This is a genomic window from Streptomyces sp. SID5643 (assembly GCF_009872555.1).
Taxonomy (GTDB): Bacteria; Actinomycetota; Actinomycetes; order Streptomycetales; family Streptomycetaceae; genus Streptomyces; species Streptomyces iakyrus.
The window spans coordinates 1-55,669 of sequence record NZ_WWIC01000165.1; the positions used below are offsets into that span (position 1 = coordinate 1).

Annotated in this window: 52 protein-coding genes and 1 pseudogene (1 of these 53 cut by a window edge); 28 read left to right on the forward strand and 25 right to left on the reverse strand. The window is 71.8% G+C overall.

Annotated features, from left to right (window positions below; genetic code table 11):
* The 4 genes from GTY56_RS19415 to GTY56_RS19430 form a co-directional block, all read right to left on the reverse strand.
* On the reverse strand, positions 1-1,418 hold a 1,418-nt coding region (locus tag GTY56_RS19415; protein ID WP_161366616.1), incomplete at its 3' end, for an alpha/beta hydrolase.
* Between the two features lie 229 nt (positions 1,419-1,647).
* On the reverse strand, positions 1,648-3,165 hold the full coding sequence (locus GTY56_RS19420; protein WP_161366617.1) for a cellulase family glycosylhydrolase: 1,518 nt from the start codon (positions 3,163-3,165) through the stop codon (positions 1,648-1,650).
* Positions 3,166-3,313: 148 nt separating this feature from the next.
* Positions 3,314-4,132 carry an ABC transporter permease gene (locus GTY56_RS19425; RefSeq protein ID WP_161366618.1) on the reverse strand — a complete coding sequence of 273 codons (819 nt, stop codon included), beginning with the start codon at positions 4,130-4,132 and terminating at the stop codon, positions 3,314-3,316.
* Complete coding sequence (locus GTY56_RS19430) at positions 4,129-5,088, reverse strand: efflux ABC transporter ATPase subunit, DrrA-related (protein WP_161366619.1); 960 nt, start codon at positions 5,086-5,088, stop codon at positions 4,129-4,131. Before GTY56_RS19430 ends, GTY56_RS19425 begins: the two co-directional genes overlap by 4 nt.
* Before the next feature lie 108 nt (positions 5,089-5,196).
* On the opposite strand from GTY56_RS19430, the gene GTY56_RS19435 reads away from it, so the two are divergent.
* Positions 5,197-5,970: a TetR/AcrR family transcriptional regulator gene (locus tag GTY56_RS19435; RefSeq protein WP_161366620.1), complete on the forward strand. Its 774-nt coding sequence runs from the start codon at positions 5,197-5,199 to the stop codon at positions 5,968-5,970.
* Between the two features lie 12 nt (positions 5,971-5,982).
* Here the strand turns inward: GTY56_RS19435 and GTY56_RS19440 are convergent, their stop codons facing one another.
* Positions 5,983-6,444, reverse strand: a complete 462-nt coding sequence (locus tag GTY56_RS19440; RefSeq protein WP_161366621.1) for an ester cyclase — start codon at positions 6,442-6,444, stop codon at positions 5,983-5,985.
* Between the two features lie 81 nt (positions 6,445-6,525).
* On the opposite strand from GTY56_RS19440, the gene GTY56_RS19445 reads away from it, so the two are divergent.
* A complete protein-coding gene (locus tag GTY56_RS19445) occupies positions 6,526-6,993 on the forward strand; it encodes a MarR family transcriptional regulator (RefSeq protein ID WP_161366622.1) in 468 nt (155 codons plus the stop codon).
* A 16-nt stretch (positions 6,994-7,009) separates the two neighbouring features.
* Here the strand turns inward: GTY56_RS19445 and GTY56_RS19450 are convergent, their stop codons facing one another.
* Positions 7,010-7,984 (reverse strand): thiol-disulfide oxidoreductase DCC family protein, encoded by a 975-nt coding sequence (locus GTY56_RS19450; RefSeq protein WP_161366623.1) that lies wholly within the window; start codon positions 7,982-7,984, stop codon positions 7,010-7,012.
* Between the two features lie 132 nt (positions 7,985-8,116).
* Here GTY56_RS19450 and GTY56_RS19455 point away from each other — a divergent pair, with 132 nt between their 5' ends.
* Complete coding sequence (locus tag GTY56_RS19455; RefSeq protein WP_161366624.1) at positions 8,117-8,791, forward strand: SGNH/GDSL hydrolase family protein; 675 nt, start codon at positions 8,117-8,119, stop codon at positions 8,789-8,791.
* On the opposite strand, the gene GTY56_RS19460 is transcribed toward GTY56_RS19455, so the two are convergent.
* On the reverse strand, positions 8,779-9,531 hold the full coding sequence (locus tag GTY56_RS19460; RefSeq protein WP_161366625.1) for an aminoglycoside adenylyltransferase family protein: 753 nt from the start codon (positions 9,529-9,531) through the stop codon (positions 8,779-8,781). The genes GTY56_RS19455 and GTY56_RS19460 overlap by 13 nt on opposite strands.
* 85 nt (positions 9,532-9,616) lie before the next feature.
* On the opposite strand from GTY56_RS19460, the gene GTY56_RS19465 reads away from it, so the two are divergent.
* A complete protein-coding gene (locus GTY56_RS19465; RefSeq protein WP_161366626.1) occupies positions 9,617-10,609 on the forward strand; it encodes an aldo/keto reductase in 993 nt (330 codons plus the stop codon).
* A 213-nt stretch (positions 10,610-10,822) separates the two neighbouring features.
* On the opposite strand, the gene thpR is transcribed toward GTY56_RS19465, so the two are convergent.
* The gene (gene thpR, locus GTY56_RS19470; RefSeq protein WP_161366627.1) at positions 10,823-11,395 is read right to left on the reverse strand and encodes an RNA 2',3'-cyclic phosphodiesterase; all 573 of its coding nucleotides are present in this window, start codon (positions 11,393-11,395) and stop codon (positions 10,823-10,825) included.
* Between the two features lie 25 nt (positions 11,396-11,420).
* On the opposite strand from thpR, the gene GTY56_RS19475 reads away from it, so the two are divergent.
* Together GTY56_RS19475 and GTY56_RS19480 are read left to right on the forward strand one after the other, a co-directional pair.
* The gene (locus tag GTY56_RS19475) at positions 11,421-11,942 is read left to right on the forward strand and encodes a GNAT family N-acetyltransferase (protein ID WP_161366628.1); all 522 of its coding nucleotides are present in this window, start codon (positions 11,421-11,423) and stop codon (positions 11,940-11,942) included.
* A gap of 96 nt (positions 11,943-12,038) precedes the next feature.
* Positions 12,039-12,626 (forward strand): Uma2 family endonuclease, encoded by a 588-nt coding sequence (locus tag GTY56_RS19480; RefSeq protein WP_161366629.1) that lies wholly within the window; start codon positions 12,039-12,041, stop codon positions 12,624-12,626.
* A 9-nt stretch (positions 12,627-12,635) separates the two neighbouring features.
* Here GTY56_RS19480 and GTY56_RS19485 read toward each other — a convergent pair whose 3' ends face one another.
* Positions 12,636-14,015 (reverse strand): MFS transporter, encoded by a 1,380-nt coding sequence (locus tag GTY56_RS19485; protein WP_161366630.1) that lies wholly within the window; start codon positions 14,013-14,015, stop codon positions 12,636-12,638.
* Positions 14,016-14,042: 27 nt separating this feature from the next.
* The gene (locus tag GTY56_RS19490; protein ID WP_161366631.1) at positions 14,043-14,480 is read right to left on the reverse strand and encodes a MarR family winged helix-turn-helix transcriptional regulator; all 438 of its coding nucleotides are present in this window, start codon (positions 14,478-14,480) and stop codon (positions 14,043-14,045) included.
* Positions 14,481-14,635: 155 nt separating this feature from the next.
* Between GTY56_RS19490 and GTY56_RS19495 the strand changes: the two genes are divergently transcribed.
* Positions 14,636-14,863 (forward strand): ribbon-helix-helix protein, CopG family, encoded by a 228-nt coding sequence (locus GTY56_RS19495; RefSeq protein ID WP_161366632.1) that lies wholly within the window; start codon positions 14,636-14,638, stop codon positions 14,861-14,863.
* On the opposite strand, the gene GTY56_RS19500 is transcribed toward GTY56_RS19495, so the two are convergent.
* Complete coding sequence (locus tag GTY56_RS19500; RefSeq protein WP_161366633.1) at positions 14,833-16,284, reverse strand: NCS2 family permease; 1,452 nt, start codon at positions 16,282-16,284, stop codon at positions 14,833-14,835. The two genes, GTY56_RS19495 and GTY56_RS19500, sit on opposite strands and share 31 nt — an antisense overlap.
* A 117-nt stretch (positions 16,285-16,401) precedes the next feature.
* Here GTY56_RS19500 and GTY56_RS19505 point away from each other — a divergent pair, with 117 nt between their 5' ends.
* The 3 genes from GTY56_RS19505 (at position 16,402) to GTY56_RS19515 (ending at position 20,248) form a co-directional block, all read left to right on the forward strand.
* Positions 16,402-16,677, forward strand: a complete 276-nt coding sequence (locus GTY56_RS19505) for a DUF2530 domain-containing protein (RefSeq protein WP_161366634.1) — start codon at positions 16,402-16,404, stop codon at positions 16,675-16,677.
* Positions 16,678-16,863: 186 nt separating this feature from the next.
* Entirely contained in the window at positions 16,864-17,709 is an 846-nt protein-coding gene (locus tag GTY56_RS19510; RefSeq protein WP_161366635.1) for a class I SAM-dependent methyltransferase, read from the forward strand.
* 145 nt (positions 17,710-17,854) lie between these two features.
* Complete coding sequence (locus GTY56_RS19515; protein ID WP_161366636.1) at positions 17,855-20,248, forward strand: HAD-IC family P-type ATPase; 2,394 nt, start codon at positions 17,855-17,857, stop codon at positions 20,246-20,248.
* Between the two features lie 6 nt (positions 20,249-20,254).
* Here GTY56_RS19515 and GTY56_RS19520 read toward each other — a convergent pair whose 3' ends face one another.
* From GTY56_RS19520 to GTY56_RS19530, 3 genes are all read right to left on the reverse strand, one after another.
* On the reverse strand, positions 20,255-21,163 hold the full coding sequence (locus GTY56_RS19520; protein ID WP_202510446.1) for a hypothetical protein: 909 nt from the start codon (positions 21,161-21,163) through the stop codon (positions 20,255-20,257).
* A 184-nt stretch (positions 21,164-21,347) separates the two neighbouring features.
* Positions 21,348-24,482 carry a sacsin N-terminal ATP-binding-like domain-containing protein gene (locus GTY56_RS19525; RefSeq protein WP_161366637.1) on the reverse strand — a complete coding sequence of 1,045 codons (3,135 nt, stop codon included), beginning with the start codon at positions 24,480-24,482 and terminating at the stop codon, positions 21,348-21,350.
* Positions 24,483-24,595: 113 nt separating this feature from the next.
* Positions 24,596-25,522: a DUF3027 domain-containing protein gene (locus GTY56_RS19530; RefSeq protein ID WP_161366638.1), complete on the reverse strand. Its 927-nt coding sequence runs from the start codon at positions 25,520-25,522 to the stop codon at positions 24,596-24,598.
* Between the two features lie 272 nt (positions 25,523-25,794).
* Between GTY56_RS19530 and GTY56_RS19535 the strand changes: the two genes are divergently transcribed.
* From GTY56_RS19535 to GTY56_RS19550, 4 genes are all read left to right on the forward strand, one after another.
* Positions 25,795-27,228 carry an MFS transporter gene (locus GTY56_RS19535; RefSeq protein WP_161366639.1) on the forward strand — a complete coding sequence of 478 codons (1,434 nt, stop codon included), beginning with the start codon at positions 25,795-25,797 and terminating at the stop codon, positions 27,226-27,228.
* Between the two features lie 76 nt (positions 27,229-27,304).
* Complete coding sequence (locus tag GTY56_RS19540; protein ID WP_202510448.1) at positions 27,305-27,778, forward strand: DUF2771 domain-containing protein; 474 nt, start codon at positions 27,305-27,307, stop codon at positions 27,776-27,778.
* Entirely contained in the window at positions 27,748-28,458 is a 711-nt protein-coding gene (locus GTY56_RS19545; protein WP_161366687.1) for a futalosine hydrolase, read from the forward strand. Before GTY56_RS19540 ends, GTY56_RS19545 begins: the two co-directional genes overlap by 31 nt.
* Positions 28,448-29,296, forward strand: a complete 849-nt coding sequence (locus GTY56_RS19550; RefSeq protein WP_161366640.1) for a 1,4-dihydroxy-6-naphtoate synthase — start codon at positions 28,448-28,450, stop codon at positions 29,294-29,296. The genes GTY56_RS19545 and GTY56_RS19550 overlap by 11 nt, the downstream gene beginning before the upstream one ends.
* A gap of 5 nt (positions 29,297-29,301) precedes the next feature.
* On the opposite strand, the gene GTY56_RS41180 is transcribed toward GTY56_RS19550, so the two are convergent.
* Positions 29,302-29,685 (reverse strand): cold-shock protein, encoded by a 384-nt coding sequence (locus GTY56_RS41180; RefSeq protein ID WP_033312231.1) that lies wholly within the window; start codon positions 29,683-29,685, stop codon positions 29,302-29,304.
* A 164-nt stretch (positions 29,686-29,849) separates the two neighbouring features.
* Between GTY56_RS41180 and GTY56_RS19560 the strand changes: the two genes are divergently transcribed.
* Positions 29,850-30,098, forward strand: coding sequence for a hypothetical protein (locus tag GTY56_RS19560; RefSeq protein WP_033312232.1), 249 nt, complete (start codon positions 29,850-29,852; stop codon positions 30,096-30,098).
* Here the strand turns inward: GTY56_RS19560 and GTY56_RS19565 are convergent.
* The gene (locus GTY56_RS19565) at positions 30,077-30,691 is read right to left on the reverse strand and encodes an HAD family hydrolase (RefSeq protein ID WP_161366641.1); all 615 of its coding nucleotides are present in this window, start codon (positions 30,689-30,691) and stop codon (positions 30,077-30,079) included. The two genes, GTY56_RS19560 and GTY56_RS19565, sit on opposite strands and share 22 nt — an antisense overlap.
* A gap of 95 nt (positions 30,692-30,786) precedes the next feature.
* The gene (locus GTY56_RS19570; RefSeq protein WP_161366642.1) at positions 30,787-31,776 is read right to left on the reverse strand and encodes a hypothetical protein; all 990 of its coding nucleotides are present in this window, start codon (positions 31,774-31,776) and stop codon (positions 30,787-30,789) included.
* A gap of 153 nt (positions 31,777-31,929) precedes the next feature.
* Here GTY56_RS19570 and GTY56_RS19575 point away from each other — a divergent pair, with 153 nt between their 5' ends.
* The 3 genes from GTY56_RS19575 to GTY56_RS19580 all read left to right on the forward strand — a co-directional run bounded on the left by GTY56_RS19575 (position 31,930) and on the right by GTY56_RS19580 (position 35,067).
* Positions 31,930-34,470: a helicase C-terminal domain-containing protein gene (locus tag GTY56_RS19575; protein ID WP_161366643.1), complete on the forward strand. Its 2,541-nt coding sequence runs from the start codon at positions 31,930-31,932 to the stop codon at positions 34,468-34,470.
* A 179-nt stretch (positions 34,471-34,649) separates the two neighbouring features.
* Positions 34,650-34,781, forward strand: a complete 132-nt coding sequence (locus GTY56_RS41185) for a hypothetical protein (RefSeq protein ID WP_257784341.1) — start codon at positions 34,650-34,652, stop codon at positions 34,779-34,781.
* Positions 34,782-34,878: 97 nt separating this feature from the next.
* Positions 34,879-35,067 carry a hypothetical protein gene (locus tag GTY56_RS19580; protein WP_161366644.1) on the forward strand — a complete coding sequence of 63 codons (189 nt, stop codon included), beginning with the start codon at positions 34,879-34,881 and terminating at the stop codon, positions 35,065-35,067.
* Here GTY56_RS19580 and istB read toward each other — a convergent pair.
* Positions 35,045-36,268 (reverse strand): IS21-like element helper ATPase IstB, encoded by a 1,224-nt coding sequence (gene istB, locus GTY56_RS19585; RefSeq protein ID WP_346345520.1) that lies wholly within the window; start codon positions 36,266-36,268, stop codon positions 35,045-35,047. The two genes, GTY56_RS19580 and istB, sit on opposite strands and share 23 nt — an antisense overlap.
* 190 nt (positions 36,269-36,458) lie before the next feature.
* On the opposite strand from istB, the gene GTY56_RS19590 reads away from it, so the two are divergent.
* A complete protein-coding gene (locus GTY56_RS19590) occupies positions 36,459-38,102 on the forward strand; it encodes a DNA repair helicase XPB (RefSeq protein ID WP_161366645.1) in 1,644 nt (547 codons plus the stop codon).
* Between the two features lie 13 nt (positions 38,103-38,115).
* On the opposite strand, the gene GTY56_RS19595 is transcribed toward GTY56_RS19590, so the two are convergent.
* On the reverse strand, positions 38,116-38,304 hold the full coding sequence (locus GTY56_RS19595) for a hypothetical protein (protein ID WP_161366646.1): 189 nt from the start codon (positions 38,302-38,304) through the stop codon (positions 38,116-38,118).
* Between the two features lie 297 nt (positions 38,305-38,601).
* Between GTY56_RS19595 and GTY56_RS19600 the strand changes: the two genes are divergently transcribed.
* Positions 38,602-40,641, forward strand: coding sequence for a HelD family protein (locus GTY56_RS19600; RefSeq protein WP_161366647.1), 2,040 nt, complete (start codon positions 38,602-38,604; stop codon positions 40,639-40,641).
* A gap of 96 nt (positions 40,642-40,737) precedes the next feature.
* Positions 40,738-41,406: a maleylpyruvate isomerase family mycothiol-dependent enzyme gene (locus tag GTY56_RS19605; RefSeq protein WP_161366648.1), complete on the forward strand. Its 669-nt coding sequence runs from the start codon at positions 40,738-40,740 to the stop codon at positions 41,404-41,406.
* Positions 41,407-41,476: 70 nt separating this feature from the next.
* Here GTY56_RS19605 and GTY56_RS19610 read toward each other — a convergent pair whose 3' ends face one another.
* Complete coding sequence (locus GTY56_RS19610; protein WP_161366649.1) at positions 41,477-42,169, reverse strand: copper homeostasis protein CutC; 693 nt, start codon at positions 42,167-42,169, stop codon at positions 41,477-41,479.
* A 136-nt stretch (positions 42,170-42,305) separates the two neighbouring features.
* The gene (locus GTY56_RS19615; RefSeq protein WP_161366650.1) at positions 42,306-42,986 is read right to left on the reverse strand and encodes a maleylpyruvate isomerase family mycothiol-dependent enzyme; all 681 of its coding nucleotides are present in this window, start codon (positions 42,984-42,986) and stop codon (positions 42,306-42,308) included.
* A gap of 46 nt (positions 42,987-43,032) precedes the next feature.
* Here GTY56_RS19615 and GTY56_RS19620 point away from each other — a divergent pair, with 46 nt between their 5' ends.
* The 4 genes from GTY56_RS19620 (at position 43,033) to GTY56_RS19635 (ending at position 50,008) form a co-directional block, all read left to right on the forward strand.
* The gene (locus tag GTY56_RS19620; RefSeq protein WP_161366651.1) at positions 43,033-43,704 is read left to right on the forward strand and encodes an HD domain-containing protein; all 672 of its coding nucleotides are present in this window, start codon (positions 43,033-43,035) and stop codon (positions 43,702-43,704) included.
* Positions 43,705-43,739: 35 nt separating this feature from the next.
* Entirely contained in the window at positions 43,740-44,078 is a 339-nt protein-coding gene (locus tag GTY56_RS19625; RefSeq protein ID WP_161366652.1) for a Pepco domain-containing protein, read from the forward strand.
* A gap of 166 nt (positions 44,079-44,244) precedes the next feature.
* Complete coding sequence (locus GTY56_RS19630) at positions 44,245-48,915, forward strand: HD domain-containing protein (protein WP_161366653.1); 4,671 nt, start codon at positions 44,245-44,247, stop codon at positions 48,913-48,915.
* A 34-nt stretch (positions 48,916-48,949) separates the two neighbouring features.
* Positions 48,950-50,008 (forward strand): GNAT family N-acetyltransferase, encoded by a 1,059-nt coding sequence (locus tag GTY56_RS19635; RefSeq protein ID WP_161366690.1) that lies wholly within the window; start codon positions 48,950-48,952, stop codon positions 50,006-50,008.
* Here the strand turns inward: GTY56_RS19635 and GTY56_RS19640 are convergent.
* Positions 49,978-50,265 (reverse strand): DUF4031 domain-containing protein, encoded by a 288-nt coding sequence (locus GTY56_RS19640; protein ID WP_161366654.1) that lies wholly within the window; start codon positions 50,263-50,265, stop codon positions 49,978-49,980. The genes GTY56_RS19635 and GTY56_RS19640 overlap by 31 nt on opposite strands.
* Before the next feature lie 7 nt (positions 50,266-50,272).
* Positions 50,273-50,656, reverse strand: coding sequence for a DUF8819 family protein (locus GTY56_RS19645; protein ID WP_161366655.1), 384 nt, complete (start codon positions 50,654-50,656; stop codon positions 50,273-50,275).
* A 55-nt stretch (positions 50,657-50,711) separates the two neighbouring features.
* Between GTY56_RS19645 and GTY56_RS19650 the strand changes: the two genes are divergently transcribed.
* Together GTY56_RS19650 and murQ are read left to right on the forward strand one after the other, a co-directional pair.
* Positions 50,712-51,647 (forward strand): SIS domain-containing protein, encoded by a 936-nt coding sequence (locus GTY56_RS19650; RefSeq protein WP_161366691.1) that lies wholly within the window; start codon positions 50,712-50,714, stop codon positions 51,645-51,647.
* A 46-nt stretch (positions 51,648-51,693) separates the two neighbouring features.
* A complete protein-coding gene (gene murQ, locus GTY56_RS19655; protein WP_161366656.1) occupies positions 51,694-52,629 on the forward strand; it encodes an N-acetylmuramic acid 6-phosphate etherase in 936 nt (311 codons plus the stop codon).
* 4 nt (positions 52,630-52,633) lie between these two features.
* Here murQ and GTY56_RS19660 read toward each other — a convergent pair whose 3' ends face one another.
* On the reverse strand, positions 52,634-54,679 hold the full coding sequence (locus GTY56_RS19660) for a hypothetical protein (RefSeq protein ID WP_161366657.1): 2,046 nt from the start codon (positions 54,677-54,679) through the stop codon (positions 52,634-52,636).
* A 190-nt stretch (positions 54,680-54,869) separates the two neighbouring features.
* Positions 54,870-55,061, reverse strand: a pseudogene (locus GTY56_RS19665) (hypothetical protein); the annotation flags it as partial.
* Positions 55,062-55,175: 114 nt separating this feature from the next.
* Between GTY56_RS19665 and GTY56_RS19670 the strand changes: the two are divergent.
* On the forward strand, positions 55,176-55,669 hold the 5' portion of the coding sequence (locus GTY56_RS19670; RefSeq protein ID WP_161366659.1) for a helix-turn-helix domain-containing protein. The gene runs 346 nt beyond the window's last position; the window shows 494 of its 840 coding nt (coding positions 1-494); its start codon is at positions 55,176-55,178; its stop codon lies beyond the right edge, outside the window.

Consider the following 55,669-nt stretch of genomic DNA (forward strand, 5'->3'; position numbering starts at 1 on the left):
AGGCAGGCGTTGCCGCTCAGCGTGATGCCGTGGTTGCCGCCACCCTGCTCCACCACGAGGCTGGAGTTCTTCAGCAGCCGGTGCATGGTGACGCCGCCCTGGTAGGGCGTGGCCGCGTCGTCCGTCGCCTGGAACAGCAGCACCGGCGGGAGCTTGCTGTTGGCGACGTTCACCGGCTTGAGCGTCTTCGTCGGCCAGAACGCGCACGGTGCGTTGTACCAGGCGTTGTTCCACGCCATGAACGGGGCCTTCTCGTACACCGCCCAGTTGTCCTTGCGCCACTGCTTCCAGTCGCGCGGCCAGGACGCGTCACGGCACTGCACGGAGGTGTAGACGCTGTAGCCGTTGTCGCCGGAGGCGTCGATCGCCGCGATGTTGTCGTAGGCCTCGACCAGCGCGGCGGTGTCGTGGTCGTTGACGTAGGCCGCGAACGTCTGGGCGAGCGTGGGCCAGTAGCCGTTGTTGTAGCCGCCGGGCAGGAAGATGTCCTCCAGCTCGGAGGCGCCCACCTTGCCGCCCGCGGGCTTCTTGGCCAGGGCCGCCCGCATGGCGTACCACTTGGCCTCGATCTTCTTCGGGTCGGTGCCGAGCTTGTAGGTGCCGTTGTACTTGGCTATCCACGCCATGAGCGCCTTGTGGCGCTTGTCGAAGGCGTAGTCCTGCTGGATGTTGTCCTCGTACCAGACGCCCGTCGGGTCGACGATCGAGTCCAGCACCAGGCGCCGCACCCGCTCGGGGAACAGCTTGGCGTAGACCGCGCCCAGGTAGGTGCCGTACGAGTAGCCGAAGTAGTTGATCTTCGGTGCGCCGAGGGCCTTGCGGATCGAGTCCATGTCCTTCACGGCGCTGACCGTGTCGATGTACGGCAGGACGGCCTTGTACTTCGTGCCGCACGCCTGGGCGAAGGACTTGGCGCGCGCGAGGTTGGCCTTCTCGATCGCCGGGGTGCTGGGGACGGAGTCGGGGCGCACCGGGTCGAAGTGGCCCGGCTTGCAGTCCAGGGCGGGCTGGCTCTCGCCCACTCCGCGCGGGTCGAAGCCGATGACGTCGTACTGGGCCGCGACCTCCTCGGGCAGGGACGACGCGACGAACGGGGCCAGCGACAGACCGCTGCCACCGGGGCCGCCGGGGTTGACCAGCAGCGGGCCCTGGGACTTCGGCGCGGTGTGCGGCACGCGGGACAGCGCGAGCGTGATCTGCTTCCCCCGCGGCTTCGTGTAGTCGAGCGGCACCTTCAACGACGCGCACTGGAGCGTCGGGGCGTCGTCCGTCCCGCACTTCTTCCATGTGACCTTCGCCGCGGCGGTCGTCAGGGCGGTGTTCGCCGACTGTGACGTGCCGGCGTTGGCGGGGGCGGCGGCGAGCGTCCCGGCCAGGACGACCGTGACGCCGCTCAGTACGGCTGCGCTTCTTCTCATGGAGTTCTCTCGCAACGTTGAGGGGGGTCGGGCCCGTGAGTGACACGGGCCGTGCCGCATCGTTTCGGAAGAGCGCGCCACACGCGTACGGTTCCGACCGAGACTTGACCGAATCGAGTCATAGTCTGCTCTCAGGAACCGCACAGAGAAGGGGAGTTCCGGCAATCCGGACACGTCGCCCCGGCATGGGTACGCCCGGTGGTCACCGGGCGCCCCACTCACCGCGCGATCACGTCGCCGTACAACTCACACCCGTCGCACCTCCGCCCCCGGGCGCACCACTGAGGCCGAAGCTCGCCGAACCTCCCACCGGCACGCTCCCGTTGTGCGCCGCGTTGAGCGCGGTGACGGTCGCCCCGTTCTGGGTGTGCGACGCGTTCCACATGTTCGTGACCTTCTGCGCGCCGCTCCACGTCCACGTCACCTTCCAGGACTTCAGCGGCAGCGTGCCCGTGTTGGTCACCTTCACCTCGGCGTTGAAGCCACCGCCCCAGTCGCTCCCGACCGTGTACGCGGCGGAGCACGTGGCGTTGCCGCCTCCGGGGTCGCCGGGACCGCCCGGGCCGGGGCCGGGGCCGGGGTCGAAGCCCGGGGCCTTGATGGACGCCAGGTACCCGTCCTTCACCGTGTCCACGGTCTGCCAGTCGTCCTTCAGGATGCCGCCCGTGTCACCGGAGTTGGGGTTCCAGGACCAGAACGTCCAGTGAAAGCCGTCAGCCCCGTACGCGGATGTCGAGCGCAGGTACTTCACCAGCTCGGCCAGCCACTTCTGGTCCACCGAGGACTGGAGCGTCGTACCGAACTCGCCGAGCCACACCGGGGCGATGTTCTGCTTGAAGATGTAGCCCCAGTACTTGTCCCAGATCCCGGGCATGTTGGCGGGGAAGGACGGGTCGGAGAACCAGGACTGCTGGGCCACCGACGTGGCGTAGTCGTGCGCCGAGTACACCAGCCGGTCCGGGACGTCCAGCTGGACCGGGTGCTGGGCCACGCCCATCAGGTTGCCGCCCCACCAGCCGTTCGTGCCGTTGTACGACTGCACGCCCTCGACCATGATCAACAGCTCGGGGTTGGCCGACAGGACCGCGTTGCCCGCGCGCTGGGCTGCGAGGCGCCAGTCGCGGGAGGTGTCGCCGCAGCCCCAGCAGGCGGGGTCGTGGGGCTCGTTGTGCAGGTCGATGCCGATCACCGTGGAGTTGCCCTTGTAACGCGTCGCCAGGGCCTTGAGGTTGGTGATCCACGTCGACTCGGGGACCGACGCCGTGTACCAGAGCGCCGACTGGCCCGCCGCGTCCGGCCGGTGCCGGTCCAGGACGATCTTCAGGCCGGACTGGCCCGCGTAGGCGACGATCCGGTCCAGGACCTGGAGGGACGTCAGCCCGCGCAGGTCCGTGTTCTTGCCGTCGTGACTGATGCCGTCCGGCATGGTGCCGGGCTTGAGGATGTCGTCGCTGTAGGGCATGCGGATGGTGTTGTAGCCCAGCGACTTCATCTGGTCGATCATGCTCTTGTAGTCGCGGGCCCACAGGCCGTGGACGACGTGGTTGGCGGTCTCGAAGCCGAACCAGTTGACTCCGGCGATACGGACGGGCTTCCCGGCCGCGTCCAGGATCTGCCGGCCGCTGGTGTGCCAGTAGCCGGCGCCGGCGGCCTCGTCGGCGCCATCGGCCCGTGCCGACTGCACGCCTGCCAGCGGTAACAGGAGCGCCGCGGCAACACACAGCGCTCTGCGCAGAGTGCGGAACATGTGGCTGCTTCCTCTCGGTCCTGCGGGGACGGTGAGGCACGGCACCCGGAACTGGCTGGGAGCGCTCCCATCATGCCGCGCACCTCCCAGAGAACTGACGCACCATGAGCACGTCAAGACCCCGGGAGGTGCACGGCCTCGGCGACCGCTACCGGCTCAGCTTCTTGAACCGCCGTACGGCCAGCGGCAGGAAGACCGCCGTCAGGATCACCGGCCACACCCCGGCCATCAGCAGCGCGTGCTGCTCGACCCAGGTGTCACCGCCGACCGGATTGCCGAACAGCTCGCGGGTCGCCGCCGCCGTGGAGGAGATCGGGTTCCAGACCGCCACCCAGCCGAGCCAGTCGGGCATGAGCTGCGGCGCGACGAAGATGCTGGAGATCATCGTGAAGGGGAAGGCGACCGCGAAGAGGCCGCCCGCAGCCTCCGGGTTGGGCACGATCAGACCCAGCCACACCCCGATCCAGATCAGCGAGAAGCGCAGCCACAGCAGCAGCCCGAACGCGCCGAGGAAGCCCGCGCCGCCGTCCGGCCGCCAGCCCATGGCGAGCGCGGTGAGCATCATGATCGCCAACTCGGCGCAGGCGACGATGATGTCGGTGACCCCGCGCCCGGCCACCACGGCCGAGGAGGCCATCGGCATCGAGCGGAAGCGGTCGATGACGCCCTTGGTGGAGTCGTAGACCACGACGGTCGCGGTGTTGATGAAGCCGAACGCCATGGTCATCGCGAACATGCCCGGCATCAGGAAGTCCTTGTAGTCCCCGCCGTTCGGCACCTTCATGGCGCTGCCGAAGACATAGCCGTAGAGCAGCACGGACATGATCGGGAAGCCCAGCTGCCAGGCGATGTTGACCGGCTGGCGCTGGTAGTGGGTCAGGCCGCGGCGGACGATGTTCCAGCAGTCGGCGAGCAGCCAGTAGCCGGCGCTCCGCGTGCCGGGAGTGCTCAGGTCGGTGGCGCTCATGCCGCGGACTCCTTTTCGGTGCGGTGGCCGGTCAGGCGCAGGAACACGTCGTCGAGGCTCGGCCTGCGCAGCCCGATGTCCTCGACACGAACGCCCTCGTCCTGAAGGGTCCGCGCGACCTCGGTGAGGGCGGTGACCCGGTCGGCGACCGGGGCGTGCACCCGCAACTCCGTCTCGTCCGCCTCGGGTTCGCCGTCCGTGACCCGGGCGACGACCTTCACCACCCGCGGGATCTCGGACCGCTCGGCGACCACGACCTCGATGCGGTCGCCGCCGACCCGGCTCTTCAGCCCGTCCGGGGTGTCGTCGGCGATGGCCCGCCCCTGGTCGATGACGGTGATGTGCGAGGCGAGCCTGTCGGCCTCCTCCAGGTACTGCGTGGTCAGCAGCACGGTCGTGCCGCCGGCCACCAACGCCCGGACGGAGTCCCAGACTTCGCCGCGGCTGCGGGGGTCGAGACCGGTCGTCGGCTCGTCGAGGAAGAGGACGGCCGGGGCGAGGATCATGGAGGCCGCGAGGTCGAGGCGGCGCCGCATGCCGCCGCTGTACTTGCCCACCCCCCGGTCGCCGGCGTCGGTCAGGTCGAACTGCTCCAGCAGCTCGGTCGCCCGCAGCCGGGCCCGCTTCCCGCCCAGATGGAACAGCCGGCCGAACATCTCCAGGTTCTGCCGGCCGGTGAGCACCTCGTCCACCGCCGCGTACTGGCCGGTGAGCCCGATCCGGGCCCGGACCTCGCGCGACTGCCGGACCACGTCGAGACCGGCGACCGTCGCCCTGCCCCCGTCCAGCCGGATCAGCGTGGACAGGATGCGGACGGCGGTGGTCTTGCCCGCCCCGTTCGGCCCGAGCAGGCCGTGCACCGTCCCCTCGCGCACCGCCAGGTCGAAGCCGTCGAGTGCGCGCTTCTCGCCGTACCGCTTCTCCAGCGCCTCGGCCTGCACCGCGTATCCGTCCATGCCGCCCCCTCCCTTGCGCTCGCGCCCCGTCGGCCCGAACTGGGTACAGCGTACCCGATTACGCGTACGCTGTACCCAATTTTTTCGCGGAGACCTAAGCTGGACCCCATGACGAGCGGCACGAGTGGCACGGGCAGTACGGAAACCAGCGGCAGCGGCGACATCGCCCGCACCCTCGAACTGCTGTGGGACACCGGCCGCCGCCCGAGCCGCGGACCGAAACCGGCCCTGACTCTGGACCGGATCGTGGAAGCGGCCGTCCAGCTGGCGGACGCCGAGGGGCTGGAGGGGCTCTCCATGCGCCGCGTCGCCGCCGAGCTCGGCACCGGCACCATGTCGCTGTACCGGTACGTCCCCGGCAAGAGCGAGCTGCTCGACCTCATGCTGGACCGGGTGCAGCGCCCCTCGGAGAACCCGGCCGACCCGGGCGACGGCGGCTGGCGCGCGGCCCTGGAGGCCCTGGCCCGCTCGACCCTGGCCCTCTACCGCCGCCACCCCTGGCTGCTCCAGGTCAACCAGTCCCGCCCGATCCTCGGCCCGAGCGCCCTCGACGGCATGGAGAAGGTGCTGTCCCTGATCCGCCCGATGGGGCTGAGCGACCCCGAACTGGTCTCGGCGATCATCATGATCGACGGGTACGTCGTGGGGGCCGCACGTTCGCAGCTGTACGAGCAGGAGGCGGAGCGCCGGACGGGCCTGACGGACGCCGAGTTCTGGCAGGCGCAGGTGCCGATGCTGGAGAAGGCCATGGCGTCGGGCCGTTACCCGGTCATGGCGTCGCTCTCCGAGGACGCCTTCGGCACGGACTTCGACCACTTCGAGTTCGGGCTCCAGCGGATCCTGGACGGGCTGGAGGTCCTGGTCACCTCCCGCGGGGCGTAGGGACCCGGGACGTCAGGACCGGGCCGGGCCGTTGGGGCCGGAGACGGCGCCGAGCTGCGCGAGGCCGGCCAGGACATCGGTGCAGGTCCAGTACTCGACGAACCTGCCGCCGGAGACCCGCAGGATGTCGTGGCCGCTGAAGGCGACAGGGGTTCCGACCGGGGCCGTGGCGTGGTCGAGGCCGCCCGCGTAGCGGGCGCGGAGCGTCCAGCGCGCCGCGATCAGGTCACCCTGGACGATCGGCCCGAGGTCCACGGTGAGGACGACGTCCCCGAACACCGCCATGGTCTGCTCGATCTCGGGGAGCAGCCGGGCCGGACCCGTCACCGCTTCCGAGTCGCTGCCGTCGGGCCGCGCCTGGTGCACGACGAAGCCGGGATCGAGGATCTCACCGGCCCGGGTGAAGTCACCACGCCATAACGCGGTCCAGTGGCCGTACAGCTCGCGCATCCGCTCGGCGGACAGGGTGCTCATGCTGCGCTCCTTCGGTGGAATAGTATCTGCGCCACGAAGTATCTGCGTGACGCAGTGAATTGAAGGAGGGGGCGCCGAGCCGTGTCAACCGAGAATCGCGAGGGCCTGATCGCCGCCGTCGCCGTGGCCGCCCGGCGGCAGCACGCCGCGTACAGCCTCTTCAACCAGGCCATGGCCGACCGGCTGGGACTGCATCCGACGGATCTCCAGTGCGTGAGCCTGCTCGGTCTCGAACCCGAGCCCCTCACCACGGGGCAGATCGCCGAGCTGACCGGCCTCACCTCGGGTTCGGCCACGCGGCTCGTCGACCGGCTGGAACGGGCCGGGCTCGTGGAACGGCGGCCCGACCCTCACGACCGCAGACGGACCCGTGTGTCGCTCACCGCCCGGCGAGCACCGGAGGCCGATGCCGCGTGGGACGCCCCCGGCAACGCCTTCGCCGCACTCCTCGCCGAGTTCGACGATGAGGAACTCCGGGTGATCGAGCGCTACCTGCGCCGCTCCACGGAGGTGGGATCCGCGCAGGCGGCACGGCTGCGGGAGCGGTAGCCCGGGAGGCGGGGGGCTAGCCCCGGCGCATCAGCCGCCGCAGGCCGAACAGGGCGATCAGCACAGCACCCGCGGCGATCGCGCCGGTCTTCAGGTTGCCGCTCAGCCCGTCTCCACCGCCGTCGGACGTGGCCGAACTCCCGTTCCCGGAAGGCGAGTCGGCCCCGCCACCGCCCGGGGCGTCCTGCGGCTCCACCGGGCTGTCCGCCCCTTCGGCGCCGTACATCAGCTTCTTGCCGTCCGCCGTGTAGGTGACGGACTCCCCCTGCCCCAGGAACGGTACGCCGAGCCGTTCCTTCTTCTTGATCTTCCCGCCGTTCCAGTCGTACGCGATCGCACCGAAGTAGCTGCGTACGACCAGGTGTTCGCCGTCCGGGGAGAGCGTGGCGTCGGTGGCCTCCAGGTCGGGGACGGCCGCGACGGGCCGGAACGTGTTCGACCCGGACGGGGAGAGCCGGGCCGGGCCCTCGTACAGGTGCCCGCCCTTCTCGTTCTTGTCGACGATGTAGACGCGGCCGGTCTTCGGGTGCACAACGAGCGACTCGGCGTCCCGCGCGCCGTCGGAGTACTTCACGACGTACTGCGTTGCCTTGATCGTCCGGTCGCGCAGGTTCTTCGGCTCGGGCAGCCGGTAGATCCAGACGTACGGCCAGGTGCCACCGAGGTTGTCGCCGATGTCGCCGACGTAGATCCGGCCGTCCGGTCCGATGGAGATGGCCTCGACGTCGCGCGGGCTGCCCACGCCGGACATGGTGATCGTGGCGACCGTCTCGCCCGTCGCACTGTCGACGGCGTAGAGGTACGCCCCGTCGTCGCTGTCGTTGTGCGTCCAGTAGATGCCGGGGTGCTGTCGCGAGGCCGCCAGGCCGCTGGACTCGGTGATGCGCGGGTCCTTGATCGTGAACTTCTCGTCGCCGTCGGCGGCGGAGGCGGGCACGGCGAGGGCGCCCGTGAGGAGGGCCGCGGCGAGAAGGGCGAACGGTCTGCGCATGCCCCAAGCCTGCCATCCCGCCCGCCGGTTCAGCGGCGGTTCACCGGGGCCGGGGGATCAAGGAGCCGGCCGGACACCGGGCGTGGCCCGACTCACACCCCGCCGGCCGACCTGATCGTCCATGATGAGCGGATGCTCAGGTTCATGCCCGTCGGTGACTCCATGACGATCGGGAGCACGGGCGAACACACGTGGCGCTACCGGCTGTGGCAGCACCTGTGCCGTTCCTACGGCGGACCCTTCACCCTCGTCGGGCCGCGCGAGACGCTCTACGACAAGCTCGCCGAGGCCCCGGTGTCCCACGCCTATGCCGAACCGGACTTCCCGCGCGCCCACCTGGCCGGCTGGGGCGAGGGCTGGCAGCACATGGCGCCGCTGATCGGTGACGCGGTGCGGTCGTACCGCGCGGACGTCCTCCTGGTCTCCCTGGGCCTGATCGACCTCGGCTTCTACACGAACGCCGAGCAGACCGCGGAGAACGTCCGGGCCTTCACGGCCGAGGCACGGGCGGCGAACCGCCGGGTGGGGATGGTGTGGCTGCCGGTGACCCCGAACGTGCGCGCGCGGACGGACGCGGCCTTCGCCGGCGAGGTCGCCCGCTTCAACGAACTCCTCGCCAAGACGGCAGCCGACCTCGACGAGCCCGGCTCCCCCGTCCTCCTGGCCTCGCCCCCGCCGTCGTACGACATCGCCGCCGACACCTACGACGGCACCCACCCCAACGCGAGCGGCGAGCACAAGATCGCCGCGGCCTTCGCGGAGGCGATGCACCAGGGCTGGGACCTGGCCGGGCCTTACGAGGAGTAGCTCTCCCCGATCATCCGGACCAGGTGCTCCGCACAGCCCCGGACGTCGAGGCCGCCCCACCGCTCCTCCTCGTCCCCGAGGTAGACGGCCCGGGCATGGGCGAGGACCGGCCGGTGCTCGGCGGGCAGCCGGGCGGCGGCCCATGCGGCGGCCGCGTCCTTGGACCGGATGCCGCCGGTGTCGAGGGTGCTCCACACACGGGCCAGGGTGAGCAGCACGTTCCGGGTGTCCGTCGCCAGGTCCTCCGTCAGCTCCGGCACCCCGGCGACGATCGCCCGCCGGAGGTCGGCGGCCGGAACGGGGTCGAGCAGTTCGGCGGGCCGGGGCCCCAGCAGCGGCGCGTCGGCGAGCAGCACCATGGTGAGGACGGGGGCGAGGTCCGGGTTCGGCCCGGGGGCCGGGATCCGCCCGCGCTCGAAGTCCTCCCGCAGCCACTCGCCGTACAGGAACTCGCAGACGGGCGGATACCGCCAGGGCCGTACGCGGTCCTGCACGACGACGGTCAGCTCGACGGGCCGCAGGCCCTCCCCCATCCCGGAGACCTTCAGCAACTCCGCCACCAGCAGACGGCGTTGCTCATGACCGGTCGGCTCCCGCACCACGGCCAGGACGTCCACGTCGCTGCGCGGACGCAGGCCGCCGAGGGTGGCTGAGCCGTGCAGGTAGACGCCGAGCAGCAAGTCGCCGAAGGTGGTCCGCAGGAGCTGGACGAGATGGTCGGTGTGCGGCGGCTCGGACATGTGCGCCCCCCGGTGTCGTGGTCACCGTACAGGCTCGGATTCCGTGCTTGCCTGGAGCGCACTTCAAGACGTTGGCTTGGGGACCATGAAGTACACGCAGCTCGGACGCACGGGACTCAAGGTCAGCCGGCTCGTCCTCGGCACCATGAACTTCGGCCCCCAGACCGACGAGGCCGACAGCCACGCCATCATGGACGCGGCGCTGGACGCAGGTATCAACTTCTTCGACACCGCCAACGTGTACGGCTGGGGCGAGAACAAGGGCCGCACCGAAAGCATCATCGGCAACTGGTTCGCGAAGGGCGAGGGGCGCCGCGACAAGGTCGTCCTCGCCACGAAGGTCTACGGCAACATGGGCGCCGACGGCCCGGCCTGGCCCAACCACGACAAGCTCTCCGCGGTCAACATCCGGCGGGCCGTGGACGCCAGCCTCAAGCGGCTCCAGACCGACTACATCGACGTCTACCAGTTCCACCACGTCGACCGGGCCACCCCCTTCGACGAGATCTGGCAGGCGATCGACGTCCTGGTCCAGCAGGGCAAGATCCTCTACGTCGGCTCGTCGAACTTCCCCGGCTACAAGATCGCCCAGGCCAACGAGATCGCCGCCCGGCGCGGCGGGACCATCGGCCTGGTCAGCGAGCAGTGCCTGTACAACCTCGCTGAGCGGCGCGCCGAGATGGAGGTCGTCCCGGCCGCGCAGGAGTACGGCCTGGGCGTCATCCCGTGGTCGCCGCTGCACGGCGGTCTGCTGGGCGGCGTCATCAAGAAGGAGGTCGAGGGCGGCCGCCGCGCCTCGGGCCGCGCGGCCGAGGCGCTCGCCGACGCCGGTACCCGTGCGCAGATCCAGTCCTACGAGGACCTGCTCGACAAGCACGGCATCGAGCCCGGCGAGGCCGCCCTGGCCTGGCTGCTGACCCGCCCCGGTGTGACCGGCCCGATCGTCGGCCCGCGCACCGCCGAGCAGCTCGCCTCCGCCGTCCGCGCGTCCGAGCTGGAACTGTCCGGGGAGCTCCTGACCGCCCTGGACGACATCTTCCCGGGCCCGGGTCCGAGCCCGGAGGCTTTCGCCTGGTAAGGGGGCTGTACCGAGGTCCGCAGTTCTCCCGTCGCCCCCCAGGGGCGCGGGGAACTGCGCGACCAGCCCCCACCGACCGCAGCCGGAGCACGTCCGACCACAGCCCCGCCGCCCTACCTCCCGAGCACGGAAGCCAGGGCGACGACGAGAAACATCAGCACAAGCACACCGGCCATGATCCGGTTGCGGGTTTTCGGGTCCACGACACCGAGCCTAACCGGCTCCCCCGAGCGGCCAGCGCCCGACCACCTCGTACCGGGGCTGCTCCCCCGGAATCCCCGATGTCGGCAGATTGCTCCGCACCAGGCACAGCTCCCGCACACTCCAGCTCCGGCCCGTGAATGCGGCGAGTGCGTCCAGGAACGCCCGCACGTCCCCCGCATCCCGGCTCCGCGCCACGGTCAGATGGGCCTTGTACCGCCGGTGCTCCCCCATCGGCACCCCGGCCTTGCGCGCGGCCGCCTCGGCCCGCTCGGCCAGCAGCCGGAGGTCCGCCAGGTCCCCCTCGGCCCCCGCCCACAGCGCCCTCCCGTGCCCGAACTGCCCGCCACCCCGCACGGCCAGCGAGAACGGCTCGGTCCGGTGCGCGGCCCGCTCCAGCCGCTCCGTCAGCTCCGGGACGAGACCGTCGTCGACCTCACCGTAGAAGGCGAGCGTGAAGTGCCAGCCGGGACGACCGGTCCAGCGCATGCCGTCGGCGCCGGGCAGCGCGCGTAACGAGTCGACCACATCGCCGAGTTCACGGCAGACGTCGTCAGGGGGCAGCACGGCCGCGAAGAGTCTCATGGGGCCAGCCTGGCACCATGAGACCATGCGGATCACCATCCGGGACGGCGGGCCCGACGACATTCCCGCGATACTCGGCATGCTCGACAGCTGTGTGGAGTGGCTGGTCTCCCAGGGGCGCACGGGTCAGTGGGGGACGAAGCCCCTGTCCCAGAGCGAGAAGACGGTGGAGTCGGTCGGCCGGTACATGGCGGAGGGCAGCGTGTACATGGCCGACGTCGACGGCGTCCCGGCCGGCACCCTCACCCTCACCGACTCGGGGGGCGCCACCCTGTCCCACCTCCCGCAGCCCGGCGAACCCGAGCGCTACATCCACTGGCTGGCCTCGGACCGCCGCTTCAAGGGACACGGCGTGGGCAGCGCCCTGCTCACGCACGCGGCCGAGGAGACCCGCCGCGCCGGGATCTCCCTCCTGCGCGTCGACTGCTACGCCGGCGACGACGGCAAGCTCGTCCGCTACTACGAGGCCAACGGCTTCACCCGCACCGAGGCCTTCACGGTCGGCGAGAACGACTGGCCCGGCCAGCTGCTGGCTCGGCGGGTGTAGGCGGCCCCCAGACCCGGGCGTGTCCAGGTCACCGTGCGTATCGTTGTACTGCGCGGCCGGCTCCATCCGCGAGTGCGGCCGGGGAGGAGCGCCACGATGACCGTCCTTGCAGACAGGATCGAGATGGCCGACAGCAGCGGTGAACTCACCCTCGACACGATGTTCGAGTGGGTGCAGACGATGCCGGTCCCCGAGGGCTACAAGGTCGAGATCGTCGGGGGGAACATCTTCATGGCGCCTCAGCGGGACACCCACTGGGACATCATCCTGGACATCGTCGAGCAGCTGCGCAGCAAGTACCCGCGCAAGCGCGTGAAGTCCGACGTCCGTGTCGACTACCCGGGCCACCTCAACGGCTTCGCCTCCGACATCACCGTGATGACGGAGGGCGCGGCGAAGAACGCCAAGGGCCTGTGGCGCTACCAGGACGTCGAGTTCGTCGCCGAGGTGATCTCCCGGAAGACCGGCGCCAACGACTACGGCCCCAAGAAGGACGCCTACGCCGCCGCCGGCGTGCCGGTGTACCTGATCGTGGATCCGTACACCGGCCGCTGGCATCTGCACACCAAGCCCAAGGACGGCGAGTACCGGGGCGAGCTGAGCCTGGACTTCGGGGACGAGATCGACCTGACGGGTACCGTGGTCGGGCTCGTCCTGAAGACCGGTGAGTTCCCCCGGGACTGAAGCCGTCCCCTACGCCGCCGGGGCCAGCGCCTCCTGCTGCTCCCGCGGCACGAACCGCACCCGGGGATGCCCCCGGTGCCATCCCACCGACAGGCGCAGATTGCCGACCCGGGCCAGGATCAGGCCGATCACCGCCGCGGCGAGCACCGCCACCGCGCCACCGGCCGCGAGGCCGACCCGGGCGCCGTAGGTGTCGGTGATCCAGCCGACTATCGGGGCACCGACCGGTGACCCGCCGAGGAAGACCATCATGTAGAGGGCCATGACACGGCCGCGCATGGCCGGGTCCGTGGACATCTGGATGCTGGTGTTCGTCGTGACGTTGACGGTCATGCCGAACAGCCCCAGCGGCACCATGAGCAGGGCGAACATCCACAGGGTGGGAGTCGTCGCGGCCAGGATCTCCAGCGCGCCGAAGGCCATGGCCGCCACGATCAGCAGCCGCAGCCGGGCCGTGCCCCGCCGCGCGGCGAGCAGCGCTCCCGCGACCGAGCCGACCGCCATCAGCGTGTTGAACATGCTGTAGGCGCCCGCCCCCGCGTGGAACACGTCGTCCGCGAAGGCCGACAGGTAGACGGGGAAGTTGAAGGCGAACGTGCCGACGAAGCCGACCAGGACGATCGGCCAGATCAGCTCCGGGCGGCCGGTGACGTAGCGCACGCCTGCGCGCAGCTGTCCCTTGCCGCGCGGGGCACGCTCCACGATGTGCAGCTCGCGGGAGCGCATCAGCAGCAGGCCGGTGAGCGGTGCGATGAAGGACAGGCCGTTGAAGAGGAAGGCGTAGCCGGTGCCGACGCCGGTGATGAGCAGACCCGCTACGGCGGGGCCGACCAGCCGGGCGGACTGGAAGTTCGCCGAGTTCAGGCTGACGGCGTTCTGCAACTGCCCCGGGCCGACCAGCTCGGAGACGAAGGACTGCCGGGCCGGGTTGTCCACGACGGTGGCGAGACCGACGGCGAACGCGGCGACGTACACGTGCCACACCTGGACCTGACCGGTGAGGGTGAGGACAGCCAGGGCGATCGCGGTGAGCGCCATCGCGGTCTGCGTCACGAGCAGCGTGGGCCGCTTGCGCAGCCGGTCGACGAGGACACCGCCGTAGAGGCCGAAGAGCAGCATCGGCAGGAACTGCAGCGCGGTCGTTATGCCGACGGCGGCGGAGGAGCCGGTGAGGCTGAGCACCAGCCAGTCCTGGGCGATGCGCTGCATCCAGGTGCCGATGTTGGAGACGACCTGCCCCATGAAGAACAGGCGGTAGTTCCGCACCTTCAAGGAAGAGAACATCGAGGCCCTGCGGGCGGGGCGGGCGGAGGCGGGTGCGTCGGGAGCGGTCGGGGAGTCGTGGGGATCAGGTGCGGGGGCGGAAGCTGCTCCGGTTCCCGAACTCAAAGGGTTCGCCTCCTTGGTGCATACGGCTTACAGGTGCGCGAGTTTCTCCAGCACGGGGGCGGCGGCGCGGAGTTTCGCCCACTCGTCCTCGTCGAGGTTCTCCACCAGCGTCGCCAGGAACGCGTTCCGCTTGGCACGGCTCTCCTCGAGCATGGTCTCGGCCTGCTCGGTGCGCGTGACGACCTTCTGGCGCCGGTCCTCGGGGTGCGGCTCCAGCCGGACCAGGCCCTTGGCCTCCAGCAGCGCCACGATGCGGGTCATCGAGGGGGGCTGGACGTGCTCCTTGCGGGCGAGCTCGCCCGGTGTGGCCCTGCCGCACAGGGACAGGGTGCCCAGCACCGACATCTCGGTGGGGCTGAGCGATTCGTCGACCCGCTGGTGCTTGAGCCGACGGGACAGCCGCATCACTGCGGATCGGAGGGCGTTCACGGCGGCTACGTCGTCGCCATGGCTGAGGTCCGGCATGTTCTTTAGCGTAACTCATTACTCTCGCTAAAGACCAGCGGTAACACGCCGGACGGTCCGTGACGCCCGCCACTCAAGCGTGACATCACTCATATGGGTGACAGGGCGACGGAACCACGCGCACCGCACCGAACGGTGCCGCGACCCTCGTGCTCATGGGGACCAGTGTGCTCAGCCTGCGAATAGACCACGACCTGCTCGAACGGCTCCGGCACCATGCCGCGAAAAGCGGAATGAGCGTCCAGGACTATGTCGTCCGGACGCTCATTCGCAATGACTTCGACCAGCGGTTCCAGGCCGCCGTCGAGGAGACGGAGAGGTTCTACGGATCCTCCGACTCCGAGGACGAGGATCAGGTCAGACCCAGCGCCGGCATCAGGTAGTAGAACGCGAACACCGCCGCCACCGCGTACATCGCCGACGGCACCTCCCGGCCCCGCCCGGCCGCCAGCCTCAGCACCGCGAAGGTGACGAAGCCCATGCCGATGCCGTTGGTGATCGAGTAGGTGAACGGCATCATCAGCATCGTCACGAAGGCCGGGACGGCGATCGTGTAGTCCGCCCAGTCGATCTCCTTGACCGATCCGGCCAGGATCAGGAAGCCGACCGCGACCAGCGCGGGCGTGGCCGCCTGGGAGGGGACCATCGTGGCCACCGGCGTCAGGAAGAGCGCGGCGGCGAAGAGGCCGCCGGTGACGACGTTCGCGAGGCCGGTCCGGGCACCCTCGCCGACCCCGGCCGTGGACTCGACGAACGCGGTCGTCGCGGAGGAGGAGCTGGCGCCGCCGGCGGCGACCGCGAGGCCGTCGACGAACAGCACCTTGTTGATGCCGGGCATCTGCCCCTCGCCGTCGGTCAGCTTCGCCTCGTCGGAGACGCCCATGATCGTGCCCATCGCGTCGAAGAAGCACGACAGCAGCACGGTGAAGACGAACAGCACCCCGGTCAGCACGCCGACCTTGTCGAAGCCGCCGAACAGGCTGACCTGCCCGATCAGCCCGAAGTCGGGGCTCGCGACCGGGTTGCCGGGCCACGTGGGCGTGGTCAGGCCCCAGCTCGGCACCGTGGCGACCGCGTTGATGGCGACCGCGAGGACCGTCATGGCGACGATCGAGATCAGGATCGCGCCGGAGACCTTGCGCACGATGAGCGCCAGGGTCAGCAGCACGCCCAGCACGAAGACGAGCACCGGCCAGCCGTTCAGGTGACCGTCGCCGCCCAGCTGGAGCGGGACGGTGGTCTGCGCGGCGTCCGGGATCCGGGAGACGAAGCCCGCGTCGACGAGCCCGATCAGCATGATGAACAGGCCGATACCGATGGAGATGGCCTTGCGCAGCCCGTAGGGCACGGCGTTCATGACGCGCTCCCGCAAGCCCGTCGCCACCAGCAGCATGACCACGAACCCGGCGAGGACCACCATGCCCATCGCGTCCGGCCAGGACATCCTCGGGGCGAGCTGGAGGGCGACGACGGAGTTCACGCCGAGTCCGGCGGCCAGGGCGATCGGGACGTTGCCGATGACGCCCATGAGGAGGGTGGTGAGCGCGGCGGTGAGGGCCGTCGCGGTGACCAGCTGCCCGTTGTCGAGCTGGTGACCGTACATGTCCTTGGCGCTGCCGAGGATGATCGGGTTCAGCACGATGATGTAGGCCATCGCGAAGAAGGTGGCCAGACCGCCCCGGACCTCGCGGGACAGGGTGCTGCCCCGTTCGGAGATCCGGAAGAAGCGGTCGAGTGCGCCGTACGTACGCCCGACTCCCGGCTGTTCAGGGGCGGGGACCTTGGCAGGAGCCGAGGAGGACATGGGTTTGGTGTTTCCTACGAAGAGAAGTGGTCAGACACAAACCGTTTCAGTATGAACATATAAGGCCTCGATCGGCCATCTCCGCGCGTAGACCCAATCTCCTCGTAAGCTGTCCCCATGGCGAAGTGGACCCCCAGACACGAGGCGCCGGAGCCCCTGGAGGGCCCCGTGGTCGCCACCATCACCGGCGGCACGATCCTGTGGTTCGTCCTCTTCCTGGTCCAGCTCCCCTTCTACGGCTGGTTCGACGACCACGGCCACACCTGGTGGGTGTGGACCTGCCTGGCCGGCGCCGGACTGGGACTGATCGGCATCTGGTACGTCCGCAAGCGCGACGCCGCGATCAAGCAGGCGGCGGCCGAGGACCCGACGGCGTCCCCCACGGCCCCGTAGCCCAGCGACGACCAGCCAGTTCGTCCGGCACGGTCCCGACCCACCCCCACCGCCAGGCGAAGCGGACGCGCACCCCCGCACTCTCCGACGAGACACCCGCCCGCCCCCTCCCTACGCTCAGGAGATGGCGGCGACGCTCGAACCCGTCGCGCGGAACCCGCCGCCGGACCGGTGAGGAGCGCAGCGATGACGATGCAGAACAGCGCGGTCGACGCCGACCGTGCCCTGAAGTCCAAGCACCGGGCGATGTGGGCCCAGGGCGACTACCCGTCCCTGGCCGCCGAGGTCATCCCCGAACTGGGACCGGTCCTGGTCGAGGCGTGCGGGGTGCGCTCCGGCCTGCGGGTGCTGGACGTGGCCGCCGGCTCCGGCAACGCCGCGATCCCGGCGGCCCTGGCCGGCGCGGACGTGGTGGCCTCCGACCTCACCCCCGAGCTGTTCGAGGCCGGCCGGCGGGTCGCCGAGAAACAGGGTGCCCACCTCACCTGGCAGGAGGCCGACGCCGAGGCCCTGCCCTTCGGGGACGCCGAGTTCGACACCGTGCTGTCCTGCGTGGGCGTCATGTTCGCCCCGCACCACCAGCAGGCCGCCGACGAACTCGTCCGGGTCTGCCGCCCCGGCGGCACCATCGGGCTGCTCAGCTGGACGCCCCAGGGCTTCATCGGCCGGATGTTCGCCGCCATGAAGCCGTACGCGCCCCCGCCCCCGCCCGGAGCCCAGCCGCCCCCGCTGTGGGGGGACGAGGACCACGTCCGCGCCCTCCTCGGCGACCGGGTCACGGACGTCAGCGCCGAACGCCGCACGGTCCGGATCGACCGCTTCGGGACGCCGGAGATGTTCCGCGACTACTTCAAGGAGCGCTACGGCCCGACCATCAGCGTCTACAAGAACATCGCCGGCGAGCCCGACCGCGCCGCCGCCCTGGACGGCGCCCTGGTGGACCTCGCCCGCGACGCCGACCAGGGCACGGGCTCGGGAAGCACCGTCCTGGAGTGGGAGTACCTGCTGTTCACCGCCCGCCGGGCGGGCTGACACCGGGCGGGGCGCCGGGACGCGGCACCCGGGTCCGACGGCGTACAACTGCCGTACGACCACGGCACGAAGTGCGTCCTTCCCAGGTCGGATCTTCGCCGCATTCGGCGGGTGAAGCGGCAAATCCGCACGTACCGTCGAATGCATGACGCATCTCGACGCGGGTGCCCGGCCCGACTCCGCACGGCCGGCGACGGTCACCTCCCGCGAGACCGGCCTGACCGGTGCTCAGGTCGCCGAACGGGTGGAGCGCGGTCAGGTCAACGACGTGCCGGTGCGCAGCAGCCGGTCCACCGTCGACATCGTCCGTGCGAACGTCTTCACCCGCTTCAACGCGATCATCGGCGTGCTGTGGCTGATCATGCTGGTGGTCGCGCCGATCCAGGACAGCCTCTTCGGTTTCGTGATCCTCGCCAACACCGGCATCGGGATCGTCCAGGAGTGGCGGGCGAAGAAGACGCTGGACTCGCTCGCGCTGATCGGCGAGGTCAGGCCGACCGTGCGGCGCGACGGGGCCGCCGCGCAGGTCAGCACGTCCGAGATCGTGCTGGACGACCTGATCGAGATCGGGCCCGGGGACAAGGTCGTCGTCGACGGCGTCTGCGTCGAGGCCGACGGTCTCGAGATCGACGAGTCGCTGCTCACCGGCGAGGCCGACCCGGTCGTGAAGCAGCCGGGCGACCAGGTCATGTCGGGCAGCTTCGTGGTGGCGGGCGGCGGGGCCTTCCAGGCGACGAAGGTCGGCCGCGAGGCCTACGCCGCCCAGCTCGCCGAGGAGGCCTCGCGCTTCACCCTCGTCCAGTCCGAGCTGCGGTCGGGCATCTCCACCATCCTCAAGTACGTCACGTGGATGATGGTCCCGACCGCTGTCGGCCTGGTCGTCAGCCAGCTGTTCGTGAAGGAGAACGCCTTCGACGACTCCGTTGCCCGCACGGTCGGCGGCATCGTCCCGATGGTCCCCGAGGGGCTCGTCCTGCTCACCTCGGTCGCCTTCGCCATCGGCGTGATCCGCCTCGGCCGCAAGCAGTGCCTGGTGCAGGAGCTGCCGGCGATCGAGGGGCTGGCCCGGGTCGACACGGTCTGCCTCGACAAGACCGGCACCCTCACCGAGGGCGGCATGGACGTCACCGAGCTGCGGCCGCTCCAGGGCGCCGACGAGACGTACGTACGCCAGGTGCTCGGGGCGCTGGGCGCGTCGGACCCGAGGCCCAACGCCTCCCTGAAGGCGATCATCGACACCTACCCGGCCGTCGAGGACTGGCGCTGCACCGAGGCGCTGCCGTTCTCCTCGGCCCGCAAGTACAGCGGCGCCGTGTTCAGCGAGGGCGACGGGCAGGCCAGCCGATGGCTGCTGGGCGCGCCCGACGTGCTGCTGGCGGAGGACGATCCGGCCCTGGCCGAGACCGGGCGGCTGAACGAGCAGGGCCTGCGGGTGCTGCTGCTCGCCCGGGTCGCGCGGGGCCTGGACGATCCCGAGGTGACGCGGGGGGCGAAGCCCGTCGCCCTGGTCGTGCTGGAGCAGCGGCTGCGGCCGGACGCCGCGGACACGCTGCGCTACTTCGCCGACCAGAACGTCCGGGCCAAGGTCATCTCCGGTGACAACGCCGTGTCGGTCGGGGCGGTCGCCGCCAAGCTCGGGCTGTCGGGCAGCACCGTGGACGCGCGGCGGCTGCCCGCCGAGCGGGACGGGATGGCCGAGGCCCTCGATGGCGGGACGGTGTTCGGCCGGGTCACCCCGCAGCAGAAGCGGACCATGGTGGGCGCGTTGCAGTCCCGCGGGCACACGGTCGCGATGACCGGCGACGGGGTGAACGACGTCCTCGCCCTGAAGGACGCCGACATCGGCGTGGCGATGGGCTCCGGCTCGGAGGCGACCCGGGCGGTGGCGCAGATCGTCCTGCTGAACAACAGCTTCGCGACGCTGCCGTCGGTGGTCGCCGAGGGGCGCCGGGTCATCGGCAACATCACGCGGGTGGCGACCCTGTTCCTCGTCAAGACGGTCTACTCGGTGCTGCTGGCCGTCCTGGTGGTGTGCTCCCAGGTGGAGTACCCGTTCCTGCCGCGCCATCTGACCCTGCTGTCGACGCTGACCATCGGCATCCCGGCGTTCTTCCTGGCGCTCGCGCCCAACAAGGAGCGCGCGAAGCCGAACTTCGTCCGGCGGGTCATGCGGTACGCGATCCCGGGCGGGGTCGTGGCGGCGGTGGCGACCTTCGCGACGTATCTGATCGCCCGGGAGCACTACACGGGCGCGGAGGCGCTGGACGCGGAGACCAGCGCGGCGACGCTCACGCTGTTCCTGATCTCCCTGTGGGTGCTGGCGATCATCGCCCGGCCGTACACCTGGTGGCGGATCGCCCTGGTCGCCGCGATGGGCGGCGCGTTCCTGCTGGTGCTGGTGGTGCCGTGGCTCCAGGACTTCTTCGCCCTGAAGCTGGTCGGGATGACGATGCCGTGGACCGCGGTCGGCATCGCGGCGGTGGCGGCGGCCACCCTGGAACTCACCTGGAGGTGGGTGGACCGCCGCTTCCCGGCCTAGCCGGACTTACTGCACGTCGACGAAGTCGCCCGTGGCGTTGACCGCCGGGGTCGTGGTCGTGCCCGCGAAGGACCAGCGGAAGTAGCCGTCGCTCGACGCCGTGGTCGTGGTCTTCAGCTCACCCGTGCTGTTCGACTTGATGGTCTTCAGCGTGGTGTAGGTGTCGCTGCCCTTCTTGCGGAACTGAAGCTTCACCGACTGGTTGGTGTAGCCGTGGTACTTGTTGTCGTCCCAGTTGGCACGGGACAGCTTGCCGGTGACCGTGATGGTCTTGCCCTTCTTCACCGGCTCCGGCGAAGCGTTGACCGTCAGCTTGGAGTAACGCTGGAGCTTGAAGGAGTTCGTCGGGTCCTTCACCGCGACACCGACGTTGTCCAGGTTCGGGTTCTCCGGGTCCTCGCCGTTGAACGCGACCGCGAACGCGGCGGCCTTCCAGGAGCCGGCGTCCTCGTTCAGCAGCGCGAACGGGTCGATCTCGACGGTGGCCTTGCAGCTGGCGACGGTCGCGGAGGAGTCCGTGCAGGTCGCGTCGTTGCTGTCGAAGAAGAACACCGACTCCTCGAAGGAGGCACCGCGGTACAGCTCGACGCCCGCGAAGAAGTCCGCGGCGTGGATGTCCACTTCCTGACCGTGGGTCAGGGTGAAGGAGACGGGCACCTTGACCAGGTTGGTGGTGCCGACGGCGATGTTCTTGCCGTTGTTGACCTTCACGTTGGAGAAGGTCGCGTTCAGGGCGATCGCCTCGCCGTCCACGGCGCCGGCGAAGGCCGACCGGCCGGAGTCGGCGTGGAGGACCTCGCTCGCGGCGGCGATGTCCGCGGGAACCTTCGGCTCCGCGGCCTGCGCGGCCGGGACGGCGAGGGCGGAAAGGGCCAGGGCGCCGGTGACAGCGGCCACGGTGGCTCGGATACGCATGCGTTCTCCAGGTGGAGAGGGGCCCCGGTGCTCGTCGTCGGCTCTCGGGGCCCAAGTGATCGTGGAGTCTGTTGACTCACGTGATCAGATACCTGAGGGATGCGCTTGGTTGTACGACCGGTGAAATATTTGTGCGGGAGTTTTCACCACCGGCCGTCCGCCGGCCCTGGATCGGCCGAACGGCTCAGTCGAACCACCGGTCCCGCGCCAGCTCCTGCGTGCGGGACGGGTCCTCCAGCAGTGCCGCCACCTCGAACCGCCGCGGCCACTGCCCCGCCGCCCAGGCGAGTCCCGCGGCGACGCCCTCCAGGGTGGCCGCGTGCAGGACGCCGTCGCCGGCGAGGCGCCAGTCGATCTCCACGCCGTCGACGACGAGTTCCTCGTGCTCCACGTAGGAGGACGGGGTCCGCCGGCCGAGCAGCACCCGCACCGGCTCCGGGACGTCGTGCTCGGTGCCCTCGGAGGTGACCTCCCCGGTGACGGACTCGCTGAGCCGCCGCACCTGGAACAGTTCGGCCAGCTCGGCGGCGCGCGACGGCGGTACGGGCAGCAGCGGGACACCGGACGTGAACGGCAGCAGGTCGGGCGAGTCGCACACCACGGCGTCGGCCGCGTCGACGACCTCCACCCGGCCGTCGGTGACGGCCCGCAGGTCGTCCGGCAGGGTCACCTGCTCCGGGTCCAGCTCGGCCAGCGCCCCGTACAGGGCGTGCAGTTGAGCTCCCGTCACCTCCCGCTCGGGGTCGGCGAGCCGGTCGAGCAGTTCGGCGGCGCCGCCGGGCTCGTCCAGCAGCGCGGCGACGGAGGTGCGCACCCCCAGGGCCCGCAGCACCTGTTCGTCCTCGAACCCGGTCGCGTCGGCCTCGTCGTAGAGCCCGCGCAGCAGCGGGTCGCCGCCGGAAGCCCGCAGGCCGGCCGGGCGGCGGCCGTCGAGGACGGGGTTCCCGCGCAGCCACCACGCGGTGTACGGCCGGACGACCTCGTGCGTGCCGTCCGGCAGCAGGATCCGCACCGGCTGCACGACGGCGTCCCGCAGGGGCGGCCGGGACAGCAGCGTCAGGGCCTGCGCCCACTTGTCCTCGTCGACGAGGTCCAGGTCCCGGACAGCGATGATCTCGGTGGCGACCGGCGGCACCGGGCTGTCCGGGAAGCGGTCGAGGACGTCCTCGCACCACACGTCGACCGCGTCCAGCAGTCCCGCGTCGTCCGGCTCGGCGAAGTCGCCCTCGCGGGGCTCCAGTTCGTCCGGGTCGAGGACGACGTCGGTGGCGCGGACAACCGCGAAGTCCACCAGGACACCGCAGGCGGCCAGCGGCTGCTCGCCCCACTTCCCGGCCAGCTCCGCGTCCACGGAGGCGAGTTCACCCTCGCGCATGACCTGGGCGAACGGGCCGCCGGGAAAGACGAGTTCGCAGGCCGGGGCCGGTTCGCCGTCCTCGTCGGGCAGGGCGAGCGCGCCGAGCCAGGGCTCGTCACCGGGCTCCAGAGCGGCGTCCCGCACCAGGGCGAGCACGGTGTCGGCCAGTTCCTCGGCGTCCAGGGAGTCCTCCTCCCAGTTCACCCCGCCGTCGTCGTCCAGGGACGCGGCGACGGCGGCCCGGACCTGCGGGGTGGTGAGGACGGCCCGCGGGGTCGCGGGCAGGGCGCCGAGCTTCTCCAGCAGGGGGTGGACGGCGTCCGGGTGGGCGACCTTGAGGCCGAGCCGGGCCAGCACCTCGGGGTCGGTTCGGCCGGCCTCCGCGCCGGGCAGCAGGACCTGCCGGGGCCCGATGGTCGTCCTGCCGTCGGCCAGCGGGACCGGGAGCCCCGACAGGCGGTCCGGGTCGATCCCGGCCAGGCTGTCGTAGAGCCGCCGCCACCAGCCGGGGTCCTTCTCCAGTCCGGCCAGGCGGTCGATCGCGTCGGTCAGCGGGACGCGGGCGACGCCCAGGGAGCGCAGCTCGGCGCGGCGTTCCAGCCCGGCGGGCAGGAGGGTGGGCAGCACCTCGGCGAGCACCCGCACGGTGTCCGCGCCCGCGCCCTCGACGACCTCGGCGTCCCGCGGCCGCAGCGACTCGGGCACCTCGTCGCCGTCCTCCGCGTGGGGCTCGACGGCGGGCGGGAGAAACGCGGTGCGCGGCAGGCGCTCCAGGATCGCCTGCCGCAGGGCGCCGTCCAGTTCGCCCCTGCCGAGCGGGCCGGGCACGAGGTCGATGATCCCGGTGGTGACCGGCCGCCAGGCGCCGAGGAGTCCCGCGTAGGAGTCGGCCGCGCGCTGGACGAGGAAGTCGGTCAGCGGGCCGGGGGCGGCGTGCCGGCGGGTGGAGTCCAGCGGGAACGAGGCGATCAGCAGGGCCGGGACGCCGAGCGGTTCGTCGCTCGGGGTGGGGGCGTGCACGACCGCGCTGGTGCGGGGCCTGACCGGGCTGCCGTCGCTGTCTACGGGCACGGCCCAGGTGACGGCCCAGTGGGGCCGCAGCCGCTCCTCGACGGGCCGGTCGGCGAGGAGGTCGGGGGTGAGGGGGCCGTGGGCGGCGGCGGTGCGCCAGTGGGTGACGCCGTGGGCGGAGTCGTCGACGACGGTGAAGGCACCGTCGGTGCGGCGGGTGAGGGACCGCGGGCTCTCCCCGCCGATCTCGACGACGAGCTCTTCGAGTCCGGGGAGGGTGAGCAGCAGGGCGTCGTCGACGGCCCGCAGGAGCCGCTCGGCGAGATCGGCGGCGGCCGCGTCCCGCAGCGGCAGGATGACGGCGGTGTCGTACGGGGCGGGGGCGGTGCCCTCGGCGGCGTACGGCAGCCGCAGCAGGGGGACGTGGCCGTCGCGCCGCCGGACCTCGTCCCCGAGGCCGGGGCTGTGCCGGGCGGTCTCGGCGGCCAGTGCCCTGGCCTCGGCGAGCGACCACCGCACACCGCCGTGCCGGCCGACGACGGCGGGCTCGTCGGTGACGGAGAGCACGGCGGCGAAGCCGACACCGAACCGCCCCACGGAGGACGTGTCCCGCGTGTCCCGCTTGGCGGACGCCCGCAGCGTGGACAGCGACTCGACCCCGGCCGCGTCCAGCGGCGCGCCGGTGTTGGCGGCGACGAGCACCCCGTCGCGCAGGGTGAGCCGCAGCCGCCCCGGCACCCCGGCCCGGGCCGCGGCGTCGGCGGCGTTCTGGGCGAGTTCCACGACGAGCCGGTCGCGGTAGCCGCCGAGGACGAGGTCCTCCTCGGCGTTGGCGTCCTCACGGAACCGGGCGGGGCTGGTGGCCCAGGCGTCGAGGACACCGCGCCGCAGACGGGCGGTACCGAACGGATCGGCCCCCTCGGCGGCGGGCCGCACGAACTTGCTGCTCACGTTCCGTTCCTTCTCCTCGTGGACGTGAGGATGAAGGTACCGCCTGAGAAGCACCCTCCGTGCGCCTCCCCGGCCCGGACGACCGGGCCCCGGCCGGGCCGGGCCCCGGTGGGCTACGAGTGCCCGAGTTCCTCGGTGTCCTGGTCCGCCGTCGGGGTCACCGAGCCCGAGTCCGGGGAGGGGCGCAGGGGGAACGGGTCGACGCGGGTCTCGTCGATGACCGGGGCGGCCGGCTGGGGCGGGCGGGGCATGACGGCGGCCTCGGAGTGGCCGCCGCAGCCGTAGGCGAGGGAGACCAGGCGGCCGTCGGCCGGGGAGAACTCGTTGGCGCAGGCGCCGAAGGCCTGGCCGAGGGAGCCACCGATGGGGACGAGGAAGCCGCAGCTGACGCAGGCGGCGGGGGCCGACTGGGCCATGGGCGTCTTGGGGCCGAACGCCTCCTCCCAGCGGTCGGCCGCGGTGTGCAGGCCGTAGCGGGACAGGACGCGGGCCCGGCGCATGCCCAGTTCCTCGGCGACCGCCGGGATCGAGCCGCGGGAGGGGGCGACCGTGAAGCCGGACGGGGGGACCGCGGTGAGGTCCGCGTCCTCCGCCTCCACCAGGTCGGCCATCTCGTGCGACACGGGCGACTTGGGTGCCGGTTCGTCCTCGCCCGTGTAGCCCGGCTCCAGCCGCAGGTCCTCGGCGTCGGTGGGGAGCAGGTCGCCCGGCCCCATGTCGCCGGGACGCAGCCGCTCGCTCCACGGCACCCACTCGGGGGCCAGCACCGCGTCCGGGCCGGGCAGCAGGGCCGCCTCGTCCACCGTGACGATCTTCGCGCGGGACGCCCTGGCCACGGTCACGGCCCAGCGCCAGCCGCGGTAGCCGAGCTCCATGCACTGGAAGAAGTGGGTGACCACGCGGTCGCCCTCGGAGACCACGCCCACGTGTTCCCCGACGATTCCCGGCGCGGCGGCCTCCTCGGCTGCGGCGCGTGCGAGGTCGACGGCCTCGGCGCACAGGCGGTCAGGGGTGCGGCTTCGCGTTGTCGCTGCGCTCACAGGTATCGCTTCTCTCCATACGCCGTCTCACGAGTGCGCCACTCCCAGCGCGGGGGCGGACGGAGCGGACCGGGGGACCGCGTCGACATCCTTCATCCATTTTGCGGGATGGCTGAGATACGCACGCTACCCTTCCGCCCCACGTCGCGTACACCGACGGTCCTGTTGCGCCGTCCACCGGACCGCGAGCCGGCGCCCCGGACAGTCACCCCACAGGCCCTATACGAGCGGTAATGGCACTACCCAGAGCCTTATCGGGGCACTATGACGACGTGGCAGCCGCGAAGACACCCCCGGGCGCCACCGGGACCGGTGGGTCGAAAGGGGTCAAGGGAAGCAGCCGACCGAACGGAACGGGCCGTGTGGGCGGCTCCCTCCGGGCGGTCGGCCGTGCCCTGCACTTCCCCGTGACCGGCACCGCCCGCGGCATCCGCAAGGCGACCCACGCGCACGGCGCCGGCGAGTCCGGCCTCGGCAAGCTGATCGAACTGCACGGCGTGAACGGCGCCGGTGACGTCATGATCACCGTCGCCCTCGCCTCCACCGTCTTCTTCTCCGTGCCCACCGACGAGGCCCGCGGCCGCGTCGCCCTGTACCTCGCCATCACCATGGCGCCCTTCACCCTCCTCGCGCCCGTGGTCGGCCCCCTCCTCGACCGGGTCCCGCACGGCCGCCGCGCCGCGATGGCCGGCGCGATGCTGGCCCGGGCGCTGCTCGCGCTCGTCCTGTCCGGCGCGGTCGTCAGCGGCGGCCTGGAGCTGTACCCGGCCGCGCTCGGCGTCCTCGTCTCGTCGAAGGCGTACGGCGTGGTCAGAAGCGCCGTCGTGCCCCGGCTGCTGCCACCGCGCTTCTCCCTGGTGAAGGCCAACTCGCGCGTCACCCTCGGCGGTCTGCTCGCCACCGGCATCGCCGCACCCATCGGCGCCGGGCTCCAGCAGATCGGGCCGCGCTACCCCCTGTACGGCGCCTTCGTGCTGTTCGTCGCGGGGACGGTCCTGTCGTTCACGCTGCCGCCGAAGGTCGACTCCGCCAAGGGCGAGGACCGCGCCCTGCTGGCGGCGGACGAGCAGCACCTGCACGGCCCGCACCGGCAGCCGGTCAAGCGCCCCGGGCTGCGCACGGTCGGCCCGGCCGTCACCCACGCCCTGGCCGCCAACGCCGCCATCCGCTGCCTGACCGGGTTCCTGATCTTCTTCCTGGCCTTCCTGCTGCGCGAGCACCCGGTCTCCGGCCAGAGCGCCGCGGTGTCGCTGGGGATAGTGGCCGTCTCGGCGGGCGTGGGCAACGCGCTCGGCACGGCCGTCGGGGCGTGGCTGCGCTCCCGGGCGCCGGAGATCATCATCGTGACCGTCGTGGCGTGCGTCGCGGGCGCGGCGATCACGGCCGCGGTGTTCTTCAGCGCGGTCCTGGTGGCCGCGCTGGCCGCCGTCGCCGGGTTCGCCCAGGCCCTGGCCAAGCTCTCCCTGGACGCGCTGATCCAGCGTGACGTGCCCGAACCGGTCCGGACGTCGGCCTTCGCGCGCTCCGAGACGCTGCTGCAGATGTCCTGGGTGCTGGGCGGGGCGGTCGGCATCGTGATGCCGCTGAACGGCACGGCCGGGCTGGCGGTGGGCGCCGCGATCGTCGGCACCGGGTGGCTGACGACCGTCCGGGGGCTGCTCGGCTCGGCCCGGCGCGGGGGCACGGGGCGGGCCCGCGTGGCGTAGGGCCCTTCTGATGGATCTGTGAGGCTGCCGTACCCCGCGTGGGCGGTGCGACCCGCGGGCCCGATAGCCTTCGCCCATGAACACGTTGCAATCCGTTGTGCGACGCCGCCGCGCCGTCGCCGTCGCCGGCGTCGTATCCGCCGGACTGCTCGTCCTGTCGGCCTGTGACAAGCCGACGCCGATGGCCACGGTCACCGTGGGCAGCGACTCGGTGAACTCCGAGGCCACCTGTGGCGGCGAGGGCGGAACCCTCAAGCAGTCCGACCTCGCCGGGTGCCTGAAGGACAAGGGCATCAAGAGCATCTCCGTCGACCCCGACGAGACCGTGCGCTTCGGTGTCGACCCCGAGATCGCCGACAAGGGCTGGACGATCCTGATGAACGGTCAGCCGCTGACCGACTCCAGCACGAAGACCTACCGCACGATCCCGGGCAGCGTGTTCTTCAACGCCCAGTACGGCGCGCAGGGCAACTCGACGCTCGTCTCCATCAAGGAGGGCGACAAGGACGCGTCGGGCCTCTGGAACTTCAAGCTCAAGAAGGACGCCTGATCGCTGCCGCTGGGCTCGGCCGGGTGCTGGTCGCCTCCGCCGTTCCCGTGGAGCGGGACGCGGTGGCCAGGGCCTGCCCCGGTGACACCGGCATCGAGGTGATCGCCGTCGGTGTCGGGCCCGCTCTCGCGGCTGCCTCCACCGCCTCCGCGCTCACCGCCGCCGCCCTGCGGGGCGAGCCCTACGGTCTCGTCGTGTCCGCCGGGATCGGGGGCGGGTTCCAGCCCGAGGCGCCGGTGGGGTCGCTCGTCGTCGCCGACGGGATCGTCGCCGCCGATCTGGGCGCGGAGACCGAGGACGGTTTCGTGCCGGTCACCGAGCTCGGTTTCGGCACCGTCAGGCACCATCCGCCCGCGGATCTCGTACGGCGGGCCGCCGACGCCACCGGGGCCCTGACCGGGGCCGTGCTCACGGTGTCGACCGTCACCGGAACGGCCGCCCGGGCCGCCGCGCTGCGGGAGCGGCACCCCACCGCCCTCGCCGAGGCCATGGAGGGCTTCGGGGTGGCCGAGGCCGCCGCCGCGCAGGGGGTGCCCGTGCTGGAGATCCGGGCGATCTCCAATCCCGTCGGGCCGAGGGACCGCGCCGCCTGGCGCATCCCGGAGGCCCTGGCAGCCTTGACCGACGGGTTCGGGAAGCTCACGCCCGTCCTGGAGAGTTGGAACCGGCATGACAGTTGAGCAGCTGCAGATCGCCTACTCGCCCTGCCCGAACGACACGTTCGTCTTCGACGCCCTGGCCCATGACCGCGTGCCGGGTGCCCCCGCCCTCGACGTGACCTTCGCCGACATCGACGTCACCAACGGCATGGCCGAGCGCGGCGAGTTCGACGTGCTGAAGGTGTCCTACGCGGTGCTGCCCTACGTCCTCGACGACTACGCCCTGCTGCCCTGCGGGGGCGCGCTGGGGCGGGGCTGCGGGCCGCTGGTGCTGACGCGGGAGGCGGGCACCGAGCTCGCCGGCCGGACCGTCGCGGTGCCGAGCGAGAAGTCGACCGCCTACCTGCTGTTCCGGCTGTGGGCCGCGGACACCGTGGCCGACGGAGTGGGCGAGATCGTCGTGATGCCGTTCCACGAGATCATGCCGGCCGTGCGGGACGGCAAGGTCGACGCGGGTCTCGTCATCCACGAGGCGCGCTTCACGTACCGCACCTACGGGCTGCACAAGCTCGCCGACATGGGCGAGCACTGGGAGAACACCACCGGGCTGCCGATCCCGCTGGGCGCGATCATCGCCAAGCGGTCGCTGGGCGAGCAGAAGCTGCGGCTGCTCGCCGACTCCGTCCGCACGTCCGTGCGCGCCGCCTGGGACGACCCCGAGGTGTCCCGCCCGTACGTCATGGAACACGCCCAGGAGATGGACCCGGCCGTCGCCGACCAGCACATCGGACTGTACGTCAACGAGTTCACCGCCGACCTCGGCGAGGACGGCTACGCGGCCGTGCGTGGGCTGCTCACCCGCGCGGCGGCCGAAGGGCTCGTACCGCCCCTCGGCCCGGACGCGCTGCGTTTCCCCTGAAGGTTTCAGACGTCCAGCTGGTCGGCGACCGCGCGCAGCAGGCCCGCGATCTTCTTGCCGGCGGTCTTCTCGGGGTAGCGGCCCCGCTCCAGCATGGGCGTGATGTTCTCCAGGAGCGTCGTCAGGTCCTGGACGATCGAGGCCAGCTCGTCGGGCTTCTTGCGGGTCGCGGCGGCGACGGACGGGGTCGGGTCCAGGATCGCCAGGGACAGTGCCTGGTCGCCGCGCTGTCCGGCGACGACGCCGAACTCCACGCGCTGACCGGGCTTGAGCGTGTCGACTCCGGCGGGCAGGACGGAGGAATGGACGAAGACGTCACCGCCGTCGTCGCGGGAGAGAAAGCCGAAGCCCTTCTCGCTGTTGAACCACTTGACCTTGCCGGTAGGCACGTCTGTCCTCGTCCTCGTACTCGTCGGAAAACTGCTTCTGGAAACGGCTCTTGATAGCACTCGGGCGGGTCGTACAGACCCGCCGGTACCCAGGCTAATGCTCTTGCAGCCGGTGACAAGACGTCACCCGGTTGTTCCTTCGCGCTGGGAACTACCCTGGTCGGGTGCGTGACAAAACCCAAACGAATTCCGCCGCTCCCGGTGACCGCCTGGTCCGTGCCGGAGCCGTCGTCTTCTTCATCGGTGCCCTGGCCACACTGGTCACGGTCGCCCCGTTGTTCCTCGGGACGTCGCCCTTTCCGACGTACATGTTCGGATTGAGCATGCTCATGGCGGTCGGATTCCTGATGGCCGGCGCGGGGGTGCTGCGTTCCGTCGCGGCGGGCCGTCGTCAGGCGCGCGCGGGACGGTAGTCCGAAAGCCACCGCGGGAATTCGGTCAGGTCGGTGAGAACCACGTCCGCGCCCGCCGCGCGCAGTTCCGCCGCGGAGCAGGGACCGGTCGCCACCGCGACCGCGAGCGCCCCGGCGGTCCGGGCGCCGCGCACGTCCCCGACGTGGTCGCCGACGTAGACGCCCGCGTCGTGCTCGCGCAGCGCCTGTGCCTTCTGCTCGGCCCACAGGTCGCCGATGACCGCGTCGGGCTCGATGCGCAGGTGGGCGAGGTGCAGTTTGGCGTTGGGCTCGTACTTGGCGGTGACGACTATCGCGCGTCCGCCGGCCTCCCGTACGGCCGCGATGGCCTCGCGGGCGCCGGTCATCGCCGGGGTCGCGGTGATGGCGATGGCGGGGTACATCGCCCGGTACAGGTCGGCGACGGCCGCGACCTCCTCGGCCGGGAACCAGTTGACCAGCTCCTCCGCCAGCGGCGGCCCGAGCCGCGTCACGGCCAGGTCGGCGTCGATGTAGGTCCCCGTCCGCTCGGACAGCGCCTGGTAGCAGGCGCGGATGCCGGGCCGGGAGTCGATGAGGGTCATGTCGAGGTCGAAGCCGACGGTGAGTGCCATATGGGCCATTGTGCCCAGGCGGTGTGAACGGCAGATGTCCGCGTCCGGCGGTGGCGGGCCAGCGCGAGCGCTGCGAAACCGCACCAGGAACAGGTCTAGCGCGAGCGCTGTGAACGCCACACCAGGAACAGGGCCGACGCCACCGCCGCGCCCCGCACCACCCAGGGCCAGGTCTGGGCCACCGCGGCGTTCATGTGCCCCTCGGCGATCGGATCGCCCCAGCGGCCGTTCATCCGGCCCCACAGCCACACCAGGCCCCCGGCCACCGAGAGGCCCGGCAGGATCACGACCGCCCACTTCGTCTCGGCCTGGGTCAGGCGGCGGGACGCGTAGGCCATGAGCCAGCCGAGCAGGAGGACGAACCAGTTGCCGAGCACGGCACCGGCGACGAGCAGGCCCGCGGCGACCAGGAGGAGCGGGTTGCTCCAGTTCCCGGCGGACAGGCGCGGGAGACGGCGGCGGCCCCCCGTGCCGGCCACCTCCACAGCCTCGACGACCGGCTCCGCTTCCTCGGCGTCCGGCTTCTCCTTCACCGCCTTCCGCGGCGCCGGGGGCTTCAGCAGTTCCGGCAGCTCCACGCCTCCCACGAAGCCCGGCACCTCGTCGCCCACGCCGAAGGGGCTGCTGTCCACCCGCCACCAGTCCGGCTGGAGCGTACTGTCGCCCAGCTCGTGCCCGGCGGCCAGATGCGGCGGGGCCGCGCCGTCGGAGGGCGCGGGCTGCGGCTCCTCGGCGGACCGTGCCGGGCGGGGGCGCGGTACGACGCGCCGCATGACGCCCTTGGCCCGCTCCTGTGGGTCGGCCTCGCGCTGCACGGGCACGGAGGCGGGAGCGGCGCCGTGCGGCTCACCGCCGGTGCCGCCCGCCGCTGCGGTCACGATGTCGTCGGGGCTGCCCAGCCGGGACAGGATGCGGCGGACGGCGGCGGGCGAGTCGACGGTGGCCTTCGCACGGCGTCTGTCGATCTCGTTGCGCAGGTCCGCGACCAGTCGCATACGGGTCGCCGACGACAACTGCCGCTGCTGGGCCACGTCGCCGACGCGGCTCAGATACTCGTAAACGACCTGGTCGCTCTCAATCCCCACGAAGTCCCCTCCGGGGCGGGTGCGTTGCGTGACGCCGTCGGACGACGGTACCGCGAGGACCGGCGGGGCGGCCAAAAGCCCGTCCCGCGTTCGGGGGGCGAGGCCGCTCACAGTCGGCCCGGCCGCCGTGGACGACCCGCTACCGTGGACCGGATGAGCACCGAGGACAGGCCCCCGGCCCCCCGCTCCCTCGCGGAAGCGCTCCGCGCGCGGGGCGACGCCGCGCTGGGCACGCTCCTGCGCAGCCGCCCGGATCTCATCACGCCCGTCCCCACCGACCTCACCCAGCTCGCGACCCGCGCCGGCACCCGCGCCTCGGTCGTGCGGGCCCTGGAGCGGCTGGACCGGTTCGCGTTGCAGACGGCGGAGGCGCTGGCCGTGGCGGCGGACCCGGCGCCCTACGGCGAACTGCTCGGGCTCATGGCCGGGGACGACCCCGACCCGGCCGTGGTCGCCGCCCTGCCGCACGCCGTCGGCCTGCTGCGCGAGCAGGCCCTGGTGTGGGGCGACGACGACCGGCTGCGGCTGGTCCGCACGGCGCGTGAGCTGCTGGCCCCCTCGCCGCAGCACCCCTCGCCGACCGGGCTCGGGCCGACGGTCCAGGAGGCCACCGCCGGGATGTCACCGGGCCGGATCCAGGAGATCGTCACGGCCGCCGGGCTGGCCTCGACGCACGACTCGGTCTCCGCGGTGACCGCCCTGGCCGGGCTGTTCACGGACCGGGCCCGGATGGCCGCGCTGCTCGCCGACGCGCCGGCCGACTCCGTCGAGGTGCTGGACCGTCTCGTGTGGGGGCCGCCGTACGGGCAGGTCACGCACGATCCGGCGCCCCGGCTGCGCTGGTTGCTGGACCGCGGACTGCTGCTGCCGACGGCGCCCGGGACGGTCGTCCTGCCGCGCGAGGTCGCCCTGCACCTGCGGCGGGGCCTGGCGCACCGGGCGCCCGAGCCCGTGCCGCCGGTCGTGGAGGCGGCCGCCGTCCACCGTCCACAGGTTGTGGACAGCGCCGCGGCCGGGCAGGCGCACACCGCGCTCGCGACCGTCGAGGAGCTGTTGAAGGACTGGGACGAGGGCGGGCCTGCGGTGCTGCGGGCCGGCGGGCTGAGCGTGCGGGACCTGAAGCGGACGGCGGTCGCCCTGGACGTGCCCGAGCCGGCCGCCGCCTTCTGGGTGGAGCTGGCGTACGCGGCGGGCCTGATCGCCTCGGACGGCGAGGCCGACGAGCGGTTCGCGGCGACCCCGGCGTACGACGAGTGGCGGGAGCAGCCGCCCGCCGAGCGCTGGTCGCGGCTGGTCACGGCCTGGCTCGCGGCGACCCGCACGGCCGGTCTGGTGGGCGGGCGGGACGCCAAGGACCGTACGTTGTCGGCGCTCGGTCCGGGCCTGGACCGCTCGGCGGCGCCCGAGGTACGGCACCGGGTGCTGGCGCTGCTGGCCGAGCTGCCGGAGGGCGCCGCTCCGGCCGCCGGGACGGTGCTGGCCCGGCTGCGCTGGGAGCGGCCCCTGCGCGGCGACCGGCGCGAGGACGACCCGCGCGGCCGGCTCGCCGAGTGGGCCCTGTCCGAGGCGGAGCAGCTGGGCGTCACGGGCCGGGGCGCACTGTCGGCCCAGGGCCGGGCGCTGCTGGGCGCGCCCCCGGCTCCCGCGCCGGGCCCCGAGGGGGAGCCCTCCGGCCCGGGGGACAAGCTGCCCGTCCACCACCATCACCGCCCCGCCCCGCTCGCTCCCCTCTCCCCCGCCGAGCAGGCCGTCGCCTCGGCCGCCGCGGCCCGGCTGCTCGCGCCGCTGCTGCCCGAGCCGCTGGACCACGTGCTGCTCCAGGCCGACCTGACGGCCGTGGCGCCCGGTCCCCTGCAACGACCGCTCGCGGACATGCTGGGGGTGCTGGCGGACGTCGAGTCCAAGGGCGGGGCGACCGTCTACCGGTTCACGCCCGGCTCGGTGCGGCGGGCGCTGGACGCCGGGCAGACCGCCTCCGACCTGCACGCCTTCCTCGCCGCGCACTCCCGCACGCCGGTGCCTCAGCCGCTGGCCTACCTGATCGACGACGTGGCCCGCCGGCACGGGCACCTCCGGGTCGGCGCGGCGTCGGCGTACGTGCGCTGCGACGACGACGCGGTGCTCAGCGAGATCCTCGCCGACAAGCGGGCCGCCGGACTCGGGCTGCGCCGGCTCGCGCCCACCGTGCTGGCCGCGCAGGCCGACCCGGCGGGGCTGCTGGACGGCCTGCGGGCGATGGGGTTCGCGCCGGCCGCCGAGTCCGCCGAGGGCGATGTGCTGATCACCCGCGCCCTGGCCCACCGCACCCCGCCCCGCGCCGCGCCCGAGCCGGTCCCGGACGGCCCGCCGGTCCCCGACGACACCCTCCTGGCGGCGGCGCTGCGCGCCATCCGGGCCGGCGACCTCGCCTCCACCACCCCGCGCAAGCCCGGCTCGGCCCCGGCGGGCAACGGCGAGCTGCCCCGCACCGGCGCCGCCGAGACCCTGGCGACCATGCAGGCCGCCGTCCTCACCGGCGAGGCCCTGTGGATCGGCTACGTCAACGCCGAGGGGTCCGCCAGTCAGCGGGTCATCGCGCCGGTCCGGGTCGAGGGCGGTTTCGTCACGGCGTACGACCACACCGCGGACGAGGTCCGCACGTATCCGCTGCACCGGATCACCGGGGTCGCGGAGCTCGCCGACGACGCGGGCTGACGGGGCCCGCCGGGGGGCGGTGGCCCGCGTCACCCGTTCGGGTGCAGGCGGGCGTTCATGCACGCCACGCCGGGGATGTCCCACGCTCGGGCTACCTTCCCGGGCGGGCCGCATCACGCCGGGTGCGCGGGGGCAGCCACCGGGTGTCCTGTGAGCTTCGCCGAAAGGAAGTCCCCCGCATGCGCGTTGTCCGTCGTGTCGCCGCCGTCCTCGCCACCGCCGCCCTGATGACGTTCGGGGGGCTCGCCACCCCGGCCTCCGCGGTGAGCATCGATGTCGCCGGCCTCGTCCTGGAGACACCGCAGATCTGATCCCCTGCCGCGCACCCGCCGGGCCGGTCCAGGCGCTCAGGACCGGCTCGCGGTGCGGTCCCCCGTCCCTCGGTCCCGGAAAGGCCCTGCCGTCCTCATGCGTGAGAACCTGCCCGCCGTCGCCGTCTGTGCCGTCGTGCTCGTGGGGGTGCTCGCGCCCCCCGCCGCCGCGGCGTCTCCCCCGCCCCTGCCCCTGCCGGTCACCGCGGTGGAACCGCTGGTCACCGAGGGGGTCTCCATCGAAGGTCCGCTGGTGCAGAACGTCAGTCTGCCCACGCTGAAGTAGCGCGGCGCGTCCGGTAGCTGTCGCCGTCCAGCCGCACGATCTCGGCGTGATGGGCGAGGCGGTCGGTCAGTGCCGGGGCGGACGGGCCGAAGACCTCGTCCCAGCGGCCGAGCGGGCGGTCGCTGGTCACGATCAGCGAGGCCCGCTCGTAGCGGTGGGCGACGAGCTGGAAGAACAGGCCCGCCGTCGCCGCGTCGAGGGGCGTGTAACCGACCTCGTCGACGATCAGGAGGGGGTGATCGTCGAGAGCGGCCAGTTCCGCGTCGAGCCGGCCGGCGGCCCGGGCGCCTGCGAGCCGGGCGGCCCACTCGGCGGCGGTCGCGAACAGCACCCGGTGCCCGGCCTGACAGGCCCGCACGCCCAGGGCGACGGCCAGGTGGGTCTTGCCGGTGCCGGGCGGCCCGACGAAGACCACGTTCCGCCGGGCGTCGACGAAGTCCGCCTTGCCGAGCCGTGCGAGGACCTCCCGGTCGAGGCCGCGGGGATACTGCTGGTCGAACTCCTCCAGCACCTTGCGCGCCGGGAACCCGGCGGCACGGATCCGGGCTTCGGCGTCGGTGTCGGGGGCGGGTTGTGGGGGGATGGCGGCGGCGGTCGGGAGCGTCGCCGATTCCGGCTCCGCCTGCTGCCGGCTCGCGTGGTCGGAAGCCTGCGCGGGCGCGGCCGGTGCGCGGTCGGCGTGGCCGCGGTCGGTGTGGGCGACCATCGGGCCGGACATGTAGGCGAGGATCGCGGCCGAGGCGATGAACGCCATGTGGATCACCGTCCCCCACAGCAGGGCGTGCCGGGAGGTGTGGTGGACGTCCACGAACATCTGGAGCAGGTGAACGGAGGAGATGCCCACGATCGCCGTGGCGAGCTTGACCTTCAGCACGTTGGAGTTGACGTGCGAGAGCCATTCCGGCTGGTCACGGTGGCCCTGGAGGCCGATGCGCGAGACGAACGTCTCGTAGCCGCCGACGATCACCATGATCAGCAGGTTGGCGATCATGACGACGTCGACCAGTTTGAGCACCGCGAGCATCACGTACGTCTCGGTGGCGTGCCCGCTCACGCACATGAGGATTAAGGTCCAGAGCTCCTTGAAGAACTTGTAGACGTAGACGCCCTGGGCGGCCACCAGCCCGAAGTACAGCGGGGCCTGGAGCCAGCGGGTGGCGAACAGGGCGTATCCGAGCGTGGTGGTCGTCGGGTTCTGCACCTGCGCCATTCTTCGGGGCCGCACCGGAAAAACTGAATTCACACCACACGTTGGGATGAATAGGCATTCAGTACGACCGGACGCGCAGATCACACCACCTGACGCGGTCGATCAGGCACACTGGACGTTTGGCCGAGGCGTCGCGCTGTCGAGCCGTCCGAGTCCTCCGGCCGCAGAAAGGGTGCCGCGCGTGAATGGTCCGCTGATCGTCCAGTCCGACAAGACCCTGCTCCTGGAAGTCGACCACGAGCAGGCCGACGACTGCCGCCGGGCCATCGCCCCGTTCGCGGAACTGGAGCGGGCGCCGGAGCACATCCACACCTACCGCGTGACCCCGCTGGGCCTGTGGAACGCCCGCGCGGCGGGGCACGACGCCGAGCAGGTCGTGGACGCGCTCGTGCAGTACAGCCGCTACCCGGTGCCGCACGCGCTGCTCGTGGACATCGCCGAGACGATGGACCGCTACGGCCGTCTCACCCTGTCCAAGCACCCGGCGCACGGGCTGGTGCTGACCACGACCGACCGTCCGGTGCTGGAGGAGATCCTGCGGTCGAAGCGGATCACGCCGCTGGTCGGCGCCCGCATCGACCCGGACACGGTCGTCGTGCACCCCTCCGAGCGCGGGCAGATCAAGCAGACGCTGCTGAAGCTGGGCTGGCCCGCCGAGGACCTCGCCGGGTACGTCGACGGCGAGGCGCACGCGATCGAACTGGCCGAGGACGGCTGGGCGCTGCGGCCGTACCAGAAGCAGGCCGTCGAGAACTTCTGGCACGGCGGTTCGGGCGTCGTCGTGCTGCCCTGCGGCGCCGGGAAGACGCTGGTCGGGGCCGGGTCGATGGCGCAGGCGAAGTCGACCACCCTGATCCTCGTCACCAACACCGTCTCGGCCCGGCAGTGGAAGCACGAACTGGTGAAGCGGACGTCGCTGACCGAGGACGAGATCGGCGAGTACAGCGGCACCCGCAAGGAGATCCGGCCGGTCACCATCGCGACCTACCAGGTGCTGACGACCCGGCGGAAGGGCGTCTACCCGCACCTGGAGCTGTTCGACTCGCGGGACTGGGGGCTGATCGTCTACGACGAGGTGCACCTGCTGCCCGCGCCGGTCTTCAAGTTCACCGCCGACCTCCAGGCGCGGCGGCGGCTCGGCCTGACCGCCACCCTGGTCCGCGAGGACGGCCGGGAGTCGGACGTGTTCTCCCTGATCGGCCCCAAGCGGTTCGACGCGCCGTGGAAGGAGATCGAGGCGCAGGGCTACATCGCGCCCGCCGACTGCGTGGAGGTCCGGGTCAATCTGACCGACTCCGAGCGGCTCGCGTACGCCACGGCCGAGACGGAGGAGAAGTACCGCTTCTGTGCGACGACCGCGACGAAGCGGAAGGTGACCGAGGCGATCGTGCGGCGGTTCGCCGGGCAGCAGATCCTCGTCATCGGGCAGTACATCGACCAGCTCGACGAGCTGGGGGAGCATCTGGGCGCGCCCGTGATCAAGGGCGAGACGTCGAACGCGCAGCGGGAGAAGCTCTTCGACGCCTTCCGCGAGGGCGAGATCAGCGTGCTCGTCGTGTCCAAGGTCGCGAACTTCTCGATCGACCTGCCGGAGGCGACGGTCGCCATCCAGGTCTCGGGCACCTTCGGCTCCCGGCAGGAGGAGGCCCAGCGCCTCGGCCGGGTGCTGCGCCCCAAGTCCGACGGCCACCAGGCGCACTTCTACTCCGTGGTCGCCCGGGACACCATCGACCAGGACTTCGCGGCCCATCGCCAGCGCTTCCTGGCGGAGCAGGGCTACGCGTACCGGATCATGGACGCGGACGAGCTGCTGGCGGAGAGCTGACGGACCGGTCCGCTCACTTGCGGCGGACCACGCCGACTTCCTCTCCGTACTGACCGAGGACGACGACGTCGAAGGCTGCGCCCGCGAAGACCTTGACGGCGCGCAGGGCATCGCCGAGACGGTGGCGGTGGCTGCCTGCCACGGCGGTGGCGCCGGGCGGGCGGCCCGGTGCCGGGGCGGGGGAGATGGTTGCTGCGCTCATGTCTCCATGGTGCGTTTTCGCCGGTAAAGCCTGCGTCGGTCTCGGGACCGAACTGTGCGGTGGTCCCCGTACGCCCGTGGACCGACCCGGCCCCCTCAGGGAGGAGGGCCCTGTCCCCTAGGGGATGGGGGAGGGAGGACGGCAGAGAAGGGGCGGAGAAAACCGTTCGCGGCCGGCGCCCCGTTCCCTTAAGATCTCCGCTCTTGCCCGCCTCCCTCACGGAGTGCCGCCGACCGGACGGAAACCGGCCGGCATCTCACCGCCCACTCTTCAGCAGGTCCCTCCGGAGGCACCCCCTTGTCCACGCCCGTCGACGACCCGCTCGCGCGTGAGCGCTCCCACCTCTCCGCGTCCCGTTCCGCCCTGCGTGCCATGCGCGAGGGCGTCGAGGCCCTCGACATCACCGACGTCACCGCGAACTGGGTCAACGCCGAGGCGCTGGCCCACCAGATCGAGGAGCGCGTCAAGGCGCTGGCCGACCTCAGCGGCACCCCGCTGTTCTTCGGCCGCCTGGACTACCTGCACGCACCCGGCGCCGAGGAGGCGGAGGGCGCGGAGGGTGAGCGCTTCTACATCGGTCGCCGCCATGTGCACGACCACGACGGCGACCCGATGGTCATCGACTGGCGCGCGCCGGTCTCGCAGCCGTTCTACCGGGCCTCCAAGAAGGACCCGATGGACATCGCGCTGCGCCGCCGCTTCGGCTACACGGGCGGCGACCTCACGGCGTACGAGGACGAGCACCTGTCCGACCCGGGGGAGGCGGCCCGGACCAGCAAACTGCTCCAGCAGGAGATCGAGCGGCCGCGTGTCGGCCCGATGCGGGACATCGTCGCGACGATCCAGCCCGAGCAGGACGAGATCGTCCGCTCCGGCCTCTCCGGCACGGTGTGCGTGCAGGGCGGCCCGGGCACGGGGAAGACCGCCGTCGGCCTGCACCGGGTCGCCTACCTCCTCTACGCCCACCGCGAGCGGCTCGCCCGTACCGGCACGCTGGTCGTCGGACCGAACCGGTCCTTCCTGCACTACATCGAGCAGGTCCTGCCCGCGCTGGGCGAGTTGGCCGTCCAGCAGGCCACCGTCGACGACCTCGTGGCCCACGTCGAGATCAAGGGCACGGACGACGCGACGGCCGCCGTCGTCAAGGGCGACGCCCGGCTGGCGCGGGTGCTGCGCAGGGCCCTCTACGCGCACGTCACGATGCCCACCGAGCCGGTCGTGGTCGTGCGCGGATCCCGCCGCTGGCGGGTCCCGGCGTACGAACTGGAGGAGCTCGTCCGCGAGTTGCTCGACCGCGACATCCGCTACGGCGCCGCCCGCGAGGCCCTGCCGCAGCGCATCGCGCACGCCGTGCTGGTGCAGATGGAACGCTCGGGTGAGGCACCGGACGACCGGGTGCAGGACGCGGTCGCCCGCAACAGCGCGGTCAAGGCGGCGGTCAAGGCGGTCTGGCCGGCCGTCGACCCGGCCAAGCTGGTGCTGCGGCTGCTGTCGGACGCGGAGTTCCTCGCCGTGCACGCCGAGGGGATCCTCGACGCGGACGAGCAGAAGGCGATCCTGTGGGCCAAGCCGGCGCGCAGCGTGAAGTCGGCCACGTGGTCACCCGCGGACGCCGTCCTGATCGACGAGGCCACCGACCTGATCCAGCGCACGCACTCCCTCGGCCACGTCGTCCTCGACGAGGCGCAGGACCTCTCCCCCATGCAGTACCGGGCGGTCGGCCGCCGCTGCACCACCGGCAGCGCCACCGTCCTCGGCGACCTCGCGCAGGGCACGACGCCCTGGGCGACCCGGAGCTGGCAGGAGGCACTGGCACACCTGGGCAAGCAGGACGCCCATGTGGAGGAACTGACGGCCGGTTTCCGCGTCCCGACAGACGTCATCACCTACGCCTCCCGGCTGCTCCCGCACATCGCCCCGGGCCTCACCCCGGTCGTGTCGATCCGCGAGAACCCGGGCCACTTCGAGATTCGGCAGGTCTCCGGCTCCCAGGACGTGGTCGAGGCCTGCCGGCGGTCGCTGCGCCACGAGGGCTCGACCGGCCTGATCGCGGCGGACGCCCGCGTGCCCGAACTGGCCGGGGCCCTGGCGGAGGCCGGCATCCCCTACCTGGGCCCCGGCGAGGAGACCACCCGGGACACCCGCCTGACCCTGGTGCCGGCGTCCCTGGCGAAGGGCCTGGAGTACGACTACGTGGTGCTGGACGACCCCCGGGCGGTGGTCGACGCGGAACCGGACGAACGCACGGGCCTGCGCCGCCTGTACGTGGCACTGACCAGGGCTGTCTCGGGCCTGACGGTGACCCACACGGCCCCGCTGCCGGAGCAACTGGCTTAGGTCCTTGATGCGTTGCATCCCGTTCACACGGGTGCGGCCGATGAGTCCGGGCGGCGGCAGGAGTCTGATCGAGGACACCCGATCTCCGGAGGCCCCATGACCGAACCACACGTGCTGGAAACCCGGGAAGCCCTGGAAAGGGCGATCCACGTCGAGCGGTCCGCGCTCGCTCACGACCTCGTCGGGCTCAGCGAGGCGCAGTGGGCGAAAGCATCACTGTGTCAACGCTGGACCGTCGAGGAGGTCGTGGCCCATCTGACGGCGGGTGCCCGCACGAGGTTCGGGCGCTGGCTGCTGAGCATGCTGGCCGCTCGGTTCGACTCCGGTCTGCACAACGACCGACGACTCGCACAGCACCGTGGTGCCACACCTGAAGAGACCTTGCGGCGCTTTCGCGAAGTCGTCGCCGGGCCTGCCGGGCCGACCGGACACACTGCGGCCTGGCTGGGCGAAATCGTCGTCCACAGCGAGGACATCCGTCGGCCGTCGGGGCTCGTGCGGACGCCCCCCGTGGCCACGACGACCGCCGTGGCGCGGTTCTTCGCCGGTCGCGATTTCACCGTCTCCAGCAACACCGCCATCGCGGGCTTGCGGGTCGAGGCCACTGATGGACCGTTCAGCACCGGCTCAGGGGATCTGCTCCGGGGACCGACCCTCTCGCTGGTGATGGGGATGGCAGGCCGTGCAGCGGCCTGCGACGACCTTGAGGGGGACGGTGTGGCAGTCCTGCGCGCCCGACTGCGCTCAGGTCGAGGAACAAGCTGAAGGCGGCACGAGACCCTGTCGGGTCGGGCTGCGCGCCCATCCTGCCGCAGCCCCCGACGCTGAGTACTGCTCAGACGCCGTCCACCGCCGCCCGCCACGCCGCGACCGCCTCGGTGGACACCGGCTCGTCCCACCCCCGGGGCCGAGCCGCCCCGCCGATGTGAAACCCGCCCACCCCGGCCTCCAGCAGCACCGGCACATGCTCCAGCCGCAGCCCGCCCCCCACCAGCAACTGCTGTTCATACCCGGGCTCCCCGGCCCGCCCGGCCTCGGCGAGCAGCACGGGCAGCCCCTCGTCGACCCCACCCGGAGCCCCGGCCGTCAGGTACGTGTCCAGCCCCGGCATCCCGTCCAGCTGCTTGCGCAGGGCGTCCCGGTCGGCGGCCCGGTCGATGGCCCGGTGGAATGTCCAGGGGCAACCGTCCAGCACCCCCACGACCCGCTCCACCGCCGCCAGGTCGACCACACCGCCCGCGTCGAGGAACCCCAGCACGAACTCCTCGGCCCCGGCCTCCCGCAGCTCCACGGCCGTACCGGCGAGCCGGTCGGCATCCCCCGCCGCGAACCCGTCCGCCAACCGGATCATCACCCGCAGGGAGATGTCGACCGCACGCCGGATCCCGGCGACGGTGGCGGCCGACGGCGTGAGCCCGTCGGCCGCCATGTCGGTGACCAGTTCCAGGCGGTCCGCGCCTCCCGCCTGGGCGGCGACCGCGTCCTCGACGCCGAGGGCGATCACCTCCAGGACTGCACGCTTGCTCATGGGGCCCCTTCGTCGGCATGGCGTCGGCGTTCGGACGCCTGACGGATGCGACAGGTCTAGTCCAATCAAAGACTACGCTGCCCACTCCCACGCCTTCCGAAGCCCCCGGCACCCCCGGAGCCCCGGGAGGCCCGCCTCAGCCGTAGATGTTGAGCTCCTTCACCTCCACCCCGGCCAGCTCGAACGCCGGCACCCCGTCGACCGGCCGCCCCGTGTACAGCCGTACGAGCGTCGGCCCGTCCCCGATGAAACGGCCCGGGGGCCGCTCCCCGCCGCTCTCCCCCAGCCGCAGCGGCTCGTCCAGGTCGTCGAGGTCGGCGTGCAGCGGCACGTGCCCCCGCTCGCGGGTGATCCGGGCGAGCAGCGCGAGCGCGTCCGGCAGTCCGGCCCCGCCGTACGCTCCCGGCAGGCCGAGGGCCTCGCGGACGTCCGCGGCGTGCACCCACTCCCCCAGGGCGAGGCCGTCCAGCCTGCCGCCGGCCCCGGCGATCGCGGGCCCGGCCGCGCCCATGCCGCGTTCCAGCTCGTCGAGGACCTGCGCGTCGCTCCAGCCGGCCCGGTCCGCGATGTCCCGGTCGTTGGACTCGGGTGAGAACACGCCCTCCTCGAACCTGCCCTCCGCCGCCCGGGTCAGCGCGGCCGAGCAGTGCGCCAGCACGTCCCGCACCGTCCAGCCCGGACACGCGGGAACAGGCAGGGCGAAGTCCTCCCCGGCGCGGTCCCGCAGCAGCGGGATCAGCGCGTCACGCTCGATCGTCAGCAGCCGCCCGGGCTGCTCGGGGTCCCGTACGTCAGGAACATCAGCAGGTGTCGTCATGCCCCCACGCTAGGTGCCCGACCCCGCTCGGCGGGAGAATGCCCCCATGGCCGATCTCGACTCGCTGCGCACCCGCTTCGCCCGCACCCTGGAAGCGGCCCGGGGCCCGGCCGGCGGCCCGGACCCGGCGCCGTACGCCGATGCCCTGCTCACCCGCTGGCAGGAGCCCCAGCGCCGCTACCACACGGTCGGGCACCTGACGGCGGTCCTCGACCGCGTCGACGAGCTGGAGCGGTACGCGCACGACCCGGACGTGGTCCGGCTGGCCGCCTGGTTCCACGACGCGGTCTACCTGCCCGACCGCTCCGAGAACGAGGAGCGCTCGGCCCGCCTCGCCGAACGCGCCCTCGCCGAGGCCGGCGTGCCGGACGCGAAGACCGCCGAGGTGGCCCGCCTGGTCCGGCTCACCGTCACCCACGACCCGGCCGACGACGACCCCGACGGCCAGGTCCTGTGCGACGCCGACCTCGCGATCCTCGCCTCGCCCCCGTCGGCGTACGCCGCCTACACCGCGGCCGTCCGCGAGGAGTACCACTTCGTCCCCAGCGACGCCTTCCGCGCGGGCCGCGCCGCGATCCTGCGCCAACTCCTCGACCTGCCCCGCCTGTTCCGGACCCCGCACGGCGCCGCCGAGTGGGAGGCCACGGCCCGCTACAACCTGCGGTCGGAACTGCAACTGCTAGAGGATTCGCCCTCCGGCCCTGGTTCCGCGCCCTAGGGTTGGTCACACCGCGCCACAGGGAGGGAACACGGATGGACCACACCAGCGAGACCGAGGTCGTCGAGCCGAGCCTGCCGTTCTGGGTCACCGTCACCGAGGAGGGCGACGACGACTCCATGGGCATCTTCCGCAACGGAGGCGGCGAACCGGCCCTGCGGTCCGTCCCGCTGGGCCCCCTGCGCAAGAACCTCGCCGAGACCGTCGACGCGCTCCAGCAGCTGTTCGAGGACGCCGCGGCTCGGGAAGGCACCCTCCCGCTCGCCGAGGCCCAACTGTCCTTCCAGGTCACTGCGAGCGGCGGCATCCAGCTGCTCGGGACCGGCCAGATGCAGGGCACCCGGGGACTCACACTCGTCTTCAAGCGGCCCTGAGAACACCGTTCAACCAGGGACGCAAGAACCGCCCCGTGAACTAAAGTTGTCGGACGAACGGCCGAGGGGCAGGGGGACGGCATGAGCGGCAGCGCGGCGAACCGGAGCACAGCGGCGACCACGCCCGCAGGGGTCGCCACGGTCCGGCCCGTCTGACCGGCCGCGTATGCCCCAGCACAGGGCGCTGCTCATCGGAGCCAGCGATTACGACGACCCACGCATCCAGGACCTGCCGTTCGTCCGTGACGACCTGCAACGGGTCCGGGACGCGCTGGTCGAGCGCGGGTTCCAGTCGGCGGAGATCGTCGAGAGCAAGCGCGGCATCACCCCGAACACGGTCAACGGCCGGATCCGGACCTTCCTGCGTGACGCGGCCCAGGGTGACACGCTGCTGGTCTTGCTCAGCGGGCACGGGCAGCACTTCGAGGGCAAGGATTTCCTGATCCCTGAGGACGCCACGTTCGACGTCGGAGTCTTCGCGGACAGCTGCATCGAGATCGGCTGGGAGCGGGAGCTGGAGGACTCCGCCGCGGCCCATGTCGTCTTCCTCGTCGACGCCTGCCGCGAGGGCATCGACCGCGACACCATGGCGGCACCGCCCGGCGTGCAGCCCTGGCCCCGGCGCAAGGTCGCCAACGCGTTGCGGCGCAAGGTGGCGTACGTGCATGCCTGCACAGCTCCCCAGTTCGCGCTGTTCGTCGGCGAGAAGGAGACGGTCCGGCCGGGTTTCGACCCCGGTACACAGCCGGGCGAGTCGTTCAGTCTGTTCTCCCGGGCCCTTGCCGACACGATCGCGGCGGACCCCCACGCCCTCCGTCTGCACGAGTTCGCCGCGCGGATCCAGACCCGGGTCGAGGAACTGCACCGCGCCTACGGCAAGACCCGTGCGCCCCAGCAGGTCACCCTCGTCACGGAGACCGCGGCCGACCCCGGTGGGGAGGACTTCCCGCTGCTGCCGGGCCCCGACCGCCGCACCGAGGCCCACCCCTGGATCCGCTCAGCGGAACGGCATCCCATCTGGCTGCGCACCCCCGACGGCCCCGCCCGGGAGCACCTCCAGGAGGCCTGCGCGACGCTGGCGGCACGACTGGCCACAGCGTACGAGGGCGCCGCGCACGCCCTGCGGGACGATCCCTGGCACGACGCCGAACTGGCCCAGCGCACCCACGTCAGGCTGGGCTTCCTCACTCGCCTGCTCGCCGACGACGAGCGCCTGTCCCCGTCCGAGGCCGCGTTGGCCGTCCTGCTGCCCCTGGTCGAGCAGGCCTTCTGGGCCCAGGAAGCCGCACAACGGGTGGGCGTGCTCGGCGCGGACCTGTGCGCCGGAGGACCGGACCACATCCGCTTCCGCAAGTTCGGCCAGGGCTTCCCTCGTTTGAAGCGCCGGCTGCTCACCCTGCACGAACGGACGACGGCCCGCGGCTCCGTGGAGCGGATCCGGTGGTGGCAGTTCCACCGCTGGCTGATCCAGCAGCCGGAGCTGTACGCCGCGGAGGCTCTCAAGTCTCTTCTCGGCGAGGTGGCGGGGGGCTCGGACCAACCCCCTTGGGTGGCTGACGCGCTCTCCGCGGACCGCCTGATGCGGCTGCTGAAGGAGCACCGCACGACACCGTTCTCCGTGCGCCGGGGCGTTGCCGGTTCCGCGGGTGGCACGTCCCACGAAGAGCACGACGTCATCGCGGCCGCCACGGGCGACGAGCACGAGGTGCGCACGCCCCTGGTCTCCGCCTTGCTCAAGGCGGCCTACGCGATGGCTGTGGACCCCGTCGACCTGCCCGAGATCGTCGTGGAGCACATCGGCATCTACGACAGCGTCGATCTCGGCGAGCTCCTGACCACCGTGCGCCGCTCCGACTGGCGCCATTCCGGTGTGGGCCGGTCCCTGAACGCGATGTGCACCCACCCGGCCGTGCAGATCGCGCTACGGGAACACGCCACCCGCGTCGACGCCCTGCTCCGGGAGATCAACCGCGGCGGCAACCCGGCCCTGGCTGCACTCGGTGCGCTGCCGCCGTACGCCGACGGCAGCCGGGTACGTCTCGACGGCAATAGCCCCGACCAGTTCTCCGACGGCATCCGCTTCCAGCTCGCCGAGGACCGTGTCCAAGAACTCCTCATGGGTGAACAGCTCTACGGCGACCGGGAGCTCGCGGTTCGGGAGCTGTACCAGAACGCGCTGGACGCGCTGCGCTACCGGGACTGCCGCACCCAGTACCTCCAGCGCACGGGACAGGCCGCGACTCCCTTCGAAGGCCGGATCGATTTCGTCCAGGGCGTGGGCTCCGACGGCCGCCCCTACCTGGAGTGCCGCGACAACGGCATCGGCATGGGCATCAATGAACTCGGTAGCGTCTTCTCCCAGGGCGGCACCCGCTTCGTCGACCTCCCCGAGTACATCGAGGAGCAGGTCGCATGGAGCGAGCTCCCCGAGCCCAAGCTCCGCCTTTACCCCAACTCCCGTTTCGGCATCGGCGTCCTGAGCTATTTCATGCTGGCCGACGAGATCGTGGTCCGCACGTGCCGTATGGGACGCGACGGCCGACCCGGGCGCCTGCTGCAAGTGACAATCGCGGGACCGGGGAACCTTTTCCGGGTCGAGGATCTCGGGGAGGGGACCGAGCCGGGGACGACCGTCCGGTTGCTGCTGTCGCGACAGGGCAAGCGCGTGTCGTGCGTGGAGGCGTTGCAGCGGTTGCTGTGGGTGGCGCCTTATCGGACGATGGCGGTGCATGGCTCTCGGAGCCATGAGTGGGTGCCGGGGGAGTTGTCTCTGACGGCACTCGAGCTCGAACAGTCGAAACGGAAGCCGGGTCTACCGGTAAAGGACCCTGTCTGCCTCGCGTCCGACTCACCCGACCTCTGGTGGATCGATCATCCAGGAATCGTCCTGTCAGACGGCCTGGGGACGGAGTCCGAACACTCGTTCCAGGCGGTGTCAGGCTTCCCTCACGGCATCATCCTGAATCTGCACGGTGAGCATGCGCCGGTCCTCACCGTCGATCGGAAGAACGTGCGCTCCTTCGACCACGATCATGTCCGGACTGTCGTCACCGCTGCGGCGTCGAGTCTGACCCGCCCGGACCTTGCCCTGCCGACCCTCGACTGGCTGACGCACGTCAGCCGCTCCGCGACGTGGTTCGGCGACCTCGTGGCCCGGCACGCTCAACTGGCTGGACTGACGTGGCGGATCAGGGACGCCTCGGTGCCCTTTCACAAAGTCGGCTACTTTCTTCCCGACACCGAGCTGATCTCCTTGGTGACTGGCAGCTACCTGCCGGAACAGTTCGGGCGCCACGCTGCCCGCTTCTTCGGCACCATGCCGCCGAATGTGCTGCTTTGGCGCTTGCGAGTGCTGTACCGCGCGGGCCTTGGCGGCCCGGTGTCGCTGCCGGAACCGTGCCCGTCCGACGAGGTGTGCGCCCGGCCCTCCGACCTGATGCTGCTCAACGGAGGTCGGAACAGACGTTGGGACATGGCGTACCGGGACTGGCTGGGGCGGGAGTACGAGCAGCATCCCGCGCTGCTCCTCAGTTGCCTCTTCGATTGGCGCGACCCCGCCCAGCCGCTCGGCACCGACGAGGTCCTCACCCTGAGCCTCGGCACGGAGCGACCGACCGTGGAGGTCGCCGACCGGCTCACCGCTCTGGGATACCAGGTCGAGCCTTTGGCCGGGTTTGGCGCCGAATACGAGGATCTTCCGCTTCTGCGACCACTGGGCGACCCGTGGGGCTGGTTGGCTCCAGGCTCGGTGCTTTCGGCAACCCAGGTCAGTTTCAGTGCCGCCAACCACGCCTGCGCCACTCCGCAAGCCGCGCAGCGTCTGCGGGAACTGGGCTTCACCGTGCCGGAGGAACCCCCGGTCCGGGAGCACTGGACCGACGAGGAGCGGGGCATCCTCGACAGCTTGTGGTCATCATGCGTTATGCCGGCCCCGGAAGAGGCTCTGCGGATCTCCCGCGCCCAACTGGTTTCGGTGGCCCACGACACGGACGCAACGGTGCTCCGCGTGACGGAGTTCCTGTCCGAACTGGGCTTCCAGCTGCCCCCGGTCGTTACGGATTGGCCCGAACTCACGGCGGACGACCGGTCGCTCCTTCTGTACAACGGCCAGCGCCCTTGGGTGGATGAGGAGGTCTCCCTCTTCTACATGACAGCGGTGGCACGCCATCTCCACCAGTCCGTCCGGTCCGTCTCGGCCCGACTGGAGGAGCTCGGCTACGCGGTGGCACCTGTCCCGGACGACGAAGGGCAGTTGCCCTCGCCGGCTGAGACTGCTCTCATCAGTCACTGTGGCATGCCACACACGGCCGCCCCTCTGAGCCTGATGGACGTGGCCTACGGGGCACGGCAGGTGGGCATACCAGTGCCCGAGGCGATCTCCGTCCTCGCCAGATGGGGCTACCGCTGCTCGGTCACAGCCGAAGCCGTTGCCTCCGCCCCGGGTATCGACAACACGCTGTTCCAGCATCGTCCGTTCGCCGATCCCTCCACCCATGGCCCGGTGTCCCTCGCCGCCCTCAAGGCTGTGTGTGGCCGAGCCAAGGAACTCACGGACTTCGGTTACGACGTCGTCGCCCTGTCCGAGAGCAACGTCAGAGAACTTCACATGGAAGGGGCCCTGCTCCACACTCTCACCAGCGAGGGGCTCCCCGACTTCACCGCCCATCCCGACGATCCCCCGCTCTCCCTCGTCACTCTTGCAGTCGTAGCCCTCTCAGCTGCCAAAACGCTCCGCGAAACCGCCCTCAAAGCCACCGAGCTCGGCATGCGCCACGAGATCGAGGACTGGTTCCTCGCCCCAGAAAACCCGTCGCCGGAGTCTTCCACCCCCTCGTAGCCTCCCCACCATGTGGACAACGGGAGCCGAACAGGTGGAGCAGGCCGTCGCCGAGTGTGTGAGCCTGCTGGGGGCGGTCGCCGAGTGGGAGTGGGAAGGCGTACGGGCGGGGCGGCTCGACTGGGACTGCCGGCAGACGGCCGTGCACATCGCCGAGGACCTCATCGCGTACGCGGGGCAGCTGGCGGGGCGCGAGCAGGATGGGTACTCGCCGTTCGAGCTCTCGTTGGAGGAGGGGGCCGACAACGCGGGTGCGGTGCGTGTGATCGGCGCCATGGGCGCCCTGCTCGCCGCGGCGATCCGTACCACCCCGCGTGACGTGCGGGCCTTCCACCCGTACCCCTTCCGCAGCGCGAACCGTGAGGGGTTCGCCGCGATGGGCGTGGCCGAGGTGCTGCTGCACACGCACGACATCTGCGAGGGGCTGGGCCTGCGGTACGAACCGGCGTCCGAGCTGTGCGACTTCGTGCTCACCCGGCTCTTCCCGCACGTCCGGCCCGGCCCCACCCCGTGGCCGACCCTGCTGTGGGCCACCGGCCGCGGGGAGCTGCCGGGGCGCGCCCCGCTCACCGAGTGGCGGTGGAACAACAACCTGGTGATCGGCACCGAGCGGCTCACCCTGGAGGGTGTCACGCCCGCGGCGGCCACCGACCTGTCCACGGTCGGCGGCGGCGGCTTCGAGTGGATCGAGGGCGGGCCGGTCGAGGGCACCCGGGTCGGTGCCGGGCTGGTGTACAAGCAGTACGAGGACGGGATCCACCGGCCGGAGTGGGGCATGTACGTGCTCGTTCGGCGCGAGGACGGCCGCGCGCTCGGCGCCATGGGCTTCCACGGCGTCCCGGACGAGGCCGGACGGGTCGAGATCGGCTACGACCTGGTCGAGGGCGCCCGCGGCCACGGTTACGCCACCGAGGCGCTGCGCACGCTGTCGGCATGGGCGCTGGACCGGGACGAGGTGCGGACCGTGGTCGCGAACGTCGAGCGGGGCAACCTGCCGTCGCAGAACGTGCTCGCGCGGGCCGGGTTCACCCAGGTGCCCGCCGAGGACCCCGCGCACCTGGCCTACGAGCTGCGCGAACCCCGGGAGGGATAGCGCCCCTTGGGCCGCCGCAGCCCCGCCGCGTGCAGCAGCCGCACCACCTCGCGGCTGCTGACCTCCACGGCCCCCGCGGCCACCACGTCGGCGTACCGCTCGTCGGGGATGTCGTAGTGGTCGCGCTCGAAGGCCCGGCGGGGGACGCCGAGGCGCGCGGCGAAGGTGTGGAGCTCGTCGTAGGAGACGTCGCTGACGAGGTGGGACCACATGCGGCCGTGGCCGGGCCAGGTCGGCGGGTCGACGTAGATCGTCACGAAGGCCTCACGAGGACGCCGGCCCGCCGATGGCCCCGCCCAGCGACCCCACCGCGGCGACCTTCACGCCCGCCTCGCTGCACACCCAGTGCGGGTCGGGCCCCAACTCCGGTTCCACGTCGAGGGCGTGCGGCTCACCGGCCCCGCACACCGGGCACAGCGGCCAGCGGCCGTACCGCTCCAGCAGGGCGTCCTGGACGTCCTGCGCGACCAGGCCGGCCACGTACCGGGCGCCCTCGGGCCACTGCTCGACCCACCATCGCCGCTGCGTGACGGAGTCCTCGACCAGGGACACCACGTCCGCCTCGGCGACGCGTCCCGCGACGAGGTCGGCCAGCACGAGGGCGCGCGCGGCGTGCAGCGCCTGCTCCAGAGGGCTGATGGGTTCCATGCACCCATTGTGCGCACTCTTGACCCCGTCGCCGCCCCGAAAATATCTTTCAATGGTGACCCGCGACGTGAAGGAAATTTTCGCCCGCGAGCGGAGCGGCCCCTCCGGGGCGAGCGGCGCCCCGCCCGCCCCCGCCGCCCTCGCGGCCAAAGTCCGCACGCTGGGCCCGTCGATGACGCGCTCCATGCAGCGCGTCGCCGAGGCCGTCGCGGGAGACCCGGCCGGCTGCGCGGCCCTCACGGTCACCGGCCTCGCCGAACTCACCGGCACCAGCGAGGCGACCGTCGTACGCACCGCCCGCCTGCTGGGCTATCCGGGTTACCGGGACCTGCGCCTGGCCCTCGCCGGCCTCGCCGCGCAGCAGCAGTCGGGCCGCGCCCCGGCCATCACGACGGACATCGCGGTGGACGACCCGATCGCCGACGTCGTCGCCAAGCTCGCCCACGACGAGCAGCAGACCCTCGCCGACACCGCCGCCGGCCTGGACACCGTCCAACTGGGCGCGGCCGTCGCCGCCCTGACCGCGGCCCGCCGCACCGACGTGTACGGCGTCGGGGCCTCCGGCCTGGTCGCCCAGGACCTCACGCAGAAGCTGCTGCGCATAGGGCTCATAGCCCACGCCCACAGCGACCCGCACCTCGCCGTCACCAACGCCGTGCAACTGCGCGCGGGCGATGTCGCGGTCGCCGTCACGCACTCCGGGTCGACGGGGGACGTCATCGAACCGCTGCGGGCCGCCTTCGAGCGCGGCGCGACGACGGTGGCGATCACCGGCCGCCCGGACAGCCCCGTCACGCAGTACGCCGACCACGTCCTCACCACGTCCACCGCACGCGAGAGCGAGCTGCGTCCGGCGGCGATGTCGTCCCGGACGGGTCAGCTCCTCGTGGTGGACTGCCTGTTCGTGGGGGTGGCCCAGCGGACGTACGAGACGGCGGCGCCGGCGCTGTCGGCCTCGTACGAGGCACTGGCCCACCGGCACCGTTCCTGAGGCAGACGCCCCGCCCAGCACCGGAAAGACACGGAAAGAGCCGTCCATGACCTCCACCCCCCGCCACCGCGACGTCCGGACCGAGTTGGAGTCCCTGACCACCGAGGCCTTCCGGCCGGAACTCGCCGACATCGACCGGCTGCCCACCCTCGACATCGCCCGGCTGATGAACGGCGAGGACGCCACCGTGGCCGGGGCTGTCGCGGCCCGGCTTCCGCAGGTCGCCGCCGCGATCGACGCCGTAGCCGAGCGGATGGCCCGGGGCGGCCGCCTGGTCTACGCGGGCGCGGGCACGGCGGGCCGGATGGGCGTCCTGGACGCCTCCGAATGTCCTCCCACGTTCAACACCGACCCCTCCCGGGTCGTCGGCCTGATCGCGGGCGGCCGGGGCGCCGTGGTCACCTCGGTGGAGGGCGCGGAGGACTCCCGGGAACTGGCCGAGGCGGATCTGGCGGCCCTCGCCCTGACCCCCGACGACACGGTGGTCGGCATCTCCGCCTCCGGCCGCACCCCGTACGCCATCGGCGCGGTCGAACACGCCCGCGCCCGCCGCTCCCTCACCATCGGTCTCGCCTGCAACTCCGGCAGCCCCCTCGCGGCCGCCGCCGACCACGGCATCGAGATCGTCGTGGGCCCCGAACTGCTCACCGGCTCCACCCGCCTGAAGGCCGGCACGGCGCAGAAGCTCGTCCTCAACATGCTCTCGACGATCACGATGATCCGGCTGGGCAAGACCTACGGGAACCTGATGGTCGACGTCCGCGCGTCGAACGACAAGCTCCGGGCCCGCTCCCACCGCATCGTCGCCCTGGCCACCGGAGCCGCCGAGGAGGACATCGAGCGGGCCCTGACCGCCACGGACGGCGAGGTCAAGAACGCGATCCTCGCCCTCCTGGCCGACGTCGACGGACCGACGGCGGCCAGGCTGCTGGCGGAGTCCGACGGCCACCTGCGCGCGGCCCTGGCGGCGGCGGCCGGCTGAACCGTCACGCCCCCACGACCACCCGCTGCTCCTCGCCCTCCCCCTCCCCCAGCCGCTCGGCCTGTTCCGCCGCCGCCTTGTCGGCCAGGGCGTTGACGGCCGTGTTGAAGCGCTCCATCGATGTGGGGCGGTCGGGTCCCAGCACGTACTCCTTGAGGACCCGGCGCTCGGGTGCCATCGGATCGTGCGCGGGCTCGCGGACCGACCGGAGAATCTCCGGCAGGCGGGTGCAGTCCCGGTCGAGGAGATAGGCGCCCCCGGCGGTGGTGTACGCCGCCCGGAAGTCCTCGTCGGGCAGATCGGCCGCGTTGGTGAGCACGTACGGCTTGAGGCTCGCCACGAAGTCCGCGACGACCGACGAGACATCGCTGATGAGCAGGTCGGCCTGGTCGAAGCAGTCGTACAGCGTGGGCAGCTGCTTGAGGATCACCTGGTGCCGGACCGGCCCCCGGCTCTCCCAGAAGAGCCGGTGCCACTCGGCCCGCAGTTCGTGCCACTCCGCCTCCCCGTCACCGGCGGGGACCCGCGCGTCGCGCAGTTGCTGGGCGTCGTCGCCGGTGAGCCGCCCGGACAGCTCGCCGAGCCGCGCCTGGATCTCCGCGAGCCGCGGCCGGGCGGCGGCGATCGCGGCCTCCGCCTCCTGGGCGTCCCGGGCGTCCCGCCGCTCGTTGTCGGCGCGCAGCAGCTCCCGCACGGCCCGGTCGGCCTCGGCCGCCACCCGGGAGCGTTTGCCGGTGAGGGGATGCGGCTTGTAGAGGACACGGACGTTCTCGGCGAGGAGCTTCTCGACCAGCGCCACGCCCATCGGGATCAGCGACGTGTGGCAGTCGTCGTCGCTCCAGCCCTCCCAGGTCGGCGCGTACAGCACGGTCGGCACCGGCCCGGGCACGTGGTCGGCGTGCAGCCGGATCGACGACAGCTGCGGGCGGCCCACTTCGACGATCGCCGAGTCGCTGATGGCGTGCCGCACCCGCTGGTAGCGGTCGCGCCCGGCCCGCCCGGCCACCCAGATCTCGTCGTACACCTTGCTCACCCGGTTGCTGCTGGCGAGCTTGTCGCTGTCGCCGTGCCCGATGAACACGTGCTTGGCCTCGGCGACGCGCAGCATGTGGACGTTCTTGCCCGCGTTGCCCGGGTAGAGGACGACCCGCAGCTCGGGCAGCTCCAGCTGCGCCACGTCGTCGGCCTTCGGCACGCACACGACCGGGATCGACGTACGGCCGAGGTAGCGGAACGAGGCCCGCTCCCGCAGGATGATCAGCGGCCTCCGGTCGAGCTGCTCCAGCGTCTCGATCCACATGTTGACCTGGTACATGAAGTCCCGCGACACGGACGCGAAACTGAAGTACAGCGCCACCTCCGGCCGGTACCCGGCGAGTTGCCGGTTGAGTTCGGCGATCACCTCGGCGTCCGGCGGCATCCGGCGGGCCCGGCGCAGCTGCCCGAGCAGCGCCGCCACGGCCGCGACCGCCGGCCCGGCGGTGAGGGCGAACCCGACGCCCGCGGGCTGCCACGCCCCGGCCGCCAGCGCGGCGAGGAGCCCGGCGTGCGCCGCCAGGTCGAGATGCAGCAGCTTGCGCAGGAAGCGCCGGTAGAGGAGCGCGGGCGGCGACTGCGGGATGCCCGCCCCGCTCATGTCGAGGTTGCGCACCACGACCGGCAGCGTGCGGCGCCGCCGGATGGCGTGGTGCACGGCCGTGTACATGATGACCAGGCCGAAGTGGACGCTGAACACGGCCGACGCGGCCACCAGCACGGCGTCCGGCGCACCCATCCGGCCGGCCAGCGCGAGCAGCATCACCGTCCGCACGGCGAACCGCATCGTCCGGGTCAGCTGCAACGCGGCCAGCCGCCGCACGAAGGCGGGAGCCCGCGCGTGCAGCACCTCGTCCACGGCGTACGTCACGACCGAGGCGGCGGCGAATCCCCACAGCGAGGGGAGCAGCGCGAAAACGGGCAGTGCGGCGAAGCCTGCGGCGAACAGCAGCACGAGAAAGAGGTCGGTCTTCCCACGCACACGCAGGACACCGCACAGCCAACGGAACGTCATAAGACAGGATTCCTCTGGGGAAAGGATGTGATTTCCGAAAGTGGCGAGCGGTGGGGCGAACGCCGGCGTATGCGCGATACGCCTGTTCGACGGTGATGGAGGGCGAATGGTTGTACATCCACCGTTGGCTATTGCTTCACCGTGACTTGGGCTCCCGGTTGACTTGCCGAACGCGAGCCCGCAGGGCCTCCCCCACGGGCAACGACCGCAGCACGTCGGTGAGTTGCTCGGCCGTCCGTACGTTGCACCGCCCCAGGTCGACCAGGGCGAACGGCTCGTCACTCGCGGCCGTGACCGGGTCCACCCGCAGGGACGGCAGCACGACGCCGACTCCCGCGAGGGCCTCCCGCAGCGACTTCACGATCTCTTCCGTCGAGCGCATCCTGTCCTACCTCCACGCTGAGTTGGTGATTCACCACACAGCGTGGCCAACGCGTCCCTAACCTGGCCAGATACGGCGGTCCAACAACCCGATCTGTACGACAGGGAGTCGCCCATGCCCGGATCCCGGGACCTCGACCCGTCTTCCTCCCCCAGGGCCCTCCTCGGCGCCGAACTCCGCCACGCCCGCGAGAAGGCCGGCCTGAGCCAGGAGGAACTGGGACAGCGGCTCTTCGTGAGCGGGTCGTTCATCGGGCAGCTGGAGGCGGGGACGCGGAGGTTGCAGCGGGAGTACGCGCGGCTGCTGGACGAGGTGCTGGGGACGGAGGACTTCTTCCAGCGGAACTGTGTGGCGGCGGCGAAGTCGAAGTACCGCGAGCACTTCGCAGAAGCAGCAGAGGTGGAGACCCAGGCCGCGGCCATCAGGGAGTACACATCGATGCTGATTCCCGGACTGCTCCAGACGCCCGCCTACGCACGAGCCGTCAGCCGCGCTTACCAGCCCTCAGCGGCGGACGAGGTCATCGAGGCGCTGGTGACAGGCCGGATGGAGCGGGCGCGGATCCTCCGCGATCCAACAAAGCCTTTGTTGTGGACGGTGATTGACGA

What these genes read in the sequence shown, in the direction of transcription:
- GTY56_RS19505 (WP_161366634.1), top strand. Translation starts at nt 16,402, where the DNA reads ATGGCGAAGTGGACCCCCAGACACGAGGCGCCGGAGCCCCTGGAGGGC.
- GTY56_RS19615 (WP_161366650.1), bottom strand. Translation starts at nt 42,986, where the DNA reads ATGACGACACCTGCTGATGTTCCTGACGTACGGGACCCCGAGCAGCCC.
- GTY56_RS19580 (WP_161366644.1), top strand. Translation starts at nt 34,879, where the DNA reads ATGCGTGAGAACCTGCCCGCCGTCGCCGTCTGTGCCGTCGTGCTCGTG.
- GTY56_RS19420 (WP_161366617.1), bottom strand. Translation starts at nt 3,165, where the DNA reads ATGTTCCGCACTCTGCGCAGAGCGCTGTGTGTTGCCGCGGCGCTCCTG.
- GTY56_RS19475 (WP_161366628.1), top strand. Translation starts at nt 11,421, where the DNA reads ATGCGGATCACCATCCGGGACGGCGGGCCCGACGACATTCCCGCGATA.
- murQ (WP_161366656.1), top strand. Translation starts at nt 51,694, where the DNA reads ATGACCTCCACCCCCCGCCACCGCGACGTCCGGACCGAGTTGGAGTCC.
- GTY56_RS19495 (WP_161366632.1), top strand. Translation starts at nt 14,636, where the DNA reads ATGGGGACCAGTGTGCTCAGCCTGCGAATAGACCACGACCTGCTCGAA.
- GTY56_RS19620 (WP_161366651.1), top strand. Translation starts at nt 43,033, where the DNA reads ATGGCCGATCTCGACTCGCTGCGCACCCGCTTCGCCCGCACCCTGGAA.
- GTY56_RS19605 (WP_161366648.1), top strand. Translation starts at nt 40,738, where the DNA reads ATGACCGAACCACACGTGCTGGAAACCCGGGAAGCCCTGGAAAGGGCG.
- GTY56_RS19540 (WP_202510448.1), top strand. Translation starts at nt 27,305, where the DNA reads ATGAACACGTTGCAATCCGTTGTGCGACGCCGCCGCGCCGTCGCCGTC.
- GTY56_RS19425 (WP_161366618.1), bottom strand. Translation starts at nt 4,132, where the DNA reads ATGAGCGCCACCGACCTGAGCACTCCCGGCACGCGGAGCGCCGGCTAC.
- GTY56_RS19435 (WP_161366620.1), top strand. Translation starts at nt 5,197, where the DNA reads ATGACGAGCGGCACGAGTGGCACGGGCAGTACGGAAACCAGCGGCAGC.
- GTY56_RS19500 (WP_161366633.1), bottom strand. Translation starts at nt 16,284, where the DNA reads ATGTCCTCCTCGGCTCCTGCCAAGGTCCCCGCCCCTGAACAGCCGGGA.
- GTY56_RS19645 (WP_161366655.1), bottom strand. Translation starts at nt 50,656, where the DNA reads ATGGAACCCATCAGCCCTCTGGAGCAGGCGCTGCACGCCGCGCGCGCC.
- GTY56_RS19510 (WP_161366635.1), top strand. Translation starts at nt 16,864, where the DNA reads ATGACGATGCAGAACAGCGCGGTCGACGCCGACCGTGCCCTGAAGTCC.
- thpR (WP_161366627.1), bottom strand. Translation starts at nt 11,395, where the DNA reads ATGAGACTCTTCGCGGCCGTGCTGCCCCCTGACGACGTCTGCCGTGAA.
- GTY56_RS19550 (WP_161366640.1), top strand. Translation starts at nt 28,448, where the DNA reads ATGACAGTTGAGCAGCTGCAGATCGCCTACTCGCCCTGCCCGAACGAC.
- GTY56_RS19575 (WP_161366643.1), top strand. Translation starts at nt 31,930, where the DNA reads ATGAGCACCGAGGACAGGCCCCCGGCCCCCCGCTCCCTCGCGGAAGCG.
- GTY56_RS19660 (WP_161366657.1), bottom strand. Translation starts at nt 54,679, where the DNA reads ATGACGTTCCGTTGGCTGTGCGGTGTCCTGCGTGTGCGTGGGAAGACC.
- GTY56_RS19595 (WP_161366646.1), bottom strand. Translation starts at nt 38,304, where the DNA reads ATGAGCGCAGCAACCATCTCCCCCGCCCCGGCACCGGGCCGCCCGCCC.
- GTY56_RS19440 (WP_161366621.1), bottom strand. Translation starts at nt 6,444, where the DNA reads ATGAGCACCCTGTCCGCCGAGCGGATGCGCGAGCTGTACGGCCACTGG.
- GTY56_RS19565 (WP_161366641.1), bottom strand. Translation starts at nt 30,691, where the DNA reads ATGGCACTCACCGTCGGCTTCGACCTCGACATGACCCTCATCGACTCC.
- GTY56_RS41185 (WP_257784341.1), top strand. Translation starts at nt 34,650, where the DNA reads ATGCGCGTTGTCCGTCGTGTCGCCGCCGTCCTCGCCACCGCCGCCCTG.
- GTY56_RS19465 (WP_161366626.1), top strand. Translation starts at nt 9,617, where the DNA reads ATGAAGTACACGCAGCTCGGACGCACGGGACTCAAGGTCAGCCGGCTC.
- GTY56_RS19455 (WP_161366624.1), top strand. Translation starts at nt 8,117, where the DNA reads ATGCTCAGGTTCATGCCCGTCGGTGACTCCATGACGATCGGGAGCACG.
- GTY56_RS19515 (WP_161366636.1), top strand. Translation starts at nt 17,855, where the DNA reads ATGACGCATCTCGACGCGGGTGCCCGGCCCGACTCCGCACGGCCGGCG.
- GTY56_RS19630 (WP_161366653.1), top strand. Translation starts at nt 44,245, where the DNA reads ATGCCCCAGCACAGGGCGCTGCTCATCGGAGCCAGCGATTACGACGAC.
- GTY56_RS19520 (WP_202510446.1), bottom strand. Translation starts at nt 21,163, where the DNA reads ATGCGTATCCGAGCCACCGTGGCCGCTGTCACCGGCGCCCTGGCCCTT.
- GTY56_RS19490 (WP_161366631.1), bottom strand. Translation starts at nt 14,480, where the DNA reads ATGCCGGACCTCAGCCATGGCGACGACGTAGCCGCCGTGAACGCCCTC.
- GTY56_RS19480 (WP_161366629.1), top strand. Translation starts at nt 12,039, where the DNA reads ATGACCGTCCTTGCAGACAGGATCGAGATGGCCGACAGCAGCGGTGAA.
- GTY56_RS19430 (WP_161366619.1), bottom strand. Translation starts at nt 5,088, where the DNA reads ATGGACGGATACGCGGTGCAGGCCGAGGCGCTGGAGAAGCGGTACGGC.
- GTY56_RS19610 (WP_161366649.1), bottom strand. Translation starts at nt 42,169, where the DNA reads ATGAGCAAGCGTGCAGTCCTGGAGGTGATCGCCCTCGGCGTCGAGGAC.
- GTY56_RS19625 (WP_161366652.1), top strand. Translation starts at nt 43,740, where the DNA reads ATGGACCACACCAGCGAGACCGAGGTCGTCGAGCCGAGCCTGCCGTTC.
- GTY56_RS19460 (WP_161366625.1), bottom strand. Translation starts at nt 9,531, where the DNA reads ATGTCCGAGCCGCCGCACACCGACCATCTCGTCCAGCTCCTGCGGACC.
- GTY56_RS19450 (WP_161366623.1), bottom strand. Translation starts at nt 7,984, where the DNA reads ATGCGCAGACCGTTCGCCCTTCTCGCCGCGGCCCTCCTCACGGGCGCC.